We start from the raw sequence: 42,220 nt of genomic DNA, 5'->3' as shown, positions 1-42,220 counted from the left end.
GAACAAGAAGCAGAAGCAGATATATCAAGAAAAGGATTATCAGATACTTCGGCAAAGACTACTGGGACAGCTGCGTCGCCATCTATGGTGATTACTACGTATGAGTATTGATAAACCACAGTACAACAAAGCAAGAGACTTCCTGAAGATTCTTGCAATCATAACAATGACTGCAGATCATGCATCAACAGTCTTCCTGAAGGAAGTGATATTTACAACATATGTCAGTTCTTCGGGAATTTCACAATCGTGATAATGTGCTTCTTCATTACCCAAGGGCTACGCTATACCAGATCAGTCCTGAAGTATGCCGAGAGACTTCTCCTCTGGGCTTTGATATCAGAAATTTCTTTCTATCTGCTGTTCGGACTTCAATTGAACGTCCTTTTTACTTTGTTAGCAAGCTTAACTATAATCTATTTACTTGATAGAAAAGGACTTCTGACAGCGCTCGCCACTTTAGCTCTGTTCTTCCCGATATCACTGATCTGTGACTGGAGCATTATTGCTCCGGTGTTTACAATCATCTTCTACGTACTCCAGAAGAAGCAGAAAGAACAACTCTCACTAATCTATAATTCCCTGTAAGAAATTCTAACTACCAACCAAAACAGAGACGACCAACTTTGCACACAACCGCCAGAGTTGGTTTTTTCGTCGGTATTTGCCCTTTCCCCCTCCTTTTCCCTTGCACTCCGGAAGGATATAGCATATCATGTAATTAGAATATTAAATATGTAATTACAGGAGGATCGCCATGTACATAGGCTATGACGTGAAGGGCGGGATCAGATATGCGAAGCTGTGCGTCTCCGAACGGGTTGGCGGAAAAGTGAGGACGACACAGAAGAGCCTGGGCCGTGTGCTCGACGAGAAGAAGCACATCTACCAGAGCAGGGAGCGCGGCGTCTTCACCTATGACCTGGCCACGGGGGAATACGGGAGGCCGGACCCGGCCGACATCCCGAGCGTGAGGAGGCGGAACCACAGGGAGAGCCTGATACTCGATTTCGGGGACGCCTACCTCATCGACAAGGTCATCGACGGTTTCGGACTCTACAAGGCGACCGACGCCATGGACTACGGCAACAACGACTCCGTCCGTGCGATGCTCATGTTCTACATCCTCAGCCAGTCCGCCAACTGTTACGCCCAGGACTGGTACGACGGGAGTTATGCGAGGATCCTTTTCCCGAAGGCCAACCTCGAGAGCCAGAGGATAAGCGACATCCTCTCCGCCATCGGCGACGAATGGTCGTACAGGGAATTCTTCAAGGAATATCTTCCGCTGGTCGCGAACGCAGGAAAGGATGGCGAGGACGTGCTCATCGACAGCACGGGGCTGCCCAACAGCATCCATTTCCCCCTCACCGCGGTGAGCAACCACAACGGGGAGATCAGCAACGAGGTGCGGCTCATCTACGTCGTGCAGAAGAAGGACGAACCTCCCCCTCTTCTTCCGCTATGTCCCCGGGAACGTGGTCGACGTCTCCACGCTCACCAAGACGATAAGGGAGCTGAAGTCATACAACATAGACACAAAGTTCGCGACGCTGGACGCCGGATACCTCACCGATACGAACATGAGGGAGCTTTACGACGGCAAGGTGTCGTTCGTCTCCAGGCTCAAGGAGAACAGGAGGATATACAAGACGGTGGCGGAACGAGAGTCCCATGACCTGGAGGAGAAAGGGAACCTCGTCGAATACAACTCCCGCTACGTCTACGTCAAGAGGGTGAAGGTGGAAGTCCTGAACCCCAACGCGGAGGACAGGATCCTGGGGCCGGACGAGCGTCCGTCGGAAGACGCCCATGCCGCATACGTGTACCTCTGCAGGGACATGCTGATGAAGTCGCTGGAATCGGGAAAGCTCTTCGCATCGGCGAAAAGCAGGAAACTCTCCCCCGAGGATGTGCATGACGGCATGGGGAGCCAGGGGATCTTCATGCTCATATCGTCAAGGCCGATAAGGAAGGAGGACATCCTTTCCATCTACTACATGAGGCAGCAGATCGAGCAGGTGTTCGACCTCTGCAAGAACAACACGAAGATGCTCCCGCTGCGCGTGCAGTCGGAAGAGACCTTCAGGGGGCATCTCCTGCTTTCCTTCGCGGCATCGGTCATCGTGAAGCACATCCAGGAGAAGGTGAGGAAAACGGCCATGACACCGCAGGGAATCCTGATCGCACTCAGGAACCAGAAGTGCAAGGTGTTCGACAACAACATCCTCACCATGGAGGCGACGAGAAAGGCGAACGAGGCCTACAAACTGTTCAATATCACGGTTCCTCATGAAATCCCGAAAAAGGCAGATTGTAAGTAGAATTTCTCACAGGGAACTAAAGCTAATTCTGATACCTGCTTCATATTTCATTCTCAGAACTATCCTCTACGGTGAAACTCAAGTGGAATATATTGCAGGGACAATATCCGTATTTCTGGCTTCTGCGGTTATCTATGCACTGAGAATCCAAGCGGAAGAACAAGGAAAAGGTAGGATTCCCGGATTAGTTTTCTATGCTTACTATCCACTGCATCTCACTGTAATATTGCTATTTGCAAGGTTGATTTAAAAAACATGAAAGAAGATTGTAAATAAGGCTTACTATTAGTTGAAAGCGTATTGATAAGTAATGTTTTCTTTCCGATAATTTAAGAAACACCAAAGGAGAAAAAATGAGGATTCTCGATATCTGTATAAATAATTTTCGAGGCATAGATCATTTTTCACATAGTTTTTCAAGCTCAAATAATCTGATTTGCATAATTGGGAAAAACGATAGTGGCAAATCAAGTCTATTGAGAGCTGTGGAATGGTTATTTTATCCAACAAACGCTCTAAATGTTTCTATTTCTGATTTTTACAAATGTGATATTACGAATAGTATAGCCATAGAAGCAACATTCACTGATTTCCCGGAAGCTTTCCTCCTCCCTGATAAGTATGGCAGATATTTAACCAAGCCAGGAAAAAAAGAAGCCCCACGACCAAGAACATTTCCTGAAAATTCTAAAGTGCAAAGTTCTTCAGATGATGTTATTGGAGGTCGATCCTGGAAGGAAATTGAAACATTCAGGGAGCCTGAAGATTCTAATCATTTATATTTGAGAGCACGTTTAACAATATCTAGCTCATTTGATCCTGAATGGACTATTGTTAGTGATGCGCAAGAACCTACTTTCTTTAGACAATCTGACAGAAAGGTATTAAATGTTTCGTCTATAGGACTTGACTGTAGAAAAGATCTTGCATGGGGACAGGGCTCTGTTTTAAGAAAATATTATTCTGGATCCGATCTGAAATCAGATTTAAAGCATTTATCTGTAAAAGCATTACAATCTGCCTCAATTGGAGAAGCGGATGTGTCAAAACCGCTAGATGAGGCATTATCAAATATCCCTCAAATACTTAATAAGTATGGGGTTTCACTTTCCGGAGAGTTATCTAATCATTTAGACTTTAAGAACGCAGATTCTTCTATTTTAGTTTTTGAAGGAGAGAAGTCTTTATCATCAAGAGGGCTTGGTTCGCAACGGCTCACCTCAATAGCATTGAACCTTGAAACAAAAATAAATAAGACCTTAGTTCTTATCGATGAAATTGAAACGTCCTTAGAACCGTTCAGAATTAGAACTCTGATTTCTTTGTTACGAGATAGAGTTAAAGATAATGGTCAAATAATTTTTACTACCCATTCGCCAATTACATTGGATTCCTGTAAGTTCGATGAGGTATTCATTCTACAAACCACAGAAGAAGATGATCGATTGTATTCTGTTGGGTCTCTTTGTGATACAGATGATTTACAAAAAGCATTTCGTCGTTTTAATAAATGTCTGCTAGGAAGGAAAATAATTATTTGCGAAGGCCATACCGAATTTGAATTAATTAAAGCGATAGACTCTTATTTCTTTAACAGAAATAATTCAAGCCTCGCATGTTATGGAGTTGACTACATAGACGGCAATGGTGGAAGTAATTCATCTAAGATTGCATCATTACTTATTCGACTTGGATATACTACATGTGTTGTAATGGATTCTGATAAACCATGCGATGTAAAAAAAGTAAAAGAAGTACAGGATATATTTTCTTCTTTTGTTATTTTTCAAATGGATGATGGAAATTGTATTGAAAATCAAATCGCCAATGATGCACCAGAGTCCTTTATCAGAAATTTGCCATCGTATCTTCAATCCAATGACCTATTTCAACAAGAAATTCTAAATTCTTTGGAAAAGAAAATCGAGATTATGGTGAATGACAGAGCGAAGCTAGGGGATTTCGCAAATCAAAATAAAATATTTAAAAGTTATCGCTGTGCAGAAATTCTATTTCCTCTTTTGTTTGAATCTTTCAATGAAAATGGAACAGGGAATTCTACTTTTGAAAAGCTAATTTCAGGGATAATTAAATGGCTCAAGTAGTACCTGCCACATATATTGAAGCTCCTGCTGGATATGGAAAGACAGAACGGCTTGTCCAAATTGTAGATGAAAGTACTGACGCCAGAAAGGTTCTTCTGCTCACGCACACAAGAGCAGGTGTTGCAGCAATAAAGAATAGACTTGCTAAATATTCTATTGCTAGTAATAAGTACGAGATTGCTACTATAGCGTCATTCTGCATGTACTGGTGTAAAGCTTATCCTAAATCTGCAAGATTTCACTATTGTTTGCCATATCAATATCCAGGTACACACTATTATCCTAATCTCTACAATTCGACTTCTAGGCTACTGAATTATCCCTGGATGCAACATATAATCAAAATTGCATATTCACAGGTTATAGTAGATGAATACCAAGATTGCACGCTATCGCAGCATGATCTTTTGATTGGTACTTTAGGGCAAATCCTTCCAATGACTATATTAGGTGATCCTCTACAAGGGATATTCTATTTTGGTCAAAATAAAAGTGAAACACCTTGTGATTTATACACCATATCTCAAAGTTGCGAGTATACCTCCTTAACAATACCCTGGAGATGGAAGCAAACAAATCCAGCACTCGGACAATGGATTTCGAATCTGCGACAAGAGCTTTACAAAGCAGACCACAACGGATCTGGATGCAATATTATTGCTCCGGAGCCAACTGAATATATTTCTTACATACCGCCACAAGATATTTTCGAGAAGTTACCTGAACTATCCGACAAAGAAAACACTATAGCATTCATTGCTCGAAATGAAGATATCCAACTGTTCTTCAACAGACGTACTGGTGGTAGATATGGATACCATGAAAAAAAAGATGATACTATCCTGACTGAGAAACTCAAAGAACTTGATGCTCAAGTAACAAATTTATCACTATTGTTTGACATCTTCAAAATTGTATTCTCAAATATTGATAAACACTTATCAACTATGCAGGAAAAAATTGCACAACAAAATTTTGATGGGTGGAAAAGAAATAATTATCCTGATTTACTGCAGCTGTTTAAGGATTTAGCAGAAATTTCTTCTAATGAATCTGAACAAAAGAATAGATATTCCAAAATAAAGGAAATACTTATATGGGTTAAGACTCATAAAGAATTTTCATGTGTAAGGTTTGGATTTTATAAACAACTTACCAATATTTTAGAATGCGCAATTATAAATGATTGTTCTTTGGAGGAAGCGTATAATTCCCTTTATACTTTTACTGAAGAGATTTTGCCAAACAAAGTTTCAACAAGAACAGTATTATCCAAAGGATTGGAGTTCGATGCTGTAATTATTGATATTTCAGGGGAGATGGATCGCCTAGCAAGTCATGCTAACAATGAAAGCAATAGAAGATATTATGCAAGGAAATCCAAAGGTAATCTTAATTATTGGGATGTTCGTAATTTTTACGTTGCTGTCTCACGAGCAAAAAAGAAAATATATTTCATAGGGGAACCAAATAAGGAAATAAAGTTAAAGGAATATAAGAAACCCAAAATCTTTTGACTATGTTTTCTTGCAGAGCATTTACATGCCCTGCAAAATATACGTAATTTCAAATGCCTTGCATTTCCTGATTTCCTGTACCTTAGACGCAAATGAAAGCATATCTGTGTCGAATACTTGGAAGATATCGAGTCCTCTTCCGAGAATGATCTTCCAACCATTATTCAAAATGATGTTTCTATCATGAATCGTATCAGTGCCATCATAGGAGTATTCGAAATCAATGCCGATGAGAGCTGCGCTGTCTTTAATTCTCGACAGTCTCATATCCTGATCTTCAAAGTAATCCCTGTCAGCTTTTGTAAGAAGAGAAACAGTCACTTCATCTTCCGGTTTCTTGTGATGATATACGACTTCCAGGAACTCCATCAGATTTCTTGTCTGATAAGGCTTGATGATGTATGGATCCTGAATCTCAATCCGAGTAGCTCCTTCAAGATATTCTCCAAAGAGCTTCTCGTAGGATACTCCGCTCTGATCTTCTTCGTAGCGGAAGTTGCCTGCTTTTGGAGAAGGAAACAAAGGCCCCAGTATCTTGGCATTGGATTTAAGAGAGTCCGGAATGGTTTGTGTATCCTCAGCTTGTTGTTTCTCTGGCTTTCTCTTTTCTTCAGGGCTTGCCTCGCTTGCCTGCTTCTTGTAAAGCTCCGGGAACTCCTTCTCCTCCCGGGCAAGAATCTGAATCTTCTCTTTTGAAGAATTGTCAAGGTAACTGAACTCAGTGTCATAGAATGTCGCATCTATGCGAACAAGCTGATCCTTGACTCTCTTTCTCTGTTCAATTGCAAATTCCAGAATCTCTTTTGCCTCTTCCTTTGTAGCTTCGCCGTTAGGATAGATAAGCTTCATCAGTCCGGAGAATGTCTTGTTAATGCCATCCTTATCTCTTGTCGTGATATCAGAAGAGAGCGTAAAGTAGTCCTGATAAATGTTCGAGTAATCACGGTTACGCATATAGCGGAGCATCTCCGCAAGGTAATCAACTATGAATCCATAACCATCCGAGAACATGTCAAAGCGAATGCTGTCAAACTCCCATCCAGGAACGAAAGCATGGATACGGTCGATGAAAGCTGAATCATGGTATGCACTTGGAAGCTCTTCAAAGAGATCCGAGTTCTTCAGCATATATGGTACTGTATGCTTTGTATTGCCGACAAAGACCATTGAAGCTTCAGCGTGCATCGTTTCGATACCACGAGAGAAAGATTTGTTGGCCATGTAGTTCTTCATGATATCAACTAAGGCTTTATCAACCTTCTTCGCCTGTCCTGCGAATTCATCGAATGCAACGACATCCCAGAATCCGACAAGTCCAAGCTGATTGCGGTTGTTGTTCACAAAGAGCTTTGCAACAGTGACTTCTCCACCGGAAAGCAGCATTCCATATGGAGACATCTCAGAATAGATGTGGCTCTTTCCAGTTCCTTTCGGGCCGAGCTCTATGAGGTTGTAGTTTCTCTCTACAAATGGCACAAGGCGGAGTAGGTGCAGAAGTTTGAGGCGCTTTGAAAACATCTCTGGATTGAATCCAATTGACTGCATAAGAACATCGATCCACTCCTCGGAAGTGAATTGTTTTCTGCCAGCAAGGAACATGTCGAAGTCGAAGTTTGAGAGCTGTATTGGCTTCAGATTCTCAATATGCCAGGGAGAAGAGTCCTTTGATTCCTCATCCAGCTGATAGCTCACGGTAGCAATACACCATACACCATTCACAAGCAATTTCTGATGTTTCTTGATGGTGTCGGAATCAACAAGCACCTTAGAGATTCCAAGGTTGGAGAAAGACGCTTCGTATGTGTCCTTCTTCTCATTGAATGTGACAGAGATCATGTCGATGACTTTCTTCTGTCCACGCTCGCTTATCTCAGCTCTGATCTTGTTTGCCTCATTTCGATGCACATAGTGTGCTGCGAGGATTGATTTGACACTCTCAATCCCGGCTTTGACTGTTTCCTGATCATCTGTAGCACAGTACTGCCCGAGGAGGTATTCAAGCACGTAGGAAGGGACAATCGCATTTCCCTTCACTTCCTTCACCAGGTCTTTTCTCACTACAAGACCAGGAAAGGCATCATGTATCTTCTGATCAAACTCTTTCACCTGTTACCTCCTAGAAATCAAAATCCGAACTAATCGAGCGTGAGAGAATGCATTCCTTTTCAGCAATCATCAGAGTCCTGCCGGATGGAAGGATCTTCTGTATTCTCAGGAACACTGGCCGTCTGTTGTATTTCTCAGATTCCTTGTTCAGGTAGAACACAATCTGGAATTCCCTCTTCTTCGGATCTATCGCCTCACTTGCAATTGTCCTCTTCTCGATATCAGAGATTGCAGTACCGTCCTGAGAATAGAAGCCGAATGTGGCTTCATAGCCCTGAACCTTGTCTGAGACATAATCCTCCTGGAAGAACGTCACAGCGACACTTCCTGTGGTGATTGTCTTCAGATTCGTGAGTATCTCGATTGAGACATCTGTTATGTCGTCCTTGCGGGCCTTATCGACTTTGATGAGAGGGATGATGATCTCCTGAAGAGAGAGTCCTCCATGTACGAAGTTCGTGTTCGCTCCCTGCACTCTCATCCTGAGAATTGAATTGGGGAATGCAACTTCGAGGTCATCCTCGTTAGAGAGTCCTATATCCTTCAGCTTTGCAATCATAAGGGAATCAGAGGGCACAAGGTCGTAGCCTATTGCACAACGTCTTCCACTGACCTGATGGACATCCTTTCCTCTGACAGATCCGTCAGAGATGTACTGATGAGACTCAAGGTCACTCTCCTGGAACAGGAAGCCGTGATCTGCTGTGACATAGATTGTATTCGCATTGGAAGATCCAAGTTTTCTGATGATGTTTTTAAGCTCATCAATTGCCTCATGAGATGCCTTGAAAAGATTGTCCTCTCCCTCACGGTCAATGAGGTCATGGTAGACATAGATTACAGAGTTGTCCTTGATGACAGTCCTGAGATCATCGCTCTTCATCTTGAGGACATCATCTGAATCCAATGCCACGGCCTTACCATCTGATGCATTCTTCAGGATCTTTTCCCTATTCACAATCCCCTGTGTGCTTACACCATCCGCATAGACTGCGCTTCCATCGGGAGAGATCATAAGCGTCTCATGCGGAAGCAGAGATGCCATGCCAAGCTGAGTGTATGTCGGCGCTGATGCAAGCAGAGGCTGGATTGCTGCCTTGTATCTTTGCTGGGAATTTATTTCGCTTACAAGCTCTTCGCCAATTTCATAACGCATTGCATCAGAAATGAGGACAACAGCCTTGTTTCCCCTTAACTGTAGATTCTTGATGTTATAGTGATAGAAGATTCCTTGTCGCTGGATTCCTCCCTCTGTCCGCCAGCCTTTCTCAAGCATTTCCTTTGCAAACGGTGTCCACTTCTCTCCAAGAGGAATGAGGAAATTGGTCACATAAGATGCTTCGACTTTATCTGAAAGTGCCTCCATGTCTGAATTGATGTTCAGGCATCCATGGACTTGGATCTTGAAGTTTCTGTATGCATTGTCTATATGAGACCATTCTTTAACATACTTGCTGATTCCGGCATCAGGGCTGTCCATTGTGAATGAGATGTTCTTCACAGCATCCAGCATCGTCTTTGCCAGCACTATGCTCTGATAAGCTGAGCTGTACTCTGAGTACCAGAATGAACTTCTCCTTCTCTCTGCAATCTGCCTGATTGCTTCTAATCCCATTGTCTGATTCAGTGCACTTGCTGTAAGCCTTGCGATGATCTCTTCTTCGACGAAGGCATAATCATCAAAGGCAGAGAGAGACTCGATGGAGATATCAGCCAGATGCTTAGGCGCAGAAAGTTCCTCAGCTGCTTTATCTGAGAGTGTTTTATATAGTCCGGAATCTTTGAATTTTGCCGAATCCTTCCAGTGTTTCAGTAGACCATATGCATCCGCCTGGAGTGCTGTTGCAGAACCAAGAAAGTGCTGAAGTGATGTCTCGTATACCGAAAGATAGAAATCTTCTATACCCGGATTTTCCTTCGAATAGCCGTAGAGAGTAGCAATATCATTCCATAAGAGTGAATCAAGCCCGTATTCCTTTACCGTCTCATAAAGATCTCCGTCATCAGCATAGTCAGCAACAAGGGAATCGATGATCATCTGGAGATTGAAGGAGTCTTCTCCAGCTGTAATCGCAAGAAGCAGATGTTCAAAGGCATCCTCACTCATATCCGGGCTTACCAATGAATCAAGCTTCTTCACAAGTTTCTTGTTGTCGAAGAACGGAAGATGCTTTCTTAGAGTTCCTATGAAAGCATGCGGCAAATCCAGATCTGAGAGGATAATGGATTCCTTGTCCGTTCTGAACACCGTGTTTGCAAGCTGGATATCGAGAAGCCAGTTGTCCTCATACTCAGGCTCATCCTTCTCATAGTAGACCAAGAACTTCTTCTCTGGCTCTTCTGTCAGGAGTCTGTACTTGATTGCAAAGTCATTGTATTCCGAAGCTCTGATGAGCGTAACATCATCCGGCATCAGATCAAGCTGATCTGAGAACTCTGAAGATGGATCATACCAGAAAACGACCCTATGTGATTCAAATTGCTTTGCGAGATTGCTTAACAAGGTATCATTCATCTTATTCAAGCTCCTTGATTACATGCCATGAACCAGATTTCTTTGAGCCAAGACGTTCCAGATAGCCGTTTTCTCTCAACCACTCAATATCCCTGTAGATTGTTCTTTCTGGAATAGCCAATACTGATACCAATTGTTCAATTGTGCTTTGAGGTTTTCCTTTCAGTTCCGAAAGAATCCGTACCTTCCTGAAATATACAGAATCTTCTTCTGAAGTCTCTGCAGTTTTCTTATTTGCCAAGAATCTGGTTAATCTGCCATCAGCTTCATTTATTCTGCCATTTAAACTGCCATCAGTATCATTTATACTGCCAACAGGACTTTCCTCTGTCAGTTTATCCATCTGGGCAAGTACCTTTCGGTAGTCAACAACAGAGTCGCTATTCAATGCCCTATATTTTTCGATTGCCTTGTATAGTTTGGAAGCCTGGAATGTCACGCAGAAATCAAGGCCAGTGGAAGCTGTCTCAAACAATGGTTCAGGATTTCCAGCGTCCTTGCATGAATCAATCATCTTGGTGATTCCTGTTCCGAATTTTTCAACAAGTCCGGCTTTATTGAATGCATTTGATATGAGCGGATTGATATGCCTAGATTTATGGTGTTCTACAGTCCAGTCCTCATCAACAATAGCCCTGTTGAGTATGCTGAGCGAATGATCATAAACCTTAATCAGAATGGACTGGCCAGATGACCAGTCGTTATGCATTAAAGAGTTGAAAACTGCTTCTCTAAGTGCATCAAACGGGTATGGATATGTCTCAATCCTTGTAGGCATGTCGTAGGATATGAGTGCATAAAGATATTTCACCTTCAGGATATCAAGGATGCTTCTGCTGAGCATCATCAGAGATCCTTTTATCTCATCACTGCTCACTACATCCGCATCATTTCTCATCTTGCCAATAAGTATGGATGCGCCTGGTACCACTTTTGATGGTTTTCTATGGAACAGGAGAACAGCAGCAACGGTAAGCTTTCCATCTTTGATAAGCTCAAGCTCTTCAAGAATCTTCTCTCTGCTTTCAAGGGCTTTGCCGCTTATGCGGCCAGATGCAACAGCCTCTTCCCTGAAGATCTGGAAACTCTCTTCATCGAGGTCATCAATCGAGACATTGTCTACAACAGATGAATCCCATGTCCTGTTCCTGACTTCAATCAAAGCATTCTGCTGCTGAGTTCCTTCCACTTTGAAATTGGCAGTCCCGATACGCTTGTACATGCTTCCCTGATAGAAGACAGGAGAGTCTGATTTGTGAACTATAATCTCGATATAGAGGCCATTGTCATCTCTTTTTGCATCAACAGAGACATTAGAGTAGTTCAGAGCCTGGACTATGCTGTTAGGAATTGTTTCAAGCAATCTTCTGGTCTCATTGACTCCAAGATCCACAGTGTTGCCATCGTCATCTTTGCCGATATATATCTTCCCACCGGAAGCGTTGGCCATTCCACAAATCTCATCAAGAAACTCCTTCTTCCAGATGACTTTGTATTCTATGTTCTGCAATTCGAAATCTTCCATCCTCACCTCACTTGATTGGTTTCAGAGCATTCCCGAGCTTCTGATAATTCACCTTCACTCCATCATCAAGATCGAATGTAAGATGCTTGATTGCAAGAGGAAAAAGGATATTCACCTCATAATCATTGAGATCCTTGTCTATATTCTCATATTCGACCTTCTTCTTGGTCTCACCCGCCTCGTCTGCCAGTTTTATCTGGAACTGAATCTTTTCTCTGAACTTTCTCAGGTAATCCAGCACGATATTTGCTGTATTCTCATTATAACGGTGCATGTATACCAATGCCTGGAAATATCCCTTTGGAGATGAGAACATCCAGTAGATCGGCCTCTTCTGATAAGTCTTCAGATGATCCTTGTAGAAGTCCTTATAGAAGTATTCCCTGATTGATTTCCCAAGAGCATTCTCAATGAACTTGAGATTTTCATTGAGACTGTCATGTCCGAATACTTTCTCAACAAACTTGATGAAATAAGTCTCAGCATCGTTCTTGAACCAGGAGTCTCCAAGAACAGGAATGACGTTATCTGCATCTGGAACAAATTCAGAGTATGAGGAGATATCAAAATCACCACCTGCAAATGCAAGCCCTAGGCGTGAAGCATCATAGCGTCCAAACATGCAGCCGACCACATAGGAGATGAATGACTTGATGACATCTTCCTTGGTAAGTGCATACTGTCCTTTCTTCATTGACTCTGGAATCTCTGCCTTTGAATCAAAGATCCTATGCACTGACACCATCGAATCATCTTCTTCCGGAGTAAGCTCATCCTGAAGACCATAGATATCGATGAAGATTCTGTTCAGCTCTTCCTCATTCTTCTTTAGGTGAAAGAATGCCTTGTTAGCCCAGTCCTTATAACGGAGATATGCAAACTCAATGGGGCTCCATGCAGTCCTTGAACCATCAATTCCATTCTTGAAAATCTTGGTATACTCATCATCTCCAAGATATTCCTGAAGCTCCAGATCATCATCAAATGCGAAGCCATCAGTCTCAATGATGTTCTTATCAAGCAAAGGATGAATGGAGAAATCCCAAGAGGTTTCGAAGGAGTCCCAGTCAGCTTTAGAGATTGAAATACTCTTATCTACTTGTTTTGAAACATTTTCAATCGATGATTCTTTTATGATAATTGGAGCATTCCTTAGTTGCCCAACCTCAAAGTTTAATGTCGGAGATAATGCAGAAACAAGTAAATCTTTAACCTTTAGATTAAAGAAAGCAAGTAGATATTTGATATATACATGAGTAGTAAATGCGGAACAGCCTGCAACATCATAGACAAAACCATGTGGAAAAAATCTCATTGCCAAATCTCCACTGGAAATCTTGGACCAAGAAATATTTTCTTTGAAATATGTATCTTTATTGTCATGCCTATGACCTGAGAAAGAATCCATCAGAGCATCGTATTTTTTATCATATCCTAGGATATACTCTTGATTACCATACCATTTCCTATATTCTCCTCCTTTATTATATGGAACAAATTTTTTTCCAGAAAAATAGAAACTTTCATGTGAGGTAGAATTGAATGCGATGTCAGAGAATATGACCTCAGGCCAGAACCTGACAACTGCTTCATTTTTACCAGTACTCATTCCATGTTTGAATTCGGCAATTGTTCCAGCTGATACAGATGAAGAATAGATTTCTCTTACACGCGGAGATGCCCAGTAAGCAATCGGACTTCCTGGAATCTTCTCAAACTGATCTGCTGATACTTCAAAGTAATATCCACAATCATGATTTGAGATTGCAACGGATAGTGAATTGGATTTTTCCGCTTCAGATTGGCCATCAACAAGACGGACATACTGCCCCTTAACCCCTGTGGTCCCATTCTCCCCAGAGAGGACATACGCAGTTGTGGAAACTACCTCGCCACCGATTGTATCAAAGCCCCTTGCTCCAATATGAATCATAGAAAGGATTGATCTGTTGTTAATGACTTCATCTCTCAGTTTTTCAAAACTTGAAAGGAACATCCAGCTATGCAAGGTAATCATTGCAACATAGCCATTCTTAGGGATGAATTTGAAGTTGCGTTCAATGAACATCGTACCGGTATCTGTTTTGCTGTTTGGGTACTGGCCTTTAGCGAAGTTCTGAAGTATCGGATCTGATGAAGAAGGGGCAAGGTACGGTGGGTTTGTGATTACAATGCTGTATTTCCCTGCCAGATACTCAGCCTGATCCAATACTGCCTTTACCCTTTTTGCGAGGGTGTATTCATCTGAAAGCATGTCTCCGGATTCCAGATCTTTCCTGAGTGTTGCTTTCAGTGCAGCTATGTTCGATATCGATGGAGTGATGAGAGATCCGAGGATGTCTGCATCTTTGAAATCGTTCATCAGATCCATGATTGTCAGAGATGGATTTTCAAAGAGGTTTATGACGTTTGGAAGCTCTTCTTTGTCAAATTCGACTTTCTGGAGAATGCAAATGTTGGGTTCAATTCCTTTTCTCAGTATTCTTCTGCTTCTCTCACGGGCTTTCATCATGAGGGCAAAGTAAGCAAGCTGCCCAGCACGTTTATCAATTTCAATGCCATAGAGGTTGTCTTCGATGATGTGCTTTACAGCATCATTGTCCGTGTATCCACACTCGGCGTAGATGTCAAAAAGAAGATCGAATGCATATGTGAGCATATGTCCGGATCCGCAGCATGGATCGAGTACTTTGATCTCTTCTGGACTTGAGAGTCTGATGAAGTCCGTTTCCTTGTCGGTTGGTTCTATAAAATACTTCATCCTACTCTTGAGATTTGATTCAGGATGATTGAGCATCCATAGTCGTCCAAGAGAATTCTCAACAAGATATCGGACAATCCACTCTGGAGTGAAGAGCTGGGTTGCAGCCGGAATTTCATCCTTGCCAGCCTTCTTTCCTTTCTTGAATGAAGCGAAGGCCTCATCCTTCTTTTCTGAAATGTAGTACTGATAGAGCCAGCCGATGATCTCGACGGATGCGGTGTCTTCCTCGCTGATGGCATTCACCGTCTTTGTGATTATGGACTCTGATGAGAGAAGATCATCTGGAAGAAGGAGGTCTGTATAGTCCTCAATCTTCTCAAAGAGAAGAGGAAGGCTGTTGTTGAGATGATTGCATGAAGCGACAAGAAGGATACGGTAGATTTCGGCCTGTGGATTCTTTGATGTAATTGAGCCGTCAACAAGACCACGGATTCTTTCCCTATCTTTTATGCTTGTGACAACATCTTCATCAATGATTCCAGAAAGTGCCTCAGAAAGAATTTCAGGTAGTGTCTTTCCTTCTGACGGGGAGACTATCAGCGTGGCATTGTAACCGGATGCATCCATGAATCGGAGAGCAGAGATTCTGTTGAACCATGTGTATGCGACTTCCTCAACAAGAGCTTCTTCATCACCTTTGAGTTCCTCAAGATGCTTGTTAAGTGCATTCACTGCATTCCTGTTCTCGATGAGGTCGATTGAGGCATCACCTTTCTGAATCAGATTGAGTCTGGCTCTTACTTCTTTCTGTAGCTGTATTCTTGCTTCCTGTGCAAATCGTTCAAGTGCGCTTCCTTTCATATTATTCCACCGTATATCCTTCGTTGATTCTGTCCATCATTTCCTTCTTGAGCTTCTCAATGAATGCAGTTACATCATCTGCCGTCTTGATAGGAGCAGTGACGTGAGACGCCTGGATTGCTGAAAGCCTGATAATCTTCTTCTCCTGGGCTTTCTCCTTACCTTCTTCAAGGAGTGCACTGATCTGACGCTTCGTATCCTTGATGGTGAATGTGTTTGTATTGTTGAGCTCATCAATCGAAGAGATTGCTGCTATCTTTGTCTTTGCCGTTGATACCAGGCTGTTGATATGTTCCTTCTGGTCTTCTCCGAGCAGACGATAGGCTGTCTCCTTCTGGACAGACTCTGCGTATTTCTCGAAATCATCAAGGGCATCATTCTTTGCCTTTGTCACAAGCTGGGAGATGCTGAGCTTGAGTGCACTGACATGTTTATCAAGTTCACTGAGTGATGAATTGCTGTATAGGTTTTTGTCGTTCAGTATGGCGATAATCTTATTCCAGGATTCAGTATCAAGCTGATCCTTTATGCTCTCATTGCGTTTGATGAGGCGTTCAGCATCCTCATACTTTTCGATGTTCTCTTTTCTGCTGGTAAATATGAGGAATTTATCAAAATAATCCTCTTTTGCCTCGAGAATCTCATCGCTTATGTCTTCAAATTCATCAGAGAAGAACCAGAGATAATCCTGTCCTACAACATTCTGAAGGAGCTTCAGCTTGTCCTTTATGCTCTCAGTGAACGGGTATCTGAGCGAGTAGGCTTTGTCTCTCACATCATCATAGGTCTTCTTTATTGCATCTGCGGCCATTCTGGCAGTGTTCTTTGCATCGTCATACGAACACTTCAGGTTTGTGAAGTCAAAAATGAAGTTCTTGAGCTCCTTGATTCTCTTTGGATCAATATCCTGGCAGAGCTCGATTACAGTCTGACCATACTGTGAAGATGAGAACAGGAATCCTTTCAGAGTTGCAGGATTATCAACGACCTTTCCATCCTTCTTAATGTTGATGAGGCTCTTCCTCATAAGAAGGATGAGGTTGTAGATCAGTGCCGTCTCAGGCCAGCCGTATGGCTTCTTCCTGAACTTATCAAGAAGAGACGAGATTGTTGTGGTGATCCTCTCCTTATCGATCCTCAGCTGATTGAGGATCTGCGTCTCGGCTTCTGATGCTGACTCCTTAAAGAGCTCGGAATCGACATTCTTGTCAATGAGGCCTCTTGCATTCATCTCTCCTGATGACTCTTTTGTGATCATCTTCAAGTTCGGATAGACTTTCTCAATGAGAATCTGGAAAGCCCTTTCAACACGAGCATCGATTCTAGATGAAGATGTTACATCAAGAGCTGTGCCTGAGACATAGAACTCAGCCTCGCTCATCATATCCCTGACTGCATTCTCAATCTCCTCACGTCTTGTCGTGTTTCTCTCACCTTTTGCCTTGAGAACTTTTTCCCTGTCTTCAGAAACAGTCATTCCAGCATTGTTCTTCACATACTGTTTTGTCTTCAGGTAGAGAAGAAGGTCATCTGCAAGCCTCTTGTCTGGCTTTAAAAGCATCACTAGCTCTGTATCAGGAGATGTGAGGGTATCGCTGTACTCAGGATGCGAATCGCTTCCGCTGAATGGAGTGAGGATGTTGATGCTCAGTTCTGCATTCCTTGAGACAACAGTCTCTCCGTCTATCTTTCTTGTGAACTGATAGCTTGTGAGATTTCTTTCATCTTGAGCCTTTGTAACTCCGGAAAGGATATTGTCATAGATGATTGCCTTGACCTCATCTGTGAGATCTTTCGGAGGAACATAGGTCTGCTTTATCTCCTCCTCGACATCCTTTTCCTCGTTTGTCAGGAAGTCATATTGGTCGCCATTTCGCTGGATGTAGGTTTCCTTCGTGAGCCTCAACAGAGCCTCTTCTGTCTTCTCGACAAGCTCTGCAGGGTTGTCATTGAAGCTTGTAAGCAGGAGCACGCTGAGATTATGCGCTGTCGGCTTGAATTCCCTCTGAAGGTATTTCACAAGAAGGAGTGCCTTCAGGACTCTGATTGCAAACGGGTTATCAACAATGTTGTTCTCGGCAAGATCTATCGATCTCTTGAAGTTCTCTTTCAGGAGATCCTTGAGACCGTCATACATAACGTCATAAGGAATGAGCGATGTCCCTACATTTGAATCTTCTTTCTCCGCAAAGTCCCTGAGAACCTTGTGGAAAACGTCAAGCATGGATCTCGCTCCAGTTGACGTGTACTCACCTGGGAATGCATTGTGCAATGACAATGTTTCAAGTGTAGTCTTGAACATGTCGAACTGGTATGTGACGAATGGATATGTCGTGACGAACTCATCCTTGTCCCTGTATACCCTGTATTTTTTCGGCCCGTTCACGAACTGGAAGAGTGTGTTGAAGTTCTCTTTCTGGATCTCATATGCAGATCCGACAATCTTCTTGCCTTCTTCATTCTTCTCAAGAAGCCTCTTCTGGATGACTTCATTGACGTTGGCATTGGACAGTGACATCTTCACATAGAATCTGCCCATGATCTTGCTGATATCTGTCTTGTCCTGCTTGTCGAGGTTCTTCACGAACTTCTCAAGCTCATCCTGGCTTGTGACCATGACCCAGGACCTGTTGGCAGTAACAGAACTGAGGCTGGTTGCAATCTCCTGGAGATCAACCATGAGGCGGCTTGATCTTGCAACAAACTGACCGACTTCATCGACAAAGAAATTGAGACGGAAATCGGATCCTTTAGAATCCATGTATTCCTTCACCTGCACTGCGAAGTCGTGAATGCTGATTTCAGCTTCATAGCTGTCAAGAAGATCCTGATCTTCAGCATTTCCTGTGACCTCAGCAAAGGCTTTGGCGATATGTCTGTTGTTGATGTTGGGCTTCTTTCTCGCCTCTTCCCAGACCTTGCCTGAAACCTGGTTGAAGACTTCCTTGAACTTCTCAAAGAGGCCTTCCTTGTCGAGTTCCATCTCGAATGCAGCGATTTTCGGATTTATTCCAAAGTAACCGCAATGCTCATAGAACTTCCTCTGGAAGATGTGGAGAATCGGCTCTGACTTGTCATTCTGGTTGTACTGGACGATGTTGAAAAGGATGCTCTCGGATGGAATTCCAGCAGCTTTTCTCATCTGCCCAAGAAGCATCGGATTATCATTGAGCTTGTTGTCGAAATACGAGACAGCCTTCTTCCCATCGATATCGCTGTTTGCGATGAGGTATGAGAGAATCTTCAACAGGTGTGATTTACCGCAACCGAAGAAGCCTGAGATCCAGACACCGTTGTAGATAGGATTGTGCTCGTTGTATTTCTCAAAGAAACCATCGAGACAGTTTGCGACTTCATTCGTGATTACGTATTCGCTGAACTCCTCTCCAAGAGTGGACTGGCTATCAGTATTGATGACTCCATTTATGTCCCTGGCAATCTGATTGGTGAAGATGGATTCGAATTTCAGTGGCATCAGCGAACCTCCGTGAATATGTTGAATGCTCTGTAGTAGTTCTTATGTTCAAGCTTCCCGAAAAGCTGCAAGGCAGAACTGCCTGTGACCTTGTCGTAATTTCCTGGATAGAAGACGACTATCGGGACAAGTCGTTTGAGTAATGTCGGCAGCTTTTCAAGAAGCGTATGGATTCTGATGAAAGGATAAGCCTCTCCGATACCGTTCATGAGAACGATACCTGGAACGCTTTCATTGATAATCGATGCAACCTTCGGAGCGAACTCCGTGTCATTGTCGAGCACACCTTCGAAATCCTCCATGATCTTCTTATGTGTCAGGGATGGCTCTTCCAGATAATCTTCAAAGTCGCCTGAATCCTTAAGCATTTCAATCATGATCTCATACACGTTAACCTTGAGAACTTTTCGTCCTTTACTGGTTAAAGCCTTTGCTAGATTTTCCAGCATGTCGTTGTATGAGCTGACATCTTCTGGTGGAAATGCACAGATGTAGTTCGGGATCTCAGCACCGACATATTTCTTCCGAATGAATTTGTCATCATCAAGAAGATCAAGAAGAAAGGCATATCTTTCGTTATAGGTCATTTCCTTGCTGCTCATCTGGAACCTCCGGCAATACATGGAAAGAATCTAATATCAGATCCGATTGCTACGACTGCTTCATTTGCAAGCATGGCTTCCTTCAGCTCGTTTGACGATGAAAGATATCCAAGACTCTTGAGATTTCCGAACAACACGGATTTTGCCTTCAGCCTTGAGGCCTTTCCTATATTTTCTATTTCCTGGTGCTCACAGCTTTCCCGTGAGAGAAATTCATTCCATTCTCCAGGGGACAGATGAAAATCATGTTGAATGTATTTCTGATTGATTACAGTGTCTGCAAACTTCCCTATCAACGGATACGTCCTGCAGAAAGCAAGCCACATCATTGCACGCTGTGTATCTGCATTCAGAGAAGCAAGCAATTGAAGCTCTCTGTCATCAAGAGAGCGGAGAAGCTTCATCGTATATGCAAGATATCTTGCTGCGGAGGCATTTTTCTCAATCTTCATGAGATTGTTTTCCATAGCCTCCTTCCGGCATGGTTCCCAGTCTTTGGTTTCAAGATATCGTTTTGCCAGCCATGAGGCTGGATTGATTGCCAGCCCGGATATGGTTGGCAATGAGAGCCTATCATTCATTCATCAGTCCTCTGTTTTTTGAATGCCTTCAATCTTCTGTCTTCAGGCTTTTCAGTATTTGTCGGGATGAGCCAGAGATTGCCTTTTTTGACAGCATCCGGAATCAGATTCCGGTCGCAATAATGGATGACCATCCTGACGGTAACCCCCCAACGCTCCGCCATTTCCTTGGCTGTTGAATAATCGTCAATCGAAAGCATATTGATAGTGTATTTCTTGTTTAGGAAATTTTCAATTCAGAAGTCTCTCAATTTGGAAAATAGGCTTTAAAAAATATGGAATGGTTTGAATCTGATAGTAATGTTTACATTGGGCAAGATAAATAAGGGGCGTTTATGTTCAAATCATAACTCTCGAAATATCAATGGGTTATAGCGTTTACGTTTGGAAAGACTTAAAGCCAAGTCGTAAACGTAGTTTTGATGATTACATTTCTCGACTTCAGCTTCGGATTCTAATCTAGAGGTATGTTAAGAACAACAATACCTTCAACCTTTATTTTGTTCCCATATTGTTGTATTTAAATCCGAATCTGCACCGAGGTGATAAACGTCATCTGATAGATTGATTGAAAACGACCATTGGCAGCTGATATACTTTGCTACGTACGAAGGAATGATTTGTTACGAGATGTGGTAGTCCAAGAACAAGTCATTCCCGAGTACCATTGGACTACCACCCATGAAAAGAGACATCAAGACCAAGTCAAGAAGAAGGACTCCCTGGACAGAGGACAAGAATCCGACACCTCTCCAATCTTTCATAGACCGCTGTACGGAGAGGGATTACGCGCACAGGCACCCGACTTTTGAGGAGATGGACGAATCCGAGTTCATCAATTCGTACGAGCTGAAGACCTGCAGGATGTGCGGGTCCGACAAGATCGTCAAAGACGGGAAATCGAGCGGCGGTATCGCCAGGTTCAAATGCAACGCATGCGGGAGACGCTTCACCGCCATCACGAACACCATATTCGACAGCCACAAGATACCGATTTCCGAATGGATCGGGTTCCTTCTGGACATATTCGGGTACGGCAGTTTCGGCCTAACTTCAAAGGTGAACAGGAATTCCAACAATACGACGATGTATTGGATGGACAAGACATTCCTGTTGCTTGAGGGGATCCAGGACGAGGTTGTCCTCAAGGACCGCATATGGATTGACGAGACGTTCTGCAAGGTCAGGTCAGACGATATCGAGCACCATGATGACGGCACAGAGTATAGGGGGCTTTCCAGGAACCAGCTTTGCATAGGCGTCGCCCGTGACAGCCACGGACAGTCGATGTTTGTCTTCGAGGGGACAGGCAAGACGTCAGGAAAGAAAACCCTGGACGTCTTTTCAAGTCATATCGCCCCAGGTTCCACATTGGTGCACGACAAGGAAAAGTCCCACCGGAAACTGGTGGAGAAACTGAATTTGAAGAGTGAGGTATATGACTCGAGGGAAATCAAGAAGCTGCCTGACGACGACAATCCACTTGACCCGATAAACGACCTTTGCAGGCTTCTCCAACTGTTCCTGCGCGCGCATTCCGGTTTCATGAGGTTTGAACTGCAGGGCTATCTCAATATGTTCTCGGTGATCATGAACAAGCCGGAAAACAAATACGAAAAGGTTGAAAAGTTGCTGTCCAGAGCAATGGACTTCCCTGTTTTGCTCCGTTATCGGAGATAAACTGCATTCCAAGCCTCCAAATGCACTTCTCCATCACCTCGGTGCAGATTCGGATTTTTTAATATAAGAAGAAAATATCACAGAAGGTCGTTCTGTTATGGAAGAAAATGGAGCACATACCCCTCTTGACCCACTCTCCCAAACCTCTGAATCTTATCGGACGGAATGCCACCTCTGGAGATATCAGGGTACCAAGGTGGTTTTGTGTCTGGATGCCCAAGGAAACGGATGGGTCCGGGATCCTGTCGGACACATCCGGCAAGGGGTGGTGCGGATGACTTCCGATGGATACGCCCTGTTTGTGGAATCGGACGGGAAACGTCAGGTATTCCTGTTCTCCGGTCCCAGTTACCGTGCCGGGTTCCCCGATTATGATTCGTTGTTCCAGAGTCCTTTGTTGTTCTACCATCGGATGTCCGCGTTCCGGCCGCTCGTGCTGCAACCCCAGTCGATCATCTCTTGACGGAATCCAGGTTCTTTGTAATGATATGTGTATGATATCATATTGATATCAACAAGGAGTACCTATGGAAACCAAGCTGACCGATGTCAGGGAACATGTGCTAAACCGGCCGATGAACGGGATGGCCGCTCTGGTGATCAATACGTTGCTGGTCACCGCGACGATCGTCGTCTTCTGCCTGCTGGTGACCTACCGGCAGATGGAGGGGATGGACCTTGTCTGGACGATTGTCACCGGAATCTATGGATTCGGGGTGGGGCCGATCCTCTACGCCGGGCTGAAGGTGGTCAAGCCCAATGAGGCGTTGGTGCTTACCCTGTTCGGTTCGTACTACTGGACGATCAAACGGGACGGATTCTTTTTCGTCAATCCGTTCGCCACGGCGTTCAATCCGGCGGCGGGAACCAAGCCTTCCACCGGAGACGCCACCGAGGCGATTTCTCCGTTGACGGGGAAAAAGAACATGGCGAACCGGAAGATTTCCCTGAAGGCGATGACGCTGAACAACCAGAAACAGAAAGTAAATGACAGTCTGGGCAACCCGGTGGTCATCGGTGTGGTGGTGGTCTGGCGGGTTGTGGATACGGCCAAGGCGGTGTTCAACGTGGACAACTACATCGAGTACCTGTCCATCCAGTGTGACGCCGCCCTGCGCAACGTAGTCAGGATGTTCCCCTACGACGCGGCGGATGAGGAAGGGGAGAAATCCCTTCGGGGCAGCAGCCAGGAGGTCGCCGATGATCTTGCCAAGGAACTGCAAAAAAAGGTGGATATCGCCGGCTTGAGGGTGGAAGAAGCCAGGATCACCCACCTGTCCTACGCGCCGGAGATCGCCGCTGCGATGCTGCAGCGCCAGCAGGCGACGGCGATCATCGCCGCCCGGCAGAAAATCGTCGAGGGCGCCGTCGGCATGGTGGAGATGGCGTTGGGACAGCTCAGCGAGCACAAGGTCGTCCAGCTGGACGATGAGCGCAAGGCCGCGATGGTCAGCAACCTGCTGGTCGTGCTGTGTGGCAACAAAGACGCCCAGCCGGTGGTCAACAGCGGATCGATCTACTGATGAAGACGGAAGCGGACAAGGGAAACGGGGAAGGGAAGAAGCAGATTCTGCTTCGGCTCTCTCCTTCGCTGTGGCGGGATCTCGCCGCCTGGGCGGAGGATGATTTCCGGTCGATCAACGGGCAGATCGAATTCCTGTTGACGGAGTGTGTCCGGAAGCGCAAAGGGCTGAAAGACGATCCAAACGAGAAAGGGGAAGGGTGAGCAGATGGGACTGGAGGAACAGGAAGGGTTGAAAATCGGGGGGATCCCCCATGGGACGAGGAATCTGATCACCGACGTGCCGGGGGTGCGTGTGGGCAACCGCACGCTCGCCCACGGTGACGTGCAGACCGGCGTGACGGTGGTCCTCCCCCATCCGGGGGATCTTTTCCACGACAAGGTGATGGCCGCCTCCCACGTGATCAACGGCTTTGGCAAGAGCACCGGTCTGGTGCAGATCAACGAACTGGGGACGCTGGAGAGCCCGATCGTCCTGACCAACACGTTGAGCGTCGGGACGGCGTACACGGCGGTGGTGAGGGAACTGCTTCGGATCAACCCGGATATTGGCGACACGACCGGTACGGTCAACCCGGTGGTCTGCGAGTGCAATGACGGATACCTCAACGACATCCGTGCCCTTTCCGTCACCGAGGCGGATGTCCTCTCCGCGTGGAAAAATTGCGCGGAGGATTTCCAGGAAGGATCCGTCGGAGCAGGGAGGGGGATGAGCTGCCACCAGCTGAAAGGCGGCATCGGTTCATCCTCCCGTCTGGTGACGCTGGATGGAAAGGAGTTTGTGGTGGGGGCGCTGGTCCTGACAAACTTCGGTCGTCTCCAGGATCTGGTGATCGGCCATGATCCCGCAGGTCCCCAGATCGCCTCGTGGCTCCAATCCCATGAACCCCAGTTGCGGAAGGAACTTGCAACCCAGCGTGACGCCGGTTCGGTGATCACCCTCATCGCCACGGATGTTCCCCTGTCCGAGAGGCAACTGCAACGGGTGGCCAAGCGTGCCGCCGTCGGGCTTTCCCGCACCGGCTCGTATGTTTCCAACGGCAGCGGGGAGATCGCCATCGCGTTCTCGACGGCCAACCCTGTTCCCCATTACGCCAAGACCGAGATCCTTCCGTTCCGGATGGTGGACGACAACGCCATCGACGTCGTCTTCCGCGCCACGGCCGATGCCGTCCATGAGGCGGTGCTCAGCTCCCTGTTGCATGCCACCACGGTGGAAGGCAGGAGCGGGCATGTGCGGTGGGCGCTGGGGGATATCCTTGCGAAGACGGAGGAAAAAGAAGCAGGAGAGCATGACCGTTGAAGGGTAATACGCCATAGCGTACCGTGGAAAGTCCGTACTGGCGCATCAGGCATAGGGGCGGTGGCCGCTAGGATCGTGTCTGGTGAACGTCAGTACTCCAGGCTGTTTGCATCCAACAGGAAACCAAAGATGTTCATCGTCAGGATGCCTTCATCGGAATATCATTTGCCTGCGGTGTCCTGGGTGATGATGTTTTTTTTGAAGGAATCATCGATGGAGAGAAACGGTCGGATTTCCTGTCTCCGTTTGTCTTCATCCGGCATCAGATACGCAGACTGGATGGAATACCTTCTTGAACCTTTGTTGGCGACAAAGTCAACTTCAAGCTATTTCCGTACCATGGAACCGGAACGGTTTTTCCCGGATACTGGCACCACGCCGACGTCAACGTTGAAACCACGTGTTCTCCGTTCATTATAGATGATGTTCTCCATGCTGTGGGAAGGTTCGATCTGGCGAAAATGAATTCGGGAATTACGGAGTCCAAGATCTGAGAAATAATACTTCTTAGGAGTCTCAATGTACTTTTTCCCTTTTACGTCGTACCGCTTGGCAAACTCGATCAAATAGGAATCGGAAAGGTATCCAAGGTACCGTGAGATGGTGGCGGGGGTGATGGTCGATTTTTTCACGGAATGGAACGTGTGGACGATCGTCAATGGGTTGGTGAGGCTACCGATGTTTAAGCTTAGGATATCAAGAAGTTCCGCCATCTCGCCCGGTTTCTTGATGTGATGCCTGTTGATGATATCTGTCAGGTAGGTTTCACGAAGCAACGCTTCAAGCATGAGCATTTTCTGCTCTTCATCCGGGGCGAGAACCACACGTGGAAGACCTCCATACCGCATATATGCGTTCAGGCCGTCCCGCTTGTCTCCCGGGAAGACCGACATGAACTCAGAGAAACTCAGGGGAGCCATATGGATTTCATCGCCACGTCCTCTGAATTCCGTGATGACATCTTCAGAAAGGAATCTGGCATTGCTTCCCGTCACGTAAACATCGATATTGTTCTTTCTGAGGAATCCGTTCAGTACGGCTTCAAAGTTACCAAGGAGCTGAATCTCATCAAGAAGAAGGTAATAGGTTCCCGCATCCTTGATCTGATGATTCACCCAGTCGTCAAACAGGTCAGGGTTTTGGAATCGTACATTTTCTCTCGTGTCAAACGCCATTTCAATGATATGGTCTTCCTTGACTCCGGAAGAGAGAAGATGGGTTTTGAAAAGAGGGTTGAGGAGATACGATTTGCCACATCGTCGAATACCTGTGATAACCTTGATGAGGCCGTTTCCCATCCTCTTGATGCATTTGTCGAGATATCGATCCCGTTTGATTTCCTGGTTCATGACTACCTTTCTGTAATAAATTTTTGCAAGTGTTTGCAGTTATTGATTACAGAACATAGAGAGAAGAGGACCATGAACGTCGGGTGAAACAGGGAGGAGAAGGAAGAGACTGAAGAATTTGTGCACATGTGCGTAAAATCTTCAGATAAAATCAAGGGACACGCTTTTTGTCTGTGTAGGCGAGTGTATACCGCTTCCTGATTCCTGAGAACGGGAAGGAGAATGTTGCAAATCGGTATTACCGGATTGCTTCTTTCCCATTCTCAGGAAGTATTGCATCGCTCTGTTTTTGTGGGGATTATCAAGTTTCAAACTTCTTGGCCGAAGAAGACTGACCCGTTGTTGTATCGTCTTGCAGGGCTTCCTAAAAAGGCCCCGAACCTCAGGTTGCCGGAGCTCGATCCCCCTGCAAGATTCCTCTTGCTGTTTGGAATGTACCAACCGTTATGGGTGAATGCCAAGGTTTTGGTTGTTACGATGCGAAGTTCTGAGTGTCTCTTGTACCCTAGAAATACGTAACCCCTTACCTCATATGAAGTAAGGGGTTGTGGAATTGCCGCCTCCCAGAATCGAACTGGGGACACAAGGATTTTCAGTCCTTTGCTCTACCAACTGAGCTAAAGCGGCGAACGCTTGAAAGAGAATAGCAAATTATCTCATTCATGTAAACCCTTTTTGCCAGAAAACCGCCTTCTCCTTCATGCCAGTTCCGTATAGGATTCCCAACTTTTGCACGGTTTGGGGGTGTACTCCGGGACAACGGCATTGAGATTGGCCAGGAGCGTCTTGGTATCGTCCTGTTCAATGGTGGAAAGCATTTTCTCGAAGGTCTCTTTTTGGAGCGTCCCGGTGACCTTCGCCTTGAAGATCCGCTTGTTGGTGGTGGGGATGGTGTTGTCCTTGTTGGCCAACAGCTCCTCATACAGCTTCTCGCCGGGGCGAAGGCCGGTGATGATGATCTTGTTTCTTTCCTTGTCCCCATAGATGTCGATGAGCTTCTCGGCGAAATCGTAGATCTTTACCGGCTCTCCCATATCCAGGACCATCACTTCTCCGCCGTTCCCCATCGCGCCGGCGCGGAAGACCAGGCCGACCGCTTCGGGGATCGCCATGAAGTAACGGATGATGTTCTTGTCCGTCACGGTGATGGGAACCCCCGCCTTTGATCTGTTGGAAGAACAAGGGAAGCATCGAACCACGGCTTCCCAGCACGTTGCCGAAACGGACGCAGACGATTGGGGTCTCGTCGCTGGTCAGCAGGGCCGCCTCCATCTCGACGACACGTTTGGTCGCTCCCATCACGTTGGTCGGGTTGACCGCCTTGTCGGTGGAAATGACGATGACCTTCTCGGCGTGGTTCGCTTTTGCCGCCGTCATGATGTTGTACGAACCAGGGATGTTGGTCCGGATGGCTTCCTCCGGGTAGAGTTCCATCATCGGGACGTGCTTGTACGCGGCGGCGTGGAAGACGATCTGCGGCTTGAACGTCCGGAAGATCTCGTCGATCTTCTCCTTGTTCTTGATGTCGCAGCAGATAGGGAAGATGTCCTGGGAGAATTCCTGCTGGTAGTCGTGCAGTTCCAGCGACAAGTCGTGCAGTTCCGTCTCATCGATGTCCAACAGAAGCAGTTGGGCGGGATGGAACGATTTCAGCTGGCGGCAGATCTCGCTGCCGATGGAGCCTCCGGCTCCGGTGACCATCACCCGTTTGCCTTGGATCATGTCGAGGATCGGCTGGCGGTCGATGGAGATCAACGGACGGCCGAGCAGGTCAGGGTAGTCCAGCGAACGAAGGTCCATTTCGGACTTGTGGTTGCTGGAGGAGAGCTCAAACATGGAAGGGGCGAGTTTTACGTCCACTGAATAGTGTTTGGACAGGACGGCGAGCTTCTGCATCTTCTCCGCGGAAATACCTGAGGAGATGGCGACGATCAACAGGTCAGGTTTGTACTGGATGTACACCTTTTCCAGGTCGTCGATCGTACCCAGCACTTTTCTGCCCAGGATGATCCGCTTGTAGTATTTCGGGTCGTCATCCAGTGCCCCGATGATCTCATAGTCCGTTTTGCCTTGGTCTTCGTGGCGGATGAACGCCTTGCCGCATTCTCCGACGCCATACAGGATCACCCGCTTGGTGGTGCGGGGCCTTCGTTTTCCCTTGGACTTCATAGACCAGGCGGTACAACACCCGGTACCCGACAAAGCCGATGTAGTTCCACATGGCCAGGTTTGCGGCAAGCCGGGATGGGATGGTGGCGAAGCCATCCTTCAGGCCGAAGCCAAGGTACACTGCCAAAGTCCACCAGAAAGAGAGACAAGGCTGTGGACCAAGAGGTCCAACGAACAGTACCGCAAGGAAATGTTGTACACCCGGAACAGATAGGCGACAACGATCTTTCCGCCGACAAGGATGAACATCATGGGAAGAAGCGAGGACGAAGTTCCCCGATCGCCCAATGGTGAGGAAAATGGCCCAGAGTCCGGTAAGAATCAAAACAAGGAGATCACTTGCCAGCAGCACGACGAAACGTATGATGTTTGAAGTATGTGATTTCACAACAATGACTCCATGATTTCTGATACGCAACACGAAAAGGGACAACCTAGAAAAAGAACAAACGATCGTATGGTATTGTAGTTGCTTCTTCCATACTTTGTGAAGATAGTTTATTGATGAAAATCGAAGGTTACATGGAGAGGATGTGTACGTTCATCCTATTCGTGCGGTTTAAAAAAAGGAAACAAGGAATCCGAAAGGCTTCATAAAAAGGAAAAAAACCATACATATGACAGAAGAAAAGGGGAAACAGGTATCAACTTTTTGAATTCAAATATATCTTATAATATATAATAAAAAACGTAGATAGATGATTATTATTACAGATGCCTTACATCTTTACTTTTACGACTAAAATGTTTACATTACCAGTAAATGGGAAGACATATGATAACCAAGCGTTTCGCCGCATTCCTTCTCCTGTTCGTCATCGTATCCGTCGGGTGTTTTGGAACGGTGACGGCAACGTATACGCCGGATAGCAATATCTATTTTGGTTTGAGACCCGGTCCGTATACTTCAGATCGCATCATCGGGGCGAAGATTGGAACGCTGGTCATCACATCCTCAGAGGGAGCGGGAACCATCTATACGCCTGGGCTTCTCAATGTGGCCAACGGTTCCAACATTACGGTGCGGGGATTGTATTCCTGGTCTGATCCGTCTACAAATCCTACCTATTCATACGTTGATGCGCCTTTTACGATCGTGGCGGTTTCCTACATCAATGGACGCGGTTCTGCTCCGGCGATTTCTCCGTTCTACGGCGACAGTAGTATACCTCTTGGAGGCACCGATAATTGGAGTGCGAACACGGTTACGGTAAACCCGTTGGAAATTGATTTTTATTTGATGAACTGCAACACTCCTGATCCGAATACGACAGGAACTCTCCAGACGTGGGGTAATTATTACAAAAAAGATACGACGCTCACTTTCCCGAATGGGTTGGCTCCTACGATCAAAGTGGCGGTTGCGATGATGCCAATACGGGATTAGGATCGATGGCAAGTAATCCGGATGTTTATACTACCTATGTTCCTGTCAATGGCGTCGATGGAACGGCTTCCACGAATGTTGTCGGTTCTGCGGCGTACTCGGATATTGAAGCGAATGGCATGATCTACGGCGATAAGGTTGAAGAGCCCACTCCTGAGCTTTCGTTCTTTTTCACCGACACGCAGTCGTCTTTCAGCATCCAAAATGCGGTGGGAAGCAACAAGGCGACCATCACCCAGGCGAACATCGTGCTGACCAACGGAATCTCAGGCCAAACATACACCCAGTCGATGACCTTCACCGACAACGCCGCCAGTGATACCGCGTTCCAGCTGACTCCGGAAAGCGGGTATGGAACGCCGCTTGATTTCAACCTGTACTTGGGCAGCGACCAGCTGACCAAGGGAGATGAGTACTACTGGACGGGTATCGTCAATGGTTCCAACATCAAGGATCTGATCGTCTCCGGCATTGACGCCAATGCGGCGGCCAATGGGGCGAGCGGAACGTACAAGGATACCATCACGGTGAGTTTCACCACGCTTCCGTAACACTATTTTATCTTTGGGATGTTGCGATAACCCGGACTTCTGGGTACGATGCCTTCCATGGAACTCTCTGATTTTGGCAGTAAACTGACCTCGCGGTCAGGAATCCTTTCGTTGATGGATGACCTTGGCAAACCCCTTCCCAAAGGGGTTACTCCGTACCCGCTTGGTGGGGGGAACCCCGCGCGCATTCCCCAGGTGGAAGCTGCGTACCGCAGAGAAATGGAAGCACTGCTCGCTGACGGGGATGCGTTTGAGAACGTCATCGCCCATTATGACGCGCCGCAGGGAAGGATGCGCTTCGTCGAGCAGGTCTCCTCGTACCTTTCCCACACGTATGGCTGGAAGATCGGACCGGAGAACGTTGCCGTGCTGAACGGCTCGCAGAGCGCCATGTTCGACCTGTTCAACCTATTCTCCGGTTCCTTCACCCGGGATCGCCATACGTGGAAGAAGACGGTGCTTTTTCCCCTGATGCCAGAGTATGTGGGGTATGCCGATCAGGGAATTGAGCCTGATACGTTCGTCAGCCTGCCATCCCGATGCACCTACCTGGGGGAGCACACGTTCAAGTACGCCATCGACTTCCCGTTGGTTGAGGAGTATCTGGAAGCGCATACAAACGAAGGAGAGGACGGGCAGGTGGGCGCCATCTGCGTCACCCGGCCGACCAATCCCTCGGGCAACGTCCTGACCGACCAGGAGATCCATCATCTTTCCGATCTCGCCCATGCCCATGGTATTCCACTTTTGGTGGACAACGCCTATGGCCTTCCGTTCCCCGACATCGTGTTCATCGATCACGCGGAGCCCATCTGGAACCAGGACATCATCCTTTCGATGAGCCTTTCGAAGATCGGGCTGCCGGCCATCCGCACCGGGATCGTCGTCGCCCGGAAGGAGATCATCACGGCACTGTCCAACATCAACGCCATCGTTTCGCTGACCAGCGGTTCGATGGGACAGGTGCTTGCCGGATCTCTCATCGAAAGCGGGAAGCTGGTGGAACTGGCCAAGCATGCCGTCCAGCCGTACTATCAGAAGCGGGCCAGACAGACCCAGCAGTGGATCGAAACGTTCTTCGCCGGGACGGACTACGCCTATCATAAGATGGAAGGATCCATCTTCTGCTGGCTGTATCTGCCACGGCTTTCCCTTCCGACCTGCCAATTCTACGAAGTGCTGAAACAGCAAGGTGTCATCACCGTACCAGGGGAATATTCGTTCTTCGGTCACCCCGACCAGAAGGAAGGGAAACCGTATCCCCATCCGCACTTCACCAAATGTCTCAGGTTGAACTACTCAGCTCCGGAAGAAAAGGTGGAGACGGGACTGCGCATCATCGCAGAGCAGTACCGGAAGTACGGAGGCTGAAGCTGTTCTGGACAGAGACGCCCCACTGTGGCAGAGTACAATCATGAGGAAAGAGGTACGCAGGGCTCTGAATTTCCAGGCGATGGTCATCGCTTCCCAAGGTTCGGAAGCGAAGGCCGTCACCGCCTTCGGCCAGGCGTGTGCGGAATTTGACACCAGCGATGACATCTCGGTGGAGATCGACCGGTACGCCGAGCTGCTCGGCGTCTCTTCCCGCGTCCTGACGGATGCCTATCTGAAATGCCGGCCGGCGTTTGAATCCATCCCGGATGACGTCAATGTCCTGACGTGGGAGGATGGGGGATGGCCCAAAGGAACCCATGATTCCCCATTCTGCCCTCGGTTCCTGTTCACCCGGGGGAATGGATCGTTGCTTGGTCGTGTCTCCGTCGCCGTGCTGGGGACCCGGAGGCCTTCGGAAGAGGGCAAGCGTCTGTGCATTGAGACGGTCAAGACGTTGGGGAAGAAAGGAATCGTCACGGCAAGTGGTATGGCGCTGGGCATCGAAGGCGTCAGCCATCTGGCGGCGTTGCAGAACGGGTGGCCGACCATCGCCGTGCTGGGGACGGAACTGGGCTCTTGTTATCCCCCGGAGCATGCCAAGTTGCAGGAAGAGATCGCCCAACGGGGGATTCTCGTCAGCCGGTTCAGTCCGGCGCTGACCCCACAGAAATGGTTTCTCGCCCTGGCCAACCGTCTGCTCTGCACGTTGGCTTCCGCCGTGGTGGTCATCGAGGAGCGTGATGGAGGAGGGGCGGTCAGCCAGGCGGAATTCGCCTTGGACGCGGGACGTCCCGTGTTCCTGTATCGGAGCTCGGTGGACAACGACGCGCTCCTCTGGCCACGTCGGCTTGCCTCGCGTTCCGGTGTGGTTGTGGTGGACAAGCCTGGGGACATCACCCGGCATCTGTTTCCTGACAAACCCGCAGAGAAAAAACCGAAAAAAATCCTTCCCGAACAGCTTTCCCTGTTTTGATCATCGCCTTGACACTCCACGGGGGTTTACCTAAGATTCTTGGTACTATGAAACAGTTGACCGCTAATGAATTACGTCAGAAGTATATTGATTTCTTCGTCAGCAAAGGCCATAAGCAGATCAGCGGGGCCTCACTGATTCCGGAGAATGATCCGACCGTGCTGTTTACCACAGCCGGCATGCATCCCCTTGTACCTTATATTCTTGGAGCGGAGCACCCTGCGGGGAAAATGCTCTGTGACTACCAGAAATGCATCCGTACCGGAGACATCGATGAGGTGGGTGATCCCAGCCACCTGACGTTCTTCGAAATGTTGGGCAACTGGTCGTTGGGCGCGTACTTCAAGAAAGAGGCCATCGCCTACAGCTATGAGTTCCTCACCCAGGTGCTGGGCATCGACCAGAACAAGCTCTCCGTCACTGTGTTTGCCGGTGACGATGAGGTACCCCGGGACAACGAGGCCGCCGAAGCGTGGATGAGCCATGGCATCCCCAAGGAGCGGATCTACTTCCTGCCCCGCGAGGACAACTGGTGGGGTCCGGCCGGAGAGACCGGTCCCTGCGGTCCGGACAGCGAGATGTTCATCGACACCGGAGCTCCCGCCTGTGGCCCTGACTGCAGGCCAGGTTGCCATTGCGGCAAGTACTTCGAAGTATGGAACGACGTGTTCATGGGCTATCGGAAAACCCCGGAAGGCAAGTACGTCCCGATGGAACGCAAGTGCATCGACACCGGCATGGGCATCGAACGGACCATCACCATTCTGCAGGGGAAGAAGAGCGTCTATGAGACGGAAGTGTTCACCCCAATCCTGGAAGGGATTTCCAAACTCAGTGGCGTGACGTACGGCCAGAGCGCGGATACGGATATTTCCATGCGGATCATCGCCGACCACATCCGTACGGCGGTGTTCATTCTGGGGGATGAGAAAGGCATGGCTCCGTCCAACGTCGGGCAGGGGTACATCCTGCGCCGTTTGATCCGTCGCGCCGTGCGGCACGGTCACAAGCTGGGGATGGACAAGCCGTTCCTCTGTGACCTTGCCCCGATCGTCCTGGATCTGTATGGTGCTCCGTATCCTGAGCTTCTGGCCCACAAGGATTTCATTTTCAAGGAACTGCAGGCCGAGGAAGAGAAGTTCGAGGAGACGCTGGTCAAAGGGGAGCGTGAATTTGAGAAGATGCTGCCCAACCTGCTGAAGGATCCCCAGAAGCGGATCGGCGGTCGGACGGCGTTCAAGCTGTACGATACGTACGGCTATCCCATTGAGCTGACCAAAGAGCTTGCCAAAGAGCATGGCATGACGGTGGATGAGGCTGGCTTCAAGGAAGCGTTCGAAAAACACCAGGCCATCAGCCGCGGCGGCGCCGAGCAGGTGTTCAAAGGCGGCTTGGCCGACCACAGCGCCGAAACAACGGCGCTCCACACGGCGACGCACCTGTTGCACAAGGCGCTGTGCGTCGTGCTGGGCGGCTACGTCAAGCAGCTGGGTTCCAACATCACCGAGGAGCGGCTCCGTTTTGATTTCGACCATGACAAGCCGCTGACCAAGGAAGAGATCCAGCAGGTGGAAGACTTGGTCAACAAGGAAATCCAGGCCGATCTCCCGGTGCGGTGCGATGTGATGAGTCTGGAGGACGCCAAGAAGGAAGGTGCGTTCGCCCAGTTCTCCGCCAAGTACGGCGAACAGGTCAAGGTGTATTCCATCGGAGACTTCTCACGGGAAGTGTGCGGAGGCCCGCACGTCACCCATACCGGTGGCATGGGGCATTTCAAGATCGTCAAGGAACAGAGCTCTTCCGCAGGCGTGCGGAGGATCAAGGCAGTCCTTGAGAAATAACGACAAGGGATGGGCTCTCTGGTGGGAGCCCTCCTTTTTTGAAGGAGTTTTACAATGAACGAATCAATCACTCGTGAAGATATTCAGGAGTTTGGTACCAGTTTTGACAGCAAGCGGGAGCACATCGTGGCGATGAACGCCGTGGTGGCCAATGGCATCAACCAGAGCGCCGCCAACGTGTATCGTCCCCGTGAAGTGCGCCACAGCTTTTCGGTGAGTCTTCCCAATGTGGGGGACATTACCAACCAGAAGCAATCCGGCCGGTGCTGGATGTTCGCCGCGTTGAACGTGATGCGCATCGAGGTGATGGAGAAGCTCAACCTGAAGACGTTTGAGCTTTCCCAGAACTATCCACTGTTCTGGGACAAGTTGGAGAGATCCAACTGGTTTCTGGAATCGATCATCGAGACGAAGGACGAGCCGGTTGACGGCCGCGTGGTCAGCTACCTGTTGTCCGGCCCGATGGGAGACGGCGGTCAGTGGGACATGTTCGTCAACCTGGTGGAGAAGTACGGTGTGGTGCCCAAGGAAGCGATGCCGGAATCGGTCGCTTCGTCGGCGACCCGCGAGCTGGACAAGTACCTGACCACCAAACTCAGGGAATTCGCCTGCATTCTTCGTACTGCCGCTTCCAAGAACGGCAAGACGGAAGCGGAGCTCAGGGTGATGAAGCAGGACATGCTGCAGACGATCTATCGGATGCTGTGCATCGCCCTGGGCAAGCCCCCGGTGACCTTCACCTTCGAGACGCGGGACAAGAACGACAAGTTCATCCGCGACGAAAAGATCACACCAAAGGAATTCTACGAGAAGTATGTCGGCATGAACCTGGATGACTACGTGTCGTTGATCAACGCGCCGACGGCGGACAAACCGTACGGCAAGACCTTTACCGTGCAGTACCTGGGCAACGTCAAAGGGGGACGCGACGTGTTCTACCTGAACCTTCCCATCTCCGACCTGAAGGATCTGGCCATCAAGCAGCTGAAGGATGGCAAGGCGGTGTGGTTCGGCAGTGATGTCGGGCAGTTCTCCGACCGGAAGGCCGGCATGATGGATCTGGAAGCATTGGACGTCAAGGATCTGTTCGATACCAATTTCCCGCTTTCCAAGGCTCAGCGGCTGGACTACGGCGAGAGCCTGATGACCCATGCCATGGTGCTCACCGGGGTGAACCTGGATGAGAACGGGACGCCTGACCGTTGGAGAGTGGAGAATTCCTGGGGCGATGAACCCGGACTGAAAGGGTTCTTCGTCATGACGGACCGGTGGTTCGACGAGTACACCTACCAGGTGGTCGTCAACAAGAAGTATCTTTCTGAAGCGCAGAAAGCGATGCTCTCCCAAAAGCCGATCGTCCTGAAGCCATGGGATCCAATGGGCTCCCTGGCTCGCTGAATCGAGGAAGCAGTGCGGCACGCTCCAATCTGAGCATACGGATCTTTTTCTCCGGCCTTGTACGAGGCCGGTATCCGTATGCATGGAGTGTGTCGTATGCGTTCCGTTACGTCTCATGGCGGGAGACTGCTTTGTCTTTCGTCGTTTTTCGCTGGATTGGTGTTCTATGCCCCGATCGCCACGGTGTACCGTCAGGCGAGGGGACTGAACCTTACATCCCTGCTGGTCATAGAGTCGATCTCCCTGGCGTTGGGCCTCCTTCTGGAGGTCCCGTGGGGATATGTCGCCGACCGGATCGGGTATCGCAGGACGTTGGTGATCTCCTCCCTCGTCCTGTTCCTCTCGAAAATTGTATTCTGGAAGGCTCATTCCTTCTCCGTGTTCCTCATCGAACGGCTCCTGCTCGCTGTGGCGAACAGCGCCCAGAGTGGGGTGGATTCCGCCTACCTTTCCCGGGTGGACGGAAGCCAGAAGGGATACGGAGTCTACCAGGCAAGCGGCATGGCCGGCCTCCTGGTCGTCTCCGTGTTGTTCCCGTTTCTTTCTGATCCCTTGGAGCAAAGCGGTTGGCTGACCGTCATCACCAGTTTCCTTTCGTTAGGATGCATGGTGTTGCTTCCGGAAGTCCCGATGGAAGAGAAAAACGGGCACGGGGTGAGGTGGACCCGTCCGCGATGGGAGGAAGTGCGGTTTCTGCTTGCCGTCGCGCTGGTCGCCGCCGTCAACCAGATTCTCACCGTGTTTTTGGTGCAGGTTCGTTACCAGGCTTCCGGCCTTGCCGTCTCTTCGTTCTCTTTCCCGTATCTGGCGCTATCCTTGGTCTCCATCGCGGGCGGCGTATGGTCCGAACGGCTGTACCGCCACAGGGGCGCCTCGTTGGTTTGTTTTTCGCTCGCCATTTCAGGGTGCGTCGCGTTGGCGTGGGGGACGGGGATGGCAAGCGCCGTCATCGGGGTGCTTGCCCTCCGGCTGGGAAGCACGCTGTTTCTTCCCTACGCGACGCGCACCCAGGTTTCGTTCACCGGGGAAGGAAACCGGGCGACGGTGCTGTCACTGCAGCAGATGGGCTTCGATGGCGTGGAGATTCTCCTCTCCCCATTGCTGGGAACGGTAGCGGACCGGACGATCTCCGGCGCGTTCTGGCTGGGCGTTCTCGTCCTGGTTATCGCGCTGGGGCTTCTGGTTCGTCGTCCTCGTCCTCTTCGTAACCGGACATCGCCTTGGTGGCCAGCTGGCCGCACGCCCCGCTGATGTTCCCGCCGCGGGAGATGCGGATGGTGTAGGGGACGCGCATCAGGTCGAGGTAATGGGTGAACGATCTGATCTCCTCTTCCGACGGAGCGTGCCAAGGCAACTCAGCCGCTTCGTTGTAGGGGATCAGATTGACGATCACATCCAGGCCTTTGGTGTAGGCGGAGAGTTTTTTCGCCGCCGACTCCGTCGTATTGACGCCGCCCAGCATGCAGTACTCGAAGGTGAACCGTTTACCACCGTCGTGCTGGTAGCTTGCCAGCGCCTGGCGCAACGGTGCCAGGTTCCAGGTGCGGTTCACCGGCATGATGCGGCTACGCAGCGTATCGTCCGCCGACACCAGGGAGACGGCCAACCGGATGGGGAGCTTCAGCTCGGAGATCTTCCCGATGCCCGGCACGACGCCACACGTGCTGATGGTGATCCTCCGGTAGCTGATGCCGAATCCATCGGGATCATGGAAGAAGTGGATGGCGCGGAGCACGTTGGGAAGATTGGCCATCGGCTCTCCCATGCCCATGAAGACGATGCGGGCGATTTTGCCCAGTTTGGACAGATGGATGAACTGTTCGATGATCTCTTCCGTGGCAAGGTTGCGGGCCAGCCCCATCGTGCCGGTGCGGCAGAACGCGCAGCCCATGGCACATCCCACCTGGCTGGAAAGGCACGCGGTGCGTTGCCCTTTGCCGTTGGTCAGGACGACGCATTCGATCAAGCCGCCGTCGTGCAGCCGGATGGCCAGCTTGGTGGCGTCATCGTCACTGGAACTGGTTTCCACTGTGGAACTGCACAGGCTGGGCATCAAAGCCCCCAGCCGTTCCCGTTCCGCTTTGGACAGGTCGGTCATTTCGGAGAACGATGAAGCTCCTTTGACCAGCCAGCGATAGATCTGTTTGCCTTCGTACGGCCTCTGCAGATCCAGCGCGGTGACCAGGTTTTCCGGTGAGAGTCCATACAGGGACAGTGGCATCCGTTTGGTAGTTTCCATTTTTTCCTTCCTTAGAACATGGAGATGATGGCGATGATCACTCCGGTGATTCCTTCACCCCCAAGGAATCCGCTGGAAACCAATGCCAGGTTGGTGTCCACCAGCTTGGTGTCGGTTTTGGCTCGTCCGGCGACTTTACGGACCAGCAACGCGACCAGCGCACCCACCGCCATGATGGTGCTGATCGCCGTGGAAAGATATACGCCCAACCCTAGGGTGGCCGTCGGGACGTTGCAGAGGAACAGTACCAGACCCACAACACAACCGATCAAAAAGGCCGGCATCTGTTTGGGGCCACCGATCATCGCGCTGACGGCCGCCGCCTGGGGCGCGGGAAGCTCCGCCGTTCCAAAGGAACCGAATGACTGCTTCAACGCCAACAGGACAAACACCGAAACAATCGATCCCACCACGCCACCGATGCCTTCGCCGAGGATCTGCTGGCGGGGATCAGCGCCGAGGAGGTATCCGCACTTCAGGTCGTTCATCACGTCTCCCGCCAGTCCGCACGCCACGGCAGTGACCGCCACGATGGTGAATGCCGGGGCCAATGCGGGATGGAACAGCGGCTGGACGACCAACAGCACCAGAATACCGAAGATTTCCATCGGGTTGATCCCGGTCTGGCCGGTCAGCATGCTGGACAGGTAGGTGGCGCAGAAAACGCCGATGACCAACACAATCGTTTCCGGGAACGTCACACTGGTGGTCAGCGTCAGCATGATCATGCAGAGGAGGGAGAGCAGCAACAGGGAGAATAATGCCCGGGGCGTGAGCTTCTTCCGTTCCGTCTTGGTGCGTTTGGAGATGAGATGGATCACTGCTTTCACCAGAACACCCAAGCCGGTGCCGATCATCAGGCCGATGCCCAGGTTTTGTCGGAACAGCTCAGCGGCGTTCATGTCGGCAAACAGTCCGGTTGCCAATCCCACCGGGGTGATGACGTAGTAGCCGAGAACCATGCCAAGGAGCCAGACCAACGCCAGGACTGGGCCGATGATCGCTCCGATGCCGACGGCCATCGGGGAAACCCAGATGTACATGGGCTGGCTGAACGCTGTACCGGCTGCAAGCTGGAGCAATGAAGGGATTTTCCCCGCTCCGTCACGGATGGCGGTGAACAGGGCGGAGGCGCCCATGGATGCGAACAGCGTCTTGGCGTTCTTGCCTCCTTCCATGCCGGCGGACAGGGTGTTGTACGCCGCTTGTCCCATCGGGTAAGGGAGCTGTTCCTGTTCGATCATCCGTCTGCGGAACACGGCGGTGAACGCCGTGCCGAGGATGGTACCGACGATGGTCAAGGCGATCAGGGTGAAGGTGGGAATGCTGGCCGAAGGATCCAGCATCCACAGGCCTGGAAGGGTGAAGGCCAAGCCTCCGGCAACCATGGCGCCGGCGCTCATTACCGTATGGGTGCAGTTGATCTCATGGATCGTACTGTTCTTGCATTTCTTCAGGGCCGCCATGGAGATGACGGTGACGAACACCGTAGGCCAGGGAAGCGCCCCCATGCGGAGGGCGACGTACATCGAGCTTGCCGTGATGACGACCAAGCCTCCAAGACCGATAAGAAGACCGCGGCCGGTCAATTGTCTCTCTTGCATACGAACCTCTGCCGCCATCATAACCAAATAGGAACTCTTCCGCCAGTCTTGACACTTCTTGGCTGTTTTGGGATGATGCAGTCGATATCTGACAACACGTAATGTTGAGAAATGTAGTGTTTGTCGCTACGAAACTGAGAAGGGATTCAATCCCTTCGGGAAGGAAAAAAACAATGAAAAAGATTTGGTTGGTTTTGATTGTCGTTGCCCTGTTGATCGCGCCGGTTGCCGCAAAAAGCAACACCATCGGTGCCGCGACCACGAAATACGCAGTCGGTGTGAACTTGGGCTGGCCCACCAATGGTGTGGCGTTCCAGTACAAGATGAGCAACAGCTTTGATTTGATCGGTGATGTTTCCCTCGGCTCCGCCAATGGCAATTGGCTTGGTTGGGTTGGTGGTGATGTCGGCGTGAACTTCAAGGTCGCTGATTTCGACTGGACGGATGGTTCCTGGTTCCTCACCGTCGGTGCGGTTGGCCAGGTAGGATTCATCCTTCCTGATTCCAATGACAACAACGGTGGTTTTCACCTTGCCGCATTGGCGCCTGTTCGTCTGAACTACCAGTTCCCCAAGGCTCCGTGGAGCTTCTACCTGATGCTGGGTCCGGGTCTGGATATCTTCCCGACGATCGGATTTACCATGGGTGGAGCGCTCGGCGCCCTGTACCTGTTCAACTAATCCTCTGCATGAGGGAAGGACGGGGATCTTCGGACCTCCGTTTTTTTATGCTTTGGCGAAGGCGAGAAATGGCTCAAGCAGGTCCCTGAGCGATGGGTTCTGCACCCGCGCCGTCAGGTGGACGCCTTCGCCGGAATAATCGATGGTGATGATCTGTCCCTCCCTGCGGATGCGGGCCACCAGGTCGTAACGGTCTTCCGGGATGGTCAGATCCATCACCGGGCTGAGACGGTGGATCATATCCAGAATGACATCATCAAGCACATCGATGTTGGACTTCTCCGTCACCGAACCGGTGACGACGATCGGGGAGAGCGTCTTCAGCCGGTTGACGGCGAACATGTCGAACGGCTTGTCCATCTTGTTGATGAACACGATGGCCGGTTTGTCGGCGCAGGAGAGCTCTTCAAGTACCGTTTTCGTCGTATTCCAGCAGGAGAGCATGTCCGGGTGGGATGCGTCGCAGACGATGATCAGGAAATCGGCGTACTTGGCTTCTTCCAGCGTGCTCTTGAACGCTTCCACCAGATGGGTGGGAAGGTTGCTGACGAATCCTACCGTATCAGAGAGCAACATCTCTTCCCCTCCGGGGAGCTTGACCATCCGGGTGGTGGGATCAAGGGTGGCGAACAGCTTGTCCTCCACCAGGACTCCGGCATCCGGAGCGAGAAGGTTCAGCAGGGATGATTTACCGCTGTTGGTGTAGCCGACGATGGCGCAACGGGGCAGGGGGCTGCGCATCCTGCTTTGCCGCTGCATCTCCCGGTCCTTGGATACCTTGGCAAGATCCTTTTTCAGCTGGACGATCTTGTCATCGATGATCCGCTGGTCAAGTTCCAGCTGGGTCTCTCCTTCTCCCTTGGTCCCGTAGAATCCACCGTGCTGCCGGTTCAGCCCGGTCCACATCCGTCTGAGGCGTGGCCGCTGATACTGCAGGCTGGCCAGTTCCACCTGGAGCTTGGCTTCCTTCGTCCTGGCCCGCTGGGCGAAGATCCGGAGGATCACCTCCTCGCGGTCGATCACCGGGGTCTCCCATGCCTTCTCCAGGTTCCGCTGGACACGGGGGGAGAGAATCATGTTGAAGACGACGAGGTTGGCGTCCTTCTCCTGTATCTCTTCCTTGATCTCCTGGACCTTGCCACTGCCGATGTAGGTGGCAGGACTGATGGTCCGTACCGGTATCTCTTCGCTGGAGAGCACCTCGTCCCCCAATGTGGAGACCAGGCTTTCCAGCTCCTCACGGTTCAACGCTTCCATCAACGGGTCGGACCCGTCTTCCTTCAGGGAAAACAGCAACGCCTTTGCCGGCGCTTCTTTGGTTTCGTACATACCGCACAGTCTATCGTGTTTTCCCGGTTTGTGCAGTCTCCCGACCCCCCTGCGGCCTGTTTCGCATTGAGCCAAAGCACGTATCGTGCTACACTCTCGTGGAGAGGTATCCTATGGGTCTGAATTGTGGAATCGTCGGACTGCCCAACGTGGGGAAATCAACCATTTTCTCCGCTCTGACGGCCGCCCCCGCGGAAATTGCGAACTATCCATTTTGTACGATCAATCCGAACGTGGGCATCGTCAACGTCCCGGACAAACGGCTTGACCAGATCAAGGCGTTGATCCCCCCGCAGCGGCTGATTCCCGCCACGTTTGAATTTGTCGATATCGCCGGTTTGGTCGCCGGCGCGTCCAAGGGTGAAGGACTGGGGAACCAGTTTCTCGCCAACATTCGGGAGGTGGGCGTCATCGCCCACGTGGTCCGTTGCTTCGATGATGCTGATGTCATCCACGTGAACAACAAGGTGGATCCGAAAAGCGACATCGATACGATCAACACGGAG

31 protein-coding genes, 1 tRNA gene and 2 pseudogenes (1 of these 34 running past the window's edge) are annotated in these 42,220 nt (G+C 49.3%); 17 read left to right on the top strand and 17 right to left on the bottom strand.

What is annotated here, in order from left to right; genetic code table 11:
* Window positions 1-1,478: 1,478 nt before the first annotated feature.
* The 3 genes from LKE28_05380 (at window position 1,479) to LKE28_05370 (ending at window position 5,946) form a co-directional block, all read left to right on the top strand.
* The gene (locus LKE28_05380; protein MCH3907676.1) at window positions 1,479-2,324 is read left to right on the top strand and encodes a transposase; all 846 of its coding nucleotides are present in this window, start codon (window positions 1,479-1,481) and stop codon (window positions 2,322-2,324) included.
* A gap of 353 nt (window positions 2,325-2,677) precedes the next feature.
* Entirely contained in the window at window positions 2,678-4,429 is a 1,752-nt protein-coding gene (locus tag LKE28_05375; protein MCH3907675.1) for an ATP-binding protein, read from the top strand.
* Entirely contained in the window at window positions 4,417-5,946 is a 1,530-nt protein-coding gene (locus LKE28_05370) for an AAA family ATPase (protein ID MCH3907674.1), read from the top strand. The genes LKE28_05375 and LKE28_05370 overlap by 13 nt, the downstream gene beginning before the upstream one ends.
* 21 nt (window positions 5,947-5,967) lie before the next feature.
* On the opposite strand, the gene brxL is transcribed toward LKE28_05370, so the two are convergent.
* The 8 genes from brxL to LKE28_05330 are packed head-to-tail and all read right to left on the bottom strand — an operon-like array spanning window position 5,968 to window position 20,515.
* Complete coding sequence (gene brxL / locus LKE28_05365) at window positions 5,968-8,052, bottom strand: BREX system Lon protease-like protein BrxL (GenBank protein ID MCH3907673.1); 2,085 nt, start codon at window positions 8,050-8,052, stop codon at window positions 5,968-5,970.
* Window positions 8,053-8,062: 10 nt separating this feature from the next.
* The gene (pglZ, locus tag LKE28_05360) at window positions 8,063-10,567 is read right to left on the bottom strand and encodes a BREX-1 system phosphatase PglZ type A (protein ID MCH3907672.1); all 2,505 of its coding nucleotides are present in this window, start codon (window positions 10,565-10,567) and stop codon (window positions 8,063-8,065) included.
* A gap of 1 nt (window position 10,568) precedes the next feature.
* Entirely contained in the window at window positions 10,569-12,092 is a 1,524-nt protein-coding gene (locus LKE28_05355; GenBank protein ID MCH3907671.1) for a putative DNA binding domain-containing protein, read from the bottom strand.
* 7 nt (window positions 12,093-12,099) lie between these two features.
* Complete coding sequence (gene pglX, locus LKE28_05350; GenBank protein ID MCH3907670.1) at window positions 12,100-15,657, bottom strand: BREX-1 system adenine-specific DNA-methyltransferase PglX; 3,558 nt, start codon at window positions 15,655-15,657, stop codon at window positions 12,100-12,102.
* A gap of 1 nt (window position 15,658) precedes the next feature.
* Window positions 15,659-19,132, bottom strand: a complete 3,474-nt coding sequence (gene brxC / locus LKE28_05345; GenBank protein MCH3907669.1) for a BREX system P-loop protein BrxC — start codon at window positions 19,130-19,132, stop codon at window positions 15,659-15,661.
* Window positions 19,132-19,734, bottom strand: coding sequence for a DUF1788 domain-containing protein (locus tag LKE28_05340; protein MCH3907668.1), 603 nt, complete (start codon window positions 19,732-19,734; stop codon window positions 19,132-19,134). The genes brxC and LKE28_05340 overlap by 1 nt, the downstream gene beginning before the upstream one ends.
* Window positions 19,731-20,315 (bottom strand): DUF1819 family protein, encoded by a 585-nt coding sequence (locus LKE28_05335; GenBank protein ID MCH3907667.1) that lies wholly within the window; start codon window positions 20,313-20,315, stop codon window positions 19,731-19,733. Before LKE28_05335 ends, LKE28_05340 begins: the two co-directional genes overlap by 4 nt.
* Window positions 20,312-20,515 carry a hypothetical protein gene (locus tag LKE28_05330; GenBank protein ID MCH3907666.1) on the bottom strand — a complete coding sequence of 68 codons (204 nt, stop codon included), beginning with the start codon at window positions 20,513-20,515 and terminating at the stop codon, window positions 20,312-20,314. The genes LKE28_05335 and LKE28_05330 overlap by 4 nt, the downstream gene beginning before the upstream one ends.
* A gap of 481 nt (window positions 20,516-20,996) precedes the next feature.
* On the opposite strand from LKE28_05330, the gene LKE28_05325 reads away from it, so the two are divergent.
* From LKE28_05325 to LKE28_05305, 5 genes are all read left to right on the top strand, one after another.
* A complete protein-coding gene (locus tag LKE28_05325) occupies window positions 20,997-21,995 on the top strand; it encodes a hypothetical protein (protein ID MCH3907665.1) in 999 nt (332 codons plus the stop codon).
* 196 nt (window positions 21,996-22,191) lie between these two features.
* Window positions 22,192-22,458, top strand: a complete 267-nt coding sequence (locus LKE28_05320) for a hypothetical protein (protein ID MCH3907664.1) — start codon at window positions 22,192-22,194, stop codon at window positions 22,456-22,458.
* A gap of 64 nt (window positions 22,459-22,522) precedes the next feature.
* Entirely contained in the window at window positions 22,523-23,518 is a 996-nt protein-coding gene (locus LKE28_05315; protein ID MCH3907663.1) for an SPFH domain-containing protein, read from the top strand.
* The gene (locus LKE28_05310; protein MCH3907662.1) at window positions 23,518-23,721 is read left to right on the top strand and encodes an Arc family DNA-binding protein; all 204 of its coding nucleotides are present in this window, start codon (window positions 23,518-23,520) and stop codon (window positions 23,719-23,721) included. Before LKE28_05315 ends, LKE28_05310 begins: the two co-directional genes overlap by 1 nt.
* A 4-nt stretch (window positions 23,722-23,725) precedes the next feature.
* On the top strand, window positions 23,726-24,820 hold the full coding sequence (locus LKE28_05305; protein MCH3907661.1) for a P1 family peptidase: 1,095 nt from the start codon (window positions 23,726-23,728) through the stop codon (window positions 24,818-24,820).
* Window positions 24,821-25,146: 326 nt separating this feature from the next.
* Here LKE28_05305 and LKE28_05300 read toward each other — a convergent pair whose 3' ends face one another.
* The 6 genes and pseudogenes from LKE28_05300 to LKE28_05275 all read right to left on the bottom strand — a co-directional run bounded on the left by LKE28_05300 (window position 25,147) and on the right by LKE28_05275 (window position 28,590).
* On the bottom strand, window positions 25,147-25,740 hold the full coding sequence (locus LKE28_05300) for a hypothetical protein (protein MCH3907660.1): 594 nt from the start codon (window positions 25,738-25,740) through the stop codon (window positions 25,147-25,149).
* Window positions 25,741-25,770: 30 nt separating this feature from the next.
* A pseudogene (locus tag LKE28_05295) lies at window positions 25,771-26,118 on the bottom strand (AAA family ATPase).
* 605 nt (window positions 26,119-26,723) lie between these two features.
* A tRNA-Phe gene (locus LKE28_05290) sits at window positions 26,724-26,796 on the bottom strand.
* Window positions 26,797-26,867: 71 nt separating this feature from the next.
* Window positions 26,868-27,080, bottom strand: a complete 213-nt coding sequence (locus LKE28_05285) for a hypothetical protein (GenBank protein ID MCH3907659.1) — start codon at window positions 27,078-27,080, stop codon at window positions 26,868-26,870.
* Between the two features lie 3 nt (window positions 27,081-27,083).
* Window positions 27,084-27,870 (bottom strand): annotated as a pseudogene (locus LKE28_05280) (polysaccharide biosynthesis protein).
* A 567-nt stretch (window positions 27,871-28,437) separates the two neighbouring features.
* Window positions 28,438-28,590, bottom strand: a complete 153-nt coding sequence (locus tag LKE28_05275) for a hypothetical protein (GenBank protein MCH3907658.1) — start codon at window positions 28,588-28,590, stop codon at window positions 28,438-28,440.
* Window positions 28,591-29,113: 523 nt separating this feature from the next.
* Here LKE28_05275 and LKE28_05270 point away from each other — a divergent pair.
* The 7 genes from LKE28_05270 to LKE28_05240 all read left to right on the top strand — a co-directional run bounded on the left by LKE28_05270 (window position 29,114) and on the right by LKE28_05240 (window position 37,113).
* Entirely contained in the window at window positions 29,114-29,725 is a 612-nt protein-coding gene (locus LKE28_05270) for a hypothetical protein (GenBank protein MCH3907657.1), read from the top strand.
* A gap of 119 nt (window positions 29,726-29,844) precedes the next feature.
* Window positions 29,845-30,276: a hypothetical protein gene (locus LKE28_05265; protein MCH3907656.1), complete on the top strand. Its 432-nt coding sequence runs from the start codon at window positions 29,845-29,847 to the stop codon at window positions 30,274-30,276.
* Between the two features lie 57 nt (window positions 30,277-30,333).
* On the top strand, window positions 30,334-31,647 hold the full coding sequence (locus LKE28_05260; GenBank protein ID MCH3907655.1) for a valine--pyruvate transaminase: 1,314 nt from the start codon (window positions 30,334-30,336) through the stop codon (window positions 31,645-31,647).
* A 43-nt stretch (window positions 31,648-31,690) separates the two neighbouring features.
* The gene (locus tag LKE28_05255) at window positions 31,691-32,623 is read left to right on the top strand and encodes a DNA-protecting protein DprA (GenBank protein ID MCH3907654.1); all 933 of its coding nucleotides are present in this window, start codon (window positions 31,691-31,693) and stop codon (window positions 32,621-32,623) included.
* 47 nt (window positions 32,624-32,670) lie between these two features.
* The gene (locus tag LKE28_05250) at window positions 32,671-34,464 is read left to right on the top strand and encodes an alanine--tRNA ligase (protein MCH3907653.1); all 1,794 of its coding nucleotides are present in this window, start codon (window positions 32,671-32,673) and stop codon (window positions 34,462-34,464) included.
* 54 nt (window positions 34,465-34,518) lie between these two features.
* Window positions 34,519-35,862 carry a C1 family peptidase gene (locus LKE28_05245; protein ID MCH3907652.1) on the top strand — a complete coding sequence of 448 codons (1,344 nt, stop codon included), beginning with the start codon at window positions 34,519-34,521 and terminating at the stop codon, window positions 35,860-35,862.
* 96 nt (window positions 35,863-35,958) lie between these two features.
* On the top strand, window positions 35,959-37,113 hold the full coding sequence (locus LKE28_05240; GenBank protein ID MCH3907651.1) for an MFS transporter: 1,155 nt from the start codon (window positions 35,959-35,961) through the stop codon (window positions 37,111-37,113).
* On the opposite strand, the gene rlmN is transcribed toward LKE28_05240, so the two are convergent.
* Together rlmN and LKE28_05230 are read right to left on the bottom strand one after the other, a co-directional pair.
* Complete coding sequence (gene rlmN, locus LKE28_05235; protein ID MCH3907650.1) at window positions 37,025-38,101, bottom strand: 23S rRNA (adenine(2503)-C(2))-methyltransferase RlmN; 1,077 nt, start codon at window positions 38,099-38,101, stop codon at window positions 37,025-37,027. The genes LKE28_05240 and rlmN overlap by 89 nt on opposite strands.
* An 11-nt stretch (window positions 38,102-38,112) precedes the next feature.
* Window positions 38,113-39,705 (bottom strand): OPT/YSL family transporter, encoded by a 1,593-nt coding sequence (locus LKE28_05230; protein MCH3907649.1) that lies wholly within the window; start codon window positions 39,703-39,705, stop codon window positions 38,113-38,115.
* Window positions 39,706-39,878: 173 nt separating this feature from the next.
* On the opposite strand from LKE28_05230, the gene LKE28_05225 reads away from it, so the two are divergent.
* Window positions 39,879-40,385 (top strand): hypothetical protein, encoded by a 507-nt coding sequence (locus LKE28_05225; GenBank protein ID MCH3907648.1) that lies wholly within the window; start codon window positions 39,879-39,881, stop codon window positions 40,383-40,385.
* 45 nt (window positions 40,386-40,430) lie between these two features.
* Here LKE28_05225 and hflX read toward each other — a convergent pair whose 3' ends face one another.
* On the bottom strand, window positions 40,431-41,714 hold the full coding sequence (gene hflX / locus LKE28_05220; GenBank protein ID MCH3907647.1) for a GTPase HflX: 1,284 nt from the start codon (window positions 41,712-41,714) through the stop codon (window positions 40,431-40,433).
* A 113-nt stretch (window positions 41,715-41,827) separates the two neighbouring features.
* On the opposite strand from hflX, the gene ychF reads away from it, so the two are divergent.
* Window positions 41,828-42,220, top strand: the 5' end (the start) of a protein-coding gene (gene ychF, locus LKE28_05215; protein MCH3907646.1) for a redox-regulated ATPase YchF. Its footprint extends 732 nt past the window's final position; the window shows 393 of its 1,125 coding nt (coding positions 1-393); the start codon lies at window positions 41,828-41,830; its stop codon lies beyond the right edge, outside the window.

Origin of the sequence: Sphaerochaeta sp. (assembly GCA_022482495.1) — a bacterium.
Taxonomy (GTDB): Bacteria; Spirochaetota; Spirochaetia; order Sphaerochaetales; family Sphaerochaetaceae; genus RUG023.
This window is presented reverse-complemented; position numbering and strand designations above follow the sequence as displayed.

Coding starts and splice junctions, on each gene's coding strand:
- LKE28_05375 (MCH3907675.1), top strand. CDS start 2,678: ATGAGGATTCTCGATATCTGTATAAATAATTTTCGAGGCATAGATCAT.
- LKE28_05370 (MCH3907674.1), top strand. CDS start 4,417: ATGGCTCAAGTAGTACCTGCCACATATATTGAAGCTCCTGCTGGATAT.
- pglZ (MCH3907672.1), bottom strand. CDS start 10,567: ATGAATGATACCTTGTTAAGCAATCTCGCAAAGCAATTTGAATCACAT.
- LKE28_05355 (MCH3907671.1), bottom strand. CDS start 12,092: ATGGAAGATTTCGAATTGCAGAACATAGAATACAAAGTCATCTGGAAG.
- pglX (MCH3907670.1), bottom strand. CDS start 15,657: ATGAAAGGAAGCGCACTTGAACGATTTGCACAGGAAGCAAGAATACAG.
- brxC (MCH3907669.1), bottom strand. CDS start 19,132: ATGCCACTGAAATTCGAATCCATCTTCACCAATCAGATTGCCAGGGAC.
- LKE28_05340 (MCH3907668.1), bottom strand. CDS start 19,734: ATGAGCAGCAAGGAAATGACCTATAACGAAAGATATGCCTTTCTTCTT.
- LKE28_05335 (MCH3907667.1), bottom strand. CDS start 20,315: ATGAATGATAGGCTCTCATTGCCAACCATATCCGGGCTGGCAATCAAT.
- LKE28_05330 (MCH3907666.1), bottom strand. CDS start 20,515: ATGCTTTCGATTGACGATTATTCAACAGCCAAGGAAATGGCGGAGCGT.
- LKE28_05325 (MCH3907665.1), top strand. CDS start 20,997: ATGAAAAGAGACATCAAGACCAAGTCAAGAAGAAGGACTCCCTGGACA.
- LKE28_05315 (MCH3907663.1), top strand. CDS start 22,523: ATGGAAACCAAGCTGACCGATGTCAGGGAACATGTGCTAAACCGGCCG.
- LKE28_05310 (MCH3907662.1), top strand. CDS start 23,518: ATGAAGACGGAAGCGGACAAGGGAAACGGGGAAGGGAAGAAGCAGATT.
- LKE28_05305 (MCH3907661.1), top strand. CDS start 23,726: ATGGGACTGGAGGAACAGGAAGGGTTGAAAATCGGGGGGATCCCCCAT.
- LKE28_05300 (MCH3907660.1), bottom strand. CDS start 25,740: ATGGCTCCCCTGAGTTTCTCTGAGTTCATGTCGGTCTTCCCGGGAGAC.
- LKE28_05275 (MCH3907658.1), bottom strand. CDS start 28,590: ATGATGTTCATCCTTGTCGGCGGAAAGATCGTTGTCGCCTATCTGTTC.
- LKE28_05270 (MCH3907657.1), top strand. CDS start 29,114: ATGATAACCAAGCGTTTCGCCGCATTCCTTCTCCTGTTCGTCATCGTA.
- LKE28_05265 (MCH3907656.1), top strand. CDS start 29,845: ATGATCTACGGCGATAAGGTTGAAGAGCCCACTCCTGAGCTTTCGTTC.
- LKE28_05260 (MCH3907655.1), top strand. CDS start 30,334: ATGGAACTCTCTGATTTTGGCAGTAAACTGACCTCGCGGTCAGGAATC.
- LKE28_05255 (MCH3907654.1), top strand. CDS start 31,691: ATGAGGAAAGAGGTACGCAGGGCTCTGAATTTCCAGGCGATGGTCATC.
- LKE28_05250 (MCH3907653.1), top strand. CDS start 32,671: ATGAAACAGTTGACCGCTAATGAATTACGTCAGAAGTATATTGATTTC.
- LKE28_05245 (MCH3907652.1), top strand. CDS start 34,519: ATGAACGAATCAATCACTCGTGAAGATATTCAGGAGTTTGGTACCAGT.
- LKE28_05240 (MCH3907651.1), top strand. CDS start 35,959: ATGCGTTCCGTTACGTCTCATGGCGGGAGACTGCTTTGTCTTTCGTCG.
- rlmN (MCH3907650.1), bottom strand. CDS start 38,101: ATGGAAACTACCAAACGGATGCCACTGTCCCTGTATGGACTCTCACCG.
- LKE28_05230 (MCH3907649.1), bottom strand. CDS start 39,705: ATGCAAGAGAGACAATTGACCGGCCGCGGTCTTCTTATCGGTCTTGGA.
- LKE28_05225 (MCH3907648.1), top strand. CDS start 39,879: ATGAAAAAGATTTGGTTGGTTTTGATTGTCGTTGCCCTGTTGATCGCG.
- hflX (MCH3907647.1), bottom strand. CDS start 41,714: ATGTACGAAACCAAAGAAGCGCCGGCAAAGGCGTTGCTGTTTTCCCTG.